General features: G+C 34.1%; 58 protein-coding genes and 1 other annotated feature (1 of these 59 running past the window's edge). Of the genes, 50 read left to right on the plus strand and 8 right to left on the minus strand.

Translation table 11 applies throughout. The features are described from left to right. From CAB05_RS22025 to CAB05_RS04405, 6 genes are all read left to right on the plus strand, one after another. Positions 1 to 285: hypothetical protein (locus CAB05_RS22025; protein WP_158093171.1), on the plus strand; the 285-nt coding region annotated here is incomplete at its 5' end. Positions 286 to 461: 176 nt separating this feature from the next. Next, positions 462 to 1,235, plus strand: coding sequence for a YhcN/YlaJ family sporulation lipoprotein (locus CAB05_RS04385; RefSeq protein WP_087998624.1), 774 nt, complete (start codon positions 462 to 464; stop codon positions 1,233 to 1,235). Between the two features lie 204 nt (positions 1,236 to 1,439). Beyond that, on the plus strand, positions 1,440 to 2,012 hold the full coding sequence (locus CAB05_RS04390; RefSeq protein ID WP_087998625.1) for a TetR/AcrR family transcriptional regulator: 573 nt from the start codon (positions 1,440 to 1,442) through the stop codon (positions 2,010 to 2,012). A 71-nt stretch (positions 2,013 to 2,083) separates the two neighbouring features. After that, positions 2,084 to 4,297 carry a YhgE/Pip domain-containing protein gene (locus CAB05_RS04395; RefSeq protein WP_087998626.1) on the plus strand — a complete coding sequence of 738 codons (2,214 nt, stop codon included), beginning with the start codon at positions 2,084 to 2,086 and terminating at the stop codon, positions 4,295 to 4,297. A gap of 311 nt (positions 4,298 to 4,608) precedes the next feature. Continuing rightward, positions 4,609 to 5,073, plus strand: a complete 465-nt coding sequence (locus CAB05_RS04400) for a GNAT family N-acetyltransferase (protein ID WP_087998627.1) — start codon at positions 4,609 to 4,611, stop codon at positions 5,071 to 5,073. Positions 5,074 to 5,332: 259 nt separating this feature from the next. Beyond that, complete coding sequence (locus CAB05_RS04405) at positions 5,333 to 5,854, plus strand: BofC C-terminal domain-containing protein (RefSeq protein ID WP_158093172.1); 522 nt, start codon at positions 5,333 to 5,335, stop codon at positions 5,852 to 5,854. Positions 5,855 to 6,039: 185 nt separating this feature from the next. On the opposite strand, the gene CAB05_RS04410 is transcribed toward CAB05_RS04405, so the two are convergent. Beyond that, a complete protein-coding gene (locus CAB05_RS04410; RefSeq protein ID WP_087998629.1) occupies positions 6,040 to 6,579 on the minus strand; it encodes a GNAT family N-acetyltransferase in 540 nt (179 codons plus the stop codon). 120 nt (positions 6,580 to 6,699) lie between these two features. On the opposite strand from CAB05_RS04410, the gene ruvA reads away from it, so the two are divergent. The 6 genes from ruvA to yajC all read left to right on the plus strand — a co-directional run bounded on the left by ruvA (position 6,700) and on the right by yajC (position 11,114). Next, positions 6,700 to 7,317, plus strand: coding sequence for a Holliday junction branch migration protein RuvA (gene ruvA / locus CAB05_RS04415; protein WP_087998630.1), 618 nt, complete (start codon positions 6,700 to 6,702; stop codon positions 7,315 to 7,317). Positions 7,318 to 7,322: 5 nt separating this feature from the next. Next, positions 7,323 to 8,324 carry a Holliday junction branch migration DNA helicase RuvB gene (ruvB, locus tag CAB05_RS04420; RefSeq protein ID WP_087998631.1) on the plus strand — a complete coding sequence of 334 codons (1,002 nt, stop codon included), beginning with the start codon at positions 7,323 to 7,325 and terminating at the stop codon, positions 8,322 to 8,324. After that, positions 8,321 to 8,518, plus strand: a complete 198-nt coding sequence (locus CAB05_RS04425) for a DUF2905 domain-containing protein (RefSeq protein WP_087998632.1) — start codon at positions 8,321 to 8,323, stop codon at positions 8,516 to 8,518. Before ruvB ends, CAB05_RS04425 begins: the two co-directional genes overlap by 4 nt. Before the next feature lie 108 nt (positions 8,519 to 8,626). Continuing rightward, a complete protein-coding gene (gene queA, locus CAB05_RS04430) occupies positions 8,627 to 9,655 on the plus strand; it encodes a tRNA preQ1(34) S-adenosylmethionine ribosyltransferase-isomerase QueA (protein WP_087998633.1) in 1,029 nt (342 codons plus the stop codon). A 20-nt stretch (positions 9,656 to 9,675) separates the two neighbouring features. After that, complete coding sequence (gene tgt, locus CAB05_RS04435; protein ID WP_087998634.1) at positions 9,676 to 10,815, plus strand: tRNA guanosine(34) transglycosylase Tgt; 1,140 nt, start codon at positions 9,676 to 9,678, stop codon at positions 10,813 to 10,815. 26 nt (positions 10,816 to 10,841) lie between these two features. Beyond that, positions 10,842 to 11,114, plus strand: a complete 273-nt coding sequence (yajC, locus tag CAB05_RS04440; protein ID WP_087998635.1) for a preprotein translocase subunit YajC — start codon at positions 10,842 to 10,844, stop codon at positions 11,112 to 11,114. A 69-nt stretch (positions 11,115 to 11,183) separates the two neighbouring features. On the opposite strand, the gene CAB05_RS04445 is transcribed toward yajC, so the two are convergent. Then, positions 11,184 to 11,567, minus strand: a complete 384-nt coding sequence (locus CAB05_RS04445) for a TIGR04086 family membrane protein (RefSeq protein ID WP_087998636.1) — start codon at positions 11,565 to 11,567, stop codon at positions 11,184 to 11,186. Positions 11,568 to 11,749: 182 nt separating this feature from the next. Here CAB05_RS04445 and CAB05_RS04450 point away from each other — a divergent pair, with 182 nt between their 5' ends. Then, a complete protein-coding gene (locus CAB05_RS04450) occupies positions 11,750 to 12,400 on the plus strand; it encodes a DUF421 domain-containing protein (protein WP_087998637.1) in 651 nt (216 codons plus the stop codon). A 383-nt stretch (positions 12,401 to 12,783) separates the two neighbouring features. On the opposite strand, the gene spoVB is transcribed toward CAB05_RS04450, so the two are convergent. After that, on the minus strand, positions 12,784 to 14,340 hold the full coding sequence (spoVB, locus tag CAB05_RS04460) for a stage V sporulation protein B (RefSeq protein WP_142283051.1): 1,557 nt from the start codon (positions 14,338 to 14,340) through the stop codon (positions 12,784 to 12,786). Positions 14,341 to 14,492: 152 nt separating this feature from the next. Here spoVB and CAB05_RS04465 point away from each other — a divergent pair, with 152 nt between their 5' ends. The 12 genes from CAB05_RS04465 (at position 14,493) to CAB05_RS04525 (ending at position 29,600) form a co-directional block, all read left to right on the plus strand. After that, a complete protein-coding gene (locus CAB05_RS04465; protein ID WP_087998640.1) occupies positions 14,493 to 14,771 on the plus strand; it encodes a post-transcriptional regulator in 279 nt (92 codons plus the stop codon). Between the two features lie 101 nt (positions 14,772 to 14,872). Continuing rightward, complete coding sequence (secDF, locus tag CAB05_RS04470) at positions 14,873 to 17,110, plus strand: protein translocase subunit SecDF (RefSeq protein ID WP_087998641.1); 2,238 nt, start codon at positions 14,873 to 14,875, stop codon at positions 17,108 to 17,110. A 123-nt stretch (positions 17,111 to 17,233) separates the two neighbouring features. Beyond that, positions 17,234 to 18,145 (plus strand): cation diffusion facilitator family transporter, encoded by a 912-nt coding sequence (locus tag CAB05_RS04475; protein ID WP_087998642.1) that lies wholly within the window; start codon positions 17,234 to 17,236, stop codon positions 18,143 to 18,145. A 39-nt stretch (positions 18,146 to 18,184) separates the two neighbouring features. Then, the gene (recJ, locus tag CAB05_RS04480) at positions 18,185 to 20,536 is read left to right on the plus strand and encodes a single-stranded-DNA-specific exonuclease RecJ (RefSeq protein ID WP_087998643.1); all 2,352 of its coding nucleotides are present in this window, start codon (positions 18,185 to 18,187) and stop codon (positions 20,534 to 20,536) included. After that, on the plus strand, positions 20,536 to 21,048 hold the full coding sequence (locus CAB05_RS04485; RefSeq protein ID WP_087998644.1) for an adenine phosphoribosyltransferase: 513 nt from the start codon (positions 20,536 to 20,538) through the stop codon (positions 21,046 to 21,048). Before recJ ends, CAB05_RS04485 begins: the two co-directional genes overlap by 1 nt. Before the next feature lie 167 nt (positions 21,049 to 21,215). Then, positions 21,216 to 23,417 (plus strand): RelA/SpoT family protein, encoded by a 2,202-nt coding sequence (locus CAB05_RS04490; protein WP_087998645.1) that lies wholly within the window; start codon positions 21,216 to 21,218, stop codon positions 23,415 to 23,417. Between the two features lie 17 nt (positions 23,418 to 23,434). Continuing rightward, the gene (gene dtd, locus CAB05_RS04495) at positions 23,435 to 23,872 is read left to right on the plus strand and encodes a D-aminoacyl-tRNA deacylase (RefSeq protein WP_087998646.1); all 438 of its coding nucleotides are present in this window, start codon (positions 23,435 to 23,437) and stop codon (positions 23,870 to 23,872) included. A gap of 195 nt (positions 23,873 to 24,067) precedes the next feature. Continuing rightward, positions 24,068 to 24,247, plus strand: a complete 180-nt coding sequence (locus CAB05_RS04500; RefSeq protein ID WP_087998647.1) for a hypothetical protein — start codon at positions 24,068 to 24,070, stop codon at positions 24,245 to 24,247. Positions 24,248 to 24,877: 630 nt separating this feature from the next. Next, positions 24,878 to 25,107, plus strand: a binding site (T-box leader). 62 nt (positions 25,108 to 25,169) lie between these two features. Then, on the plus strand, positions 25,170 to 26,435 hold the full coding sequence (gene hisS, locus CAB05_RS04510) for a histidine--tRNA ligase (protein WP_087998649.1): 1,266 nt from the start codon (positions 25,170 to 25,172) through the stop codon (positions 26,433 to 26,435). 19 nt (positions 26,436 to 26,454) lie between these two features. Continuing rightward, complete coding sequence (gene aspS, locus CAB05_RS04515; protein WP_087998650.1) at positions 26,455 to 28,224, plus strand: aspartate--tRNA ligase; 1,770 nt, start codon at positions 26,455 to 26,457, stop codon at positions 28,222 to 28,224. 173 nt (positions 28,225 to 28,397) lie between these two features. Next, positions 28,398 to 29,165, plus strand: a complete 768-nt coding sequence (locus CAB05_RS04520; RefSeq protein WP_087998651.1) for a tRNA threonylcarbamoyladenosine dehydratase — start codon at positions 28,398 to 28,400, stop codon at positions 29,163 to 29,165. Positions 29,166 to 29,366: 201 nt separating this feature from the next. Then, positions 29,367 to 29,600 (plus strand): hypothetical protein, encoded by a 234-nt coding sequence (locus CAB05_RS04525; RefSeq protein WP_087998652.1) that lies wholly within the window; start codon positions 29,367 to 29,369, stop codon positions 29,598 to 29,600. 72 nt (positions 29,601 to 29,672) lie between these two features. On the opposite strand, the gene CAB05_RS04530 is transcribed toward CAB05_RS04525, so the two are convergent. Together CAB05_RS04530 and CAB05_RS04535 are read right to left on the minus strand one after the other, a co-directional pair. Beyond that, positions 29,673 to 29,888, minus strand: coding sequence for a hypothetical protein (locus tag CAB05_RS04530; protein WP_087998653.1), 216 nt, complete (start codon positions 29,886 to 29,888; stop codon positions 29,673 to 29,675). A 107-nt stretch (positions 29,889 to 29,995) separates the two neighbouring features. Next, complete coding sequence (locus CAB05_RS04535; RefSeq protein ID WP_087998654.1) at positions 29,996 to 30,412, minus strand: hypothetical protein; 417 nt, start codon at positions 30,410 to 30,412, stop codon at positions 29,996 to 29,998. Positions 30,413 to 30,552: 140 nt separating this feature from the next. Between CAB05_RS04535 and CAB05_RS04540 the strand changes: the two genes are divergently transcribed. Next, positions 30,553 to 31,851 carry a replication-associated recombination protein A gene (locus tag CAB05_RS04540; protein WP_087998655.1) on the plus strand — a complete coding sequence of 433 codons (1,299 nt, stop codon included), beginning with the start codon at positions 30,553 to 30,555 and terminating at the stop codon, positions 31,849 to 31,851. A gap of 25 nt (positions 31,852 to 31,876) precedes the next feature. On the opposite strand, the gene CAB05_RS04545 is transcribed toward CAB05_RS04540, so the two are convergent. Continuing rightward, positions 31,877 to 33,640 (minus strand): hypothetical protein, encoded by a 1,764-nt coding sequence (locus CAB05_RS04545; protein ID WP_087998656.1) that lies wholly within the window; start codon positions 33,638 to 33,640, stop codon positions 31,877 to 31,879. A 314-nt stretch (positions 33,641 to 33,954) separates the two neighbouring features. On the opposite strand from CAB05_RS04545, the gene CAB05_RS04550 reads away from it, so the two are divergent. The 23 genes from CAB05_RS04550 (at position 33,955) to mtnN (ending at position 56,018) form a co-directional block, all read left to right on the plus strand. Then, the gene (locus tag CAB05_RS04550) at positions 33,955 to 34,287 is read left to right on the plus strand and encodes a DUF4257 domain-containing protein (RefSeq protein ID WP_158093173.1); all 333 of its coding nucleotides are present in this window, start codon (positions 33,955 to 33,957) and stop codon (positions 34,285 to 34,287) included. A gap of 41 nt (positions 34,288 to 34,328) precedes the next feature. After that, positions 34,329 to 34,544 carry a hypothetical protein gene (locus CAB05_RS04555; RefSeq protein ID WP_087998658.1) on the plus strand — a complete coding sequence of 72 codons (216 nt, stop codon included), beginning with the start codon at positions 34,329 to 34,331 and terminating at the stop codon, positions 34,542 to 34,544. A 163-nt stretch (positions 34,545 to 34,707) separates the two neighbouring features. Further along, the gene (gene cymR / locus CAB05_RS04560) at positions 34,708 to 35,124 is read left to right on the plus strand and encodes a cysteine metabolism transcriptional regulator CymR (RefSeq protein WP_087998659.1); all 417 of its coding nucleotides are present in this window, start codon (positions 34,708 to 34,710) and stop codon (positions 35,122 to 35,124) included. A gap of 54 nt (positions 35,125 to 35,178) precedes the next feature. Continuing rightward, positions 35,179 to 36,324 carry a cysteine desulfurase family protein gene (locus CAB05_RS04565; RefSeq protein WP_087998660.1) on the plus strand — a complete coding sequence of 382 codons (1,146 nt, stop codon included), beginning with the start codon at positions 35,179 to 35,181 and terminating at the stop codon, positions 36,322 to 36,324. 19 nt (positions 36,325 to 36,343) lie between these two features. Continuing rightward, on the plus strand, positions 36,344 to 37,465 hold the full coding sequence (gene mnmA / locus CAB05_RS04570) for a tRNA 2-thiouridine(34) synthase MnmA (protein ID WP_087998661.1): 1,122 nt from the start codon (positions 36,344 to 36,346) through the stop codon (positions 37,463 to 37,465). 170 nt (positions 37,466 to 37,635) lie between these two features. Further along, a complete protein-coding gene (locus CAB05_RS04575) occupies positions 37,636 to 38,292 on the plus strand; it encodes a tetratricopeptide repeat protein (protein ID WP_158093174.1) in 657 nt (218 codons plus the stop codon). A 38-nt stretch (positions 38,293 to 38,330) separates the two neighbouring features. Then, the gene (gene recD2 / locus CAB05_RS04580; RefSeq protein ID WP_087998663.1) at positions 38,331 to 40,688 is read left to right on the plus strand and encodes an SF1B family DNA helicase RecD2; all 2,358 of its coding nucleotides are present in this window, start codon (positions 38,331 to 38,333) and stop codon (positions 40,686 to 40,688) included. A gap of 113 nt (positions 40,689 to 40,801) precedes the next feature. Beyond that, positions 40,802 to 40,990, plus strand: coding sequence for a YrzR-like zinc ribbon domain (locus tag CAB05_RS04585; protein ID WP_087998664.1), 189 nt, complete (start codon positions 40,802 to 40,804; stop codon positions 40,988 to 40,990). 12 nt (positions 40,991 to 41,002) lie between these two features. Further along, a complete protein-coding gene (locus CAB05_RS04590) occupies positions 41,003 to 41,137 on the plus strand; it encodes a DUF3918 family protein (protein ID WP_087998665.1) in 135 nt (44 codons plus the stop codon). Positions 41,138 to 41,331: 194 nt separating this feature from the next. Next, positions 41,332 to 42,399, plus strand: a complete 1,068-nt coding sequence (locus tag CAB05_RS04595) for an AI-2E family transporter (RefSeq protein WP_087998666.1) — start codon at positions 41,332 to 41,334, stop codon at positions 42,397 to 42,399. A 363-nt stretch (positions 42,400 to 42,762) separates the two neighbouring features. Continuing rightward, on the plus strand, positions 42,763 to 45,414 hold the full coding sequence (alaS, locus tag CAB05_RS04600) for an alanine--tRNA ligase (protein WP_087998667.1): 2,652 nt from the start codon (positions 42,763 to 42,765) through the stop codon (positions 45,412 to 45,414). Positions 45,415 to 45,538: 124 nt separating this feature from the next. After that, positions 45,539 to 45,805, plus strand: coding sequence for an IreB family regulatory phosphoprotein (locus CAB05_RS04605; protein ID WP_056472706.1), 267 nt, complete (start codon positions 45,539 to 45,541; stop codon positions 45,803 to 45,805). Positions 45,806 to 45,808: 3 nt separating this feature from the next. Next, positions 45,809 to 46,225 carry a Holliday junction resolvase RuvX gene (gene ruvX / locus CAB05_RS04610; RefSeq protein ID WP_087998668.1) on the plus strand — a complete coding sequence of 139 codons (417 nt, stop codon included), beginning with the start codon at positions 45,809 to 45,811 and terminating at the stop codon, positions 46,223 to 46,225. 85 nt (positions 46,226 to 46,310) lie between these two features. Then, positions 46,311 to 46,601: a DUF1292 domain-containing protein gene (locus CAB05_RS04615; protein WP_087998669.1), complete on the plus strand. Its 291-nt coding sequence runs from the start codon at positions 46,311 to 46,313 to the stop codon at positions 46,599 to 46,601. A gap of 124 nt (positions 46,602 to 46,725) precedes the next feature. Next, positions 46,726 to 47,820, plus strand: coding sequence for an endolytic transglycosylase MltG (mltG, locus tag CAB05_RS04620; protein ID WP_235821366.1), 1,095 nt, complete (start codon positions 46,726 to 46,728; stop codon positions 47,818 to 47,820). A gap of 406 nt (positions 47,821 to 48,226) precedes the next feature. Further along, positions 48,227 to 48,892, plus strand: coding sequence for an O-methyltransferase (locus tag CAB05_RS04625; protein WP_087998670.1), 666 nt, complete (start codon positions 48,227 to 48,229; stop codon positions 48,890 to 48,892). Beyond that, positions 48,879 to 49,811: a peptidase U32 family protein gene (locus CAB05_RS04630; RefSeq protein WP_087998671.1), complete on the plus strand. Its 933-nt coding sequence runs from the start codon at positions 48,879 to 48,881 to the stop codon at positions 49,809 to 49,811. Before CAB05_RS04625 ends, CAB05_RS04630 begins: the two co-directional genes overlap by 14 nt. A gap of 193 nt (positions 49,812 to 50,004) precedes the next feature. Then, the gene (locus CAB05_RS04635; protein ID WP_087998672.1) at positions 50,005 to 51,282 is read left to right on the plus strand and encodes a peptidase U32 family protein; all 1,278 of its coding nucleotides are present in this window, start codon (positions 50,005 to 50,007) and stop codon (positions 51,280 to 51,282) included. A 20-nt stretch (positions 51,283 to 51,302) separates the two neighbouring features. Beyond that, complete coding sequence (gene udk / locus CAB05_RS04640; RefSeq protein ID WP_087998673.1) at positions 51,303 to 51,938, plus strand: uridine kinase; 636 nt, start codon at positions 51,303 to 51,305, stop codon at positions 51,936 to 51,938. A 210-nt stretch (positions 51,939 to 52,148) separates the two neighbouring features. After that, on the plus strand, positions 52,149 to 52,625 hold the full coding sequence (gene greA, locus CAB05_RS04645) for a transcription elongation factor GreA (RefSeq protein WP_087998674.1): 477 nt from the start codon (positions 52,149 to 52,151) through the stop codon (positions 52,623 to 52,625). Between the two features lie 78 nt (positions 52,626 to 52,703). After that, the gene (locus CAB05_RS04650; protein ID WP_158093175.1) at positions 52,704 to 54,464 is read left to right on the plus strand and encodes a peptidoglycan D,D-transpeptidase FtsI family protein; all 1,761 of its coding nucleotides are present in this window, start codon (positions 52,704 to 52,706) and stop codon (positions 54,462 to 54,464) included. A gap of 67 nt (positions 54,465 to 54,531) precedes the next feature. After that, positions 54,532 to 55,131, plus strand: coding sequence for a YrrS family protein (locus tag CAB05_RS04655; RefSeq protein ID WP_087998676.1), 600 nt, complete (start codon positions 54,532 to 54,534; stop codon positions 55,129 to 55,131). A 194-nt stretch (positions 55,132 to 55,325) separates the two neighbouring features. After that, a complete protein-coding gene (gene mtnN, locus CAB05_RS04660; protein ID WP_087998677.1) occupies positions 55,326 to 56,018 on the plus strand; it encodes a 5'-methylthioadenosine/S-adenosylhomocysteine nucleosidase in 693 nt (230 codons plus the stop codon). 134 nt (positions 56,019 to 56,152) lie between these two features. On the opposite strand, the gene CAB05_RS04665 is transcribed toward mtnN, so the two are convergent. Together CAB05_RS04665 and CAB05_RS04670 are read right to left on the minus strand one after the other, a co-directional pair. After that, the gene (locus CAB05_RS04665) at positions 56,153 to 56,629 is read right to left on the minus strand and encodes a GyrI-like domain-containing protein (protein ID WP_087998678.1); all 477 of its coding nucleotides are present in this window, start codon (positions 56,627 to 56,629) and stop codon (positions 56,153 to 56,155) included. Positions 56,630 to 56,859: 230 nt separating this feature from the next. Further along, a complete protein-coding gene (locus CAB05_RS04670) occupies positions 56,860 to 57,339 on the minus strand; it encodes a hypothetical protein (RefSeq protein ID WP_087998679.1) in 480 nt (159 codons plus the stop codon). Between the two features lie 215 nt (positions 57,340 to 57,554). Between CAB05_RS04670 and CAB05_RS04675 the strand changes: the two genes are divergently transcribed. Then, on the plus strand, positions 57,555 to 57,671 hold the 5' portion of the coding sequence (locus CAB05_RS04675; protein ID WP_244972763.1) for a helix-turn-helix transcriptional regulator. It continues 852 nt past the right edge of the window; only the first 117 of its 969 coding nucleotides appear in the window; its start codon is at positions 57,555 to 57,557; its stop codon lies beyond the right edge, outside the window.

A 57,671-nucleotide genomic window follows, 5' to 3' on the forward strand; every position in this document is an offset into this window, starting at 1 on the left:
GCATATATGGGACCAAATGAAAACTTCCCACAAACATTGCCAGCATATATGGGACCAAATGAAAACTTCCCACAAACATTGCCAGCGTATACGGGACCGATGGATTATCCTAAGTTCCAAGGTAATAATGGTCCAGTTGTTTCGCCATACTCAGAAGGACCAAATGGCCCTATGTATCGTGGTCAACCTAATCCGTATTTTGATCCAAGTTCACAATTATTCACTCCATATGCACAAAATCAATCTTCTTATGGAGTACCGTACTTTGAGGAAGACGAAAATTAAATTCTTGGTTTTTGATCAGGCGATTTCTATTATGAAATCGTCTGTTTTTTTATGATTGCCTTTTAATTGTTAGCAACCCATCAATTAACAATTTAAAAATCTCCTAATTGGTCAACCTAACTATGTAATGCTCTTGAGGTGTTACAATAAGCTGTAGATAAAGGGAGGTTTTTATTTTGAATAAAAAAGGTCTAATCGTAGCTACTGGTACTGTTATAACTGCATTAGCTTTATCTGGTTGTGGCACTGATAATAATGCAATGAATGACCGTAATGACAAAGTTGGATACGAAAGAGTGAACTTCGACAATAGACCGACTAACCCTTATGCGGTGAACGAGCGTTATGTAAATGATCTAAACTATCCTAACAATAGAGATATGTATGCAAAGCAAAATGTTCATTTTGGTAATGATCGTATTAACGAAGGATTAAATAGTGAATATAAAAATGATGGCATTATCCGTGACGGAAAGACTGCACGAAATGCCAATAATTATAACAATCAATATTCATTAACTGATCAAACTCGTTATAATACAACTAATAATGTAAATGATAATTCACTCATACCATTTACGAATATTAGCACTAACACTAGAATGAACGAAGGGGATAGAATTTACGCAGATCAAATCTCAAAACGAGTAGAACAAATGACAAATGTAAATGACGCAAAAACAATTGTCGTTGGAGATCAACTACTTGTTGCTGTAGATTTAACGAATAAGAACGTTGACGAAGGTGCACTTCGTTCAAAAATCAAAAATACATTATCACCATATACAAGTGGTAAAAAAGTATATGTCACATTTGATGGTAATGTACGAAATGATATCATGAATATTCCAAACGACACGAATAATATCATTCGTAATACAAAGAATGATGTTAAAGATATGTATCAAGATGTTAAACGTGGCGTAAAAGACATAACGACTAACAAGTAATGTAAAAAGGAAGAGGCATATGCTTCTTCCTTTTTTACAATAACGATGAGTCGCTGATCAGATACGTATTTGTTATCATTGTTAGCAAAGTAATAAAATAAATGAAAAAAGAATTGAAAAGGCTAATATTGTATGCTAAAGTGTATTTATCCTAAAAATGACCAAAAAACAAATTTGGTCAGTTAGTCGAATAGGAGGGACTATGTGAGTAATGTAAAGAAGCAGTTTATATTAGAAGCAGCAACAAAATCTTTTACAATATTTGGCTATAAGGCGACAACTATGAGTCAAATCGCAAAACAAGCAAATGTTGGTAAAGGAACAATTTATACTTTTTTCAAAAATAAAGAAGAATTATTTGATGAAATCATCAATAACTTAATTATTGAAATGAAATACTTAGCTGAAGAATCAATTCGTGATGAAGATTCATTTATCGAAAAAGCTCATAAAGGATTAGAAGTATTTATTGCATTTCATAGTGAACATGATTTAACAATTAAACTAATTCAAGAACAAAAAGAAATAGGCACAGCAGCAGTACATGATGCGCTCAAACGTTTAAACAATTCAATTATTATTTACATTAAAAAGAAAATTGAAGAAGCAATCCAGAAAAATGAAATTGTTGCATGTGATCCTGAAATGACTGCTTTAATTATGTTACGACTTTACACTACTTTGAAAATTGAATGGGAAAGAGAACATGAAGCACTTAGTCCACAAAAAATAACAGAACTATTTAATTTTTATATTCTAAATGGATTATCAAAATGATATCCATTTAATTTATAGTATAAAATGACCAAATGAACAAACTGGTCAATTAGTACAAGGGGGAATATATTTTGAACTCACAATTTGGAAAGGAATTTAGCAATATTGTTCGCAATAAGAAACTTCTAGTTCCGATCATTGCAGTATTGTTAGTACCATTACTTTATAGTGGTATGTTTTTATGGGCATTTTGGGATCCATATGATAAATTAGATCAAATTCCAGTCGCAGTCGTTAATCTTGATGAAGGTACTGAGTTAGAAGGTAAACAAATTCAAGTTGGTAATGAGTTGATCGATAATCTAAAGAATGACGATAATTTCAAATGGACATTTGTCGATAATGAAAAAGCAATGAAAGGCTTGAAAAATCAAGACTACTACATGGCTGTTCGTATTCCAAAAGATTTTTCTAAAAATGCGGCTACAGTAACTGAAAATTCACCTAAAAAATTGACAATGGAATATATTCCAAATGAAGGATTTAACTTTTTATCTGGTCAAATAGGTGGTACTGCTGCTGAAAAAATTAAAGAGAAAATTGCAAACACGATTTCAAGAACTTATGTTGAAACAATTTACGATCAAATCGGTGAATTAACTGATGGAATATCGAAAGCAAGCGATGGATCTTCACAGCTTGATAAAGGTGTAGGAGATGCTAAAGATGGATCAACAAAACTTTCAAATGGTTTAAAAGAACTTTCAAGTAAGTCAGTAGAATTAAAAGAAGGTGTTGGCAAGCTTGATAATGGTTCAAAACAAGAATTAAATGGATTAACACAATATACTTCAGGCGTTAGTCAAGTAAATGATGGATTAAAACAATTAGAATCAAATGCAGGACCACTAGGGTCAGGTATTAATCAATTGGCACAAGGGTCTAATCAAGTAAATGCTGGATTAAGTCAGTTAAATGGAAAAATGCCGGCATTGCAAGATGGCTCAGCTCAATTACTTGAAGGATCAAAATCGATTTCTTTAGGACTAAAAGAATGGAATAAAGGTGCAACATCTGCAGCAGCAGGTGCTCAACAAGTAGCTGCTGGAATTGAACAACTTCAAAAAGAAATGGCACCATTATTAGCTTCATTACCTGCTGAACAACAAGCAGTCTATAAAGCAAAAATAGAGGCATTAGTATCAGGCAGTAAATCTGTTTCAACTGGTATCTCTCAACTATCTGCGGGTGCAGAAAAATTATCTGCTGGCGGAGAGAGTTTATCAGGAGGCGCACAAAAACTGAATGACTCACACAAAGAACTTGCAACAGGTGTCTCAAAATTAGCTAAAGGTCAGTCTGAAGTTTCAAATGGATTAACTCAATTAAATGACAAAGCTCCACTTTTAGTTGATGGTATCAATCAACTAGCTGCTGGTGCTAATCAATTAAATGATAACTCACCTAAATTATTAGGTGGTATGAATCAAATTTCTAATGGGATTTCAACTTTAAATGGAAATACACCACAATTAGTATCAGGTGTAGATCAATTAAAAGATGGTTCAATTCAATTAGAAGACGGATTAACAAAAATTAAAGATGGAACTAGTGAATTATCAAGTAAGCTTGGTGATGCTAAGTCTAAAACGAGTGATGTATCAACGAATGATGAACAATTAGATATGTATTCTGATCCAGTTACTCTTGAAAAAGATAGTGTAAATGCAGTTCCTAACTATGGAACAGGTTTTACTCCGTATTTCTTATCAATGGGATTATATGTTGGAGGCTTATTACTTTCTGTAGTATTCCCACTAAGAGAAGCTGCTTCTAAACCTCGCAATCCATTTAGCTGGTATGCAGGAAAAACGAGCATCTTAATTGGTGTAGGGATTATACAATCATTTGTAGCAAGCTTAGCATTAATTACATTATTAGGATTAGATGTAAAATCTTTACCGTATTACCTATTAATCAGCTTAGTAGCAAGCTTTGCATTCTTAGCTTTAATTCAAATGTTAGTAACAGTATTCGGAGACGCAGGTCGATTCCTTGCGATTATTGCGTTAATTTTACAGTTAACAACAAGTGCAGGAACATTCCCATTAGAATTAGTACCAGATTTCTTACAACACTTTAACGCATTTTTACCAATGACTTACACGGTAAGTGCATTTAAAGCGGTTATCTCAACTGGTGACTTCAGCTTTATGTGGCAAAATGTAGGTATCCTTGCAGGATTTATCGTATTATTTAGTGCAATTACTTTGATGTATTTTGTAGTGAGCTTCAAAAAACAACACGGTAGTCAAATGAACGAAAATCAAACGATTAATGCTTAATAACGTTAAAACCCTATCAATTTGATAGGGTTTTTGTTTGTTATAATTCTGTAAAAAATACTTTGAGTTATATGCAATATTGAAAATTTAGACATGATGCAAGACTCCTATGGGAGATGCGGGACAGCTGAGACCCCACAGGCGCAAATGCGCCGAGGAGGCTCAGCGCACGCCCCATGGAAAGCGAGCATCCTGCAGTGGAAAATATCATCATACTTTTTTTATAGACGTTAATTAGCCTCAATTAGACTTGTCATGTACTAAGAGCATGAGATAATGATAGTATGATTTGATGAAAGGAGATCGTATAAATGATTAAACAAATCAATCATCAAGATCGTCATACTGCAAAACAAATATTAGATGTACAAATTCCAGCATACAAAATAGAGGCACAGATAATTGGCTTTGATGGAATCCCACAATTAAAAGATACTGTTGAAACGATCGTAACTTCAACTGAACTATTTATTGGTTATATCCAAGAGAATAAATTAATAGCTTTCCTAGCCTACTCAAAAGATGAAAATGAATATCAAATATGTAGATTGGTTGTTCAGCCTGCCTATTTTAAACAAGGCATCGCCAGGAAATTACTAAAATACTTTATGAACGAAATTGTTAGACATCATGAAAAAGTAATCGTGAGTACAGGGGCAGATAATGTTCCAGCTATTAATTTATATAAAAGTGAAGGCTTTGCATTTCTAAAAAATATAGAAGTTGCTCCTAACTTTTATATTTCTTTATTTGAAAGAGAATCAAAAATTAACTAAAAAGTGAAATAATTCAAAAAGTGTTCAAATAATAAAGAAATGAATCAAATAGAAAATGATAAGATAATAGTAATAAAAAGAACTAGTAGTTCTTTTTTACATTTTTGAATATCGCATTGTTTGCTATTCATTAACCCCCAATTTGCTCATAAAGGTCACTCTTTATGAGCTTTTTTTTGTTAGATTGAAATAGGATAAAGTTAAAAAAAATGGTCAAACTAAAAAAGCTTGTACAATATGTCTATAGGAGTTGATGTTTGTGAATAAGTTTATTTTGATTTTAGTATGTTTATTTTTCTTATTTATTCCAACACAAACTGAAACATTGGCAGAGCTCAATCAGGTGGATTCATACGATTATTCTACTGAAAAAAAGGGAATCACAATCATTCTTCACAAAGTTTACGTGAATGGAGAAGTGATAGAGGAAATATATATTAATCAACATAAAACTCTAAATCAAGTTAAACGAGAATTTAAAGATTGGAATGTTATAGAGGAAAATGATGATGAAATCGTTTTACTGAAAAAAATAGATGACCTTTCACCAACGTTAAAATCAAAAGGTTATATTGGAATTAATAGAAAAGGCATGTTGAATTTATATATTGGTATACCTAGTGGAAATAATATTATTGAATCTTTCTTTCAGATTGACACGAATAAATTAGAAGTAAATAAACAGAAACAACTTGAAAGAGGCATTAAGATTTCAACGAAAAAAAGATACGACCATATTTTAAATTATTTAAGAGAATATGCACGTAAAGATACGCAATAGCATCAATAACAAATGGACTTGTTTCATAACAAGTCCATTCTGTGTGTAGACACAACTAAAATAAAGAGATATAGACTGATTAAAAACGCTTGTCTTTCGAGGCGTGAAGCCTGAAGAGAGCGGATTTACCTGGTAATGAGCACCGCAAGCATGTGAAACAACTAAGAAAGCGAGCGTGGGCAGTCTTAATATTTCCATTCATTTCGTAAGATCGAATAGGAAATCGTAGAGTGAGCAATATCATCTTGAATTAAATAATCTCTCAATAATCCTTCATTTACGAACCCTAGTTTTTCAAGTAGTTTTTGAGAAGGAATATTTTCTGGATAGACGATCGCACCAATTCGGTTAAGATTCAATTGATCAAAAGCGTATGTACAAATTGCTTTTACTGCTTCGGATGCATACCCATGTCCCCAGTAATCAGGATGAAGCTCATATCCAACCTCGGCTCTTTTGTTTCGTTCTTGATAGGCATTAAGGCCACAAGAGCCTATTAACGTATTTGTTTCTCTATTTATGATCCCCCAACGAATACCTTTTTTTGTTGCAAACATCTCTTTAAAGTAATGAATAAGATCCAATACCTCACTAGTATTATTGATTGTATCAAGCCCATAATAGCGGGTCACTTTTTCTATGGTCAGTATTGAATACATTCGATTTAAATCAGTTACCTCAATTTCCCTTAAATAAAGGCGTTCCGTTGTTATGAATGGAAACATATCAAATAACAGCCTCCTTTTATGATAAAAATTCTATTTTCGACATTTTCGACAGTCGTCTATTTTTTTCCTTCTTCTTTATATGGTACAATGGAATACATGTAAAAAGGGGAGAGTACCATGTACGAATATATAATTGGAAAGATAGAATGGGTTGGTCCTGAATATATTGTGGTGGACCATAATGGAATAGGATATCAGTTAGTAACGCCGAATCCTTTCGTTTTTAGACCTTCGAATGAAGAAATAAAAGTTTACACGCATCACTATGTTAGAGAAGATATAATGATGTTATATGGTTTTAAAACAATGGATGAACGTACTTTATTTCAAAAACTATTAAGTGTTTCTGGAATCGGTCCAAAAGGTGCTTTAGCAATTGTTGCTACTGGTGAGCCGAACAAAATTGTTCAAGCGATTGAAGAAGAAGACGAAACATTTTTAACGAAATTTCCAGGTGTCGGTAAAAAGACTGCTAGACAAATGATACTTGATTTGAAAGGGAAACTTGAAAAAGTATTTGGCGTTGTGCAAGTTGATTTATTTACTGATATTGATGCGATAGAAGAAAAAGAACAAGCGGCTTCATCATTAGATGATGCTATGGAAGCATTGAAAGCATTAGGTTATGCTGATAAAGAAACCAAAAAATTAATTCCAATATTAAAAGCAGAAAATCTGTCAACTGATGAATATATTAAAAAAGCTCTTCAATTATTATTGCAAGCTAAGAGGTGATATAAATGGATGACCGGATTTTATCTAGTGAGAGTCAAAGTGAAGAATTTGATCAAGAGCTTTCTTTACGACCACAGTCGCTAAGAGAATACATAGGACAAGATAAAGTAAAAAAGAATCTACAAGTTTTCATAGAAGCCGCTAAAATGCGAAGTGAATCTTTAGACCATGTTCTATTATATGGTCCTCCAGGGTTAGGTAAAACTACATTAGCTGCAATAATAGCAAATGAACTTGGCGTTGGATTTAAAACGACATCTGGGCCTGCCATTGAGCGACCTGGTGATTTAGCAGCTGTTTTAACATCTCTTTTGCCTGGGGATGTTTTGTTTATCGATGAAATACACCGCTTACCAAGGACAGTTGAAGAAGTACTTTATCCAGCAATGGAGGATTTTTTCTTTGACATCGTAATTGGTAAAGATGCTACTGCTCGCTCAGTTCGAATTGATCTACCGCCTTTTACTTTAATAGGCGCAACAACTAGAGCCGGTTTACTTTCAGCACCACTGCGAGACCGATTTGGGGTATTAAATCGATTAGAGTTTTATACCGTAGAACAACTTGCGTTAATCGTAAAACGTACTGCTGAATTATTTGGAATGGAAATTGAAAAAGATGCTACATTAGAAGTCGCTAGAAGGTCTCGAGGGACACCTAGGATTGCAAATAGATTACTGCGTAGAGTGAGAGATTTCGCTCAAGTTCAAGGAAGTGGAATCATCACGTTTGATATAGCAAAAAGCTCGCTAATTCAAATGCAGGTTGATGAAGTTGGCCTTGATCATATTGATCATAAATTACTTTTAGCAATAATTGAACGTTTTAGAGGTGGTCCTGTTGGACTGGATACGATTGCAGCTTCAATTGGAGAAGAATCACAAACAATTGAAGACGTATACGAACCCTACTTACTTCAAATTGGATTTCTTCAAAGAACGCCAAGAGGTAGAATTGTTTCGGATTTAACATATAAACATTTCGGATTAGAGGTTCCAAAACAATGATTGAGATGTCAAAAGTACTAATAACACTTGGAATTGTTTTACTTGTTGTTGGGGTATCATTACGCTTTTTTGGGAAATTACCAGGCGATATATTCGTCAAAAAAGGTAATGTATCTTTTTACTTTCCAATCGTAACATGCATTATCATAAGCATTATTTTATCACTTATTTTCTCAATAATTGGGAGAAAATAAGTTAGAGGTAAAAAGTTAAGGAAGAGTGGGGAGATAAGTTATAAAAGCGAAAAAGAAATTCGTTTCTTTAACGCCCATTCTGTTATTAATATAGAAATAGGTGAAAGTATGGATGTACAATTATTTGATTTCGATTTACCAGAAGAGTTAATTGCGCAAACACCGCTGTTAGATCGTGAAGCATCTAGATTAATGGTTTTGAATAAAGAGACTGGCAATGTTGAACATAAGCAGTTTCCAGATGTATTGGAGTATTTGCAAGAAGGAGATTGCCTTGTCTTAAATGAAACGAAAGTTATGCCTGCTAGATTATTTGGTGAAAAAGAAGATACAGGTGCGCAAATTGAAGTTTTATTACTTCAGCAAGAAGAAAAGGATGTTTGGGAAACACTAGTAAAGCCTGCAAAAAGAGTAAAAGAAGGCACGATTATTCAATTTGGTGATGGACGTTTAAAGGCTGAATGTGTTGGTACAAGTGAGCAAGGTGGAAGAAAACTACAGTTTCATTATGATGGTATTTTTTATGAAATACTTGATCAACTTGGTGAAATGCCACTACCTCCTTATATTAAAGAAAAATTGGATGATAAAGATCGCTATCAAACAGTCTTTGCTAAGGAAATTGGTTCTGCAGCTGCTCCGACAGCAGGTTTACATTTTACGAAAGAACTATTAAACAAAGTTCAAGAGAAAGGTGTTAAACTTGCATTTATTACGCTACATGTAGGTTTAGGTACTTTCAGACCTGTAAGCGTAGATTCGATAGAGGAACACGATATGCATGCTGAATACTACTTTATGTCTGATGAAACTGCAAACCTATTAAATGAAACAAAGGCAAACGGGGGAAGAATAATAACAGTTGGAACTACATCCACCCGTACTGTTGAGACGATTGCAACGGCAAATGATGGGAAATTTGTAGGTTGCAGTGGTTGGACGTCTATCTTTATCTACCCTGGGTACCAATTTATGGGGATAAATGGGATGATTACCAACTTCCATCTACCAAAATCAACTTTAATAATGTTAATTAGTGCTTTAGCTGGAAGAGAAGCAGTTCTATCTGCATACAAACAAGCAGTTGAACAAAGATATCGCTTTTTTAGCTTTGGCGATGCAATGTTAATACTTTAAGAATTGAAAGGAATCTAACAATGACAGCAATACGTTATGAACATATAAAAACTTGTAAACAAACTGGTGCAAGATTAGGAATCGTCCATACACCGCATGGTTCTTTTGAGACGCCTGCATTTATGCCAGTAGGTACTTTAGCAACAGTAAAAACAATGTCTCCTGAAGATTTAAAAGCGATGGGTGCAGGTATTATTTTAAGTAATACATATCACCTTTGGCTTAGACCAGGTCATGAAATCATTAAAAACGCAGGTGGATTACATAAATTCATGAACTGGGATCGACCAATATTGACGGATTCTGGCGGTTTCCAAGTTTTTAGCTTAAGCCAATTCCGTAAAATTGAGGAAGAGGGCGTACACTTCCGTAATCATTTAAATGGGGATAAACTATTCTTATCACCAGAAAAAGCGATGGAAATTCAAAATGCTTTAGGCTCTGATATCATGATGGCATTTGATGAATGCCCTCCGTATCCTGCTGAATATGATTATATGAAACGTTCTGTTGAGCGTACGAGTAGATGGGCTGAGCGATGCTTAAATTCACATGCACGACCAGAGGATCAAGGATTATTTGGTATTGTTCAAGGTGGAGAATATGAAGAGCTTCGCAAACAAAGTGCAAAGGATCTAGTTTCATTAGATTTCCCAGGCTATGCAATTGGAGGATTATCAGTTGGGGAGCCAAAGGACGTAATGAATAGAGTGTTAGAGTTTACGACTCCATTACTACCTACAAATAAACCACGTTACTTAATGGGTGTAGGTTCTCCAGACTCATTAATCGATGGCGCAATTCGCGGTGTGGATATGTTTGATTGTGTACTTCCAACTCGTATTGCAAGAAATGGTACATGCATGACAAGTGAAGGTAGATTAGTCATTAAAAATGCAAAATATGCAGAGGACTACTCACCACTTGATCCAAATTGTGATTGCTATACATGTAAAAACTATACTAGAGCATATATCCGTCACCTAATTCGTTGTGAAGAAACATTTGGAATGAGATTGACTACTTATCATAACTTACATTTTCTGTTACAATTAATGGAACAAGTTCGTCAAGCAATCCGTGAAGACCGTTTAGGAGATTTCAGAGAAGAATTCTTCGAGCGATATGGCTTCAATAAACCGAATGCTAGGAACTTCTAATTTTACATAATGAAAGGAAGAAAAAAATGTCAGGTGGAATAGCAGGGATTTTACCATTAATATTAATGTTTGTAATTTTCTACTTCTTATTAATTCGTCCTCAACAAAAGCGTCAAAAAGCAACTGCTGCAATGCAAGCTGCAATTGGTAAAGGTGATGCGATTGTAACAATTGGTGGATTACATGGAACAGTTGATTCAATCAACGAAGAAAATAACACGATCACATTAAAAACAGCAGATGGTTCACGTTTAGTTTTCGATCGAAACGCAATCCGTGAATCAAAAGCGAATGCATAAATCATATTGATTGAACGTAAAAACGCTAGTTTATTTGATAAGCTAGCGTTTTTTCCATTTTATAATGGATTAGCGATTATAGGATTTATTACTTGCAGTATTTACCCCGAAAATAGAACCTAACATACAAATAGCAATAAAGATGGCATGGTACATTAACTGCTCTTTAGAAAATGTACGGTCATAACCAAGGAATTGTACAAAAAATACAAATATAGAATAAGCTCCATTAGTTAATAAACCTAGTAACCATCCTTTTTCCTTCCCTTTAGCACCTGTTACAAACCCACCGATTAACATAATAATAAAAGATAGGACAAAAGTTGTTGTTGTCACACTTGCTTCAGACAGTGAAGTTAGTCTAAGTAATAATGATAAAATTAAACTAATTGACAATACTAATAACAAAATGGTTAACACACCGTAAGAGACAGCTACTGCTGTTTTTTTCATCTATAATTCCCCCCTTGTACACTCTTTAATACAAGCATATTCATGAGTTGGATTTTTAGAATACTTATAGCATAAATACAAATAGTAATTTATATATTGAACTTTCATAGTAGAGTTAAGTGTTTTCATTTAATAGAAATATGATATTTATTGATTAGTTATGGGTGTGAGGTGAGTAGTAAATGGATCTTGGTTCTATGACGATTCGTACGATTGTCATCTATTTAATCATCGCTTTTTTGTTTCGGGTTATGGGGAAGAGAGAGATTGGAGAATTAAGTTTATTAGACTTAGTCGTTTTTATTTTATTAACTGAAATTGCTGCTATTGGCATAGATAGGCATCAGGAACCAATTTTCGAAGTCGTATATCCTATGATACTAATTGTCATCATTCAAATTATTTTATCTATCATTTCATTAAAAAGTGTTAAGTTTAGAAAATTGTTAGACGGTACGCCAGTTTTCATCATTAGTAACGGGAAAGTTCTTGAGAAAGAAATGAAGAAACAAAGATATACGTTTGATGACCTTCTTTTACAACTAAGAGAAAAGGATATTGGTGATATTAGAGATGTTGAATACGCTATACTGGAACCGTCAGGAAAACTAACTATTTTTAAAAAGAATACTGAAGAGAGTGATATCAGTGCATTAACGTTTCCGCTTATACTAGATGGTATCGTTCAAGAAGATAATCTGTTTCATTATAAAAAAGATAAAATATGGTTACTTCAACAATTAAAAAATCATGGCTATACACATTTTGAGCAAATCTCATATTGTAGTGTAAGAGATGGTGAAGTGTTTTTTGATAAGAAAGATGATAAGTGATATGGGTGAAGAATGAGGGAATCTCTATTTTAAAAGGGAATTTCGTTACCGATGTTGCTATTTAAGAATACGTAAGTTGATTACAACTCCTGCTCTCTTTCCGGGGGGCTTTAAAAACAAAAAAAGTGTCAATTATACAAACATACTTGTATAAAGACACTTTTTTTGATTACTTCTTTTTGCTACTTTCTAAAGGTTCGAGAGTAATTGGAATGGAAGGTACGAAGACTCCTATGGGAGATGTGGGAAACTTGAGACCCCGGAGGCTTGCCGAGGAGGCTCAGGGTCACGCCCCATGGAAAGCGAAGTACCTGGAATGGAAATCAACATTCTTTTTTAACAGAGCCTTGTTTTTAAAAACAACAAAGTTGAAAAGCAATAAACTATCTAGTAATGATTTTTTTGAAAAATGGAAGTCGAATGATTTCGTCCTTCTTAATTAAATTAAAAAGTAGAATCAATAGTATGTACATCAACGTTACAATTGAGATGCTTGATAGGGTTTGTACTAATAAAGAAGATGAGAACACTACATAATGCTTTATAAAATTGCCTAAATAGATACAAGCTCCTAAAACAATTAAGCAGTACACATAGTCTTTAAGATAGATTGTAAATTGAATTGCTTTTAGTACAGTAAAAAAGTGAAGTACTGTAATCGTGACAATGCTTATGTTCATTGCTAAAGCGACACCGTTTATACCAAATTTTGGATTGGTCGCAAGTAAAAGAATACAAGCGATTTTTACGACTGAACCAACAAAACTATTAATCATTGCTGAATTTGCAAGATTTAATGCCTGAAGAACAGCTTGAAGTGGTCCTTGGAAATAATAAAAGATAAAGCAAGGTGCAAGTAATAAAATGAAAGGAGTTGCCTGATCACTCTTATACATTAAAGTTAAGATCGGAGATGCAAAAACATAGAGAATGACAACAGACCAACCGCCAGCAATCATGGAATATCTTAGTGATTGTTGTAATCTGCGTTCTACTGTAATGCGATCTTTTTTTGCCATTGCTTCACTTATGGCAGGAACAAGTGAGGTTGATAGTGCGTAAGTTATAAACGCTGGGAGCAGTAGTAATGGTAATGCATAACCGGAAAGTAGACCGTATTGTTTTGTTGCAGCAATTGCCGTGACGCCTGCTATAGCTAAGCTTTGGGAAACTACAATTGGTTCTAAAAACATTGAAATGGAACCAATTAAACGGCTACCTGTAGTTGGTAAAGCAATACTTAATAAATCACTTAGCGTTTTTTTACCATCTTTAATGTTTGAACGAAAACCAGTAATAAATTTTGCATTTTTTTCTTTCCTAAATACATATAACATGTAAACCAGTGAAGCTAATTCTCCGAAAACTGCAGAAATAATTGCCCCACTAGCAGCAAATTCTACCCCATATGGCAAAAATGTTTTGGTACAAACTGCTACTAAAACAATACGGACGGTCTGCTCAATAACTTGAGAGAACGAAGATGGACGCATGTTTTGCACACCTTGAAAATAACCACGTAATACTGATGAAATCGCAATGATTGGTACAACTGGAGCAATTGCAAATAAAGGATACATCGTTCTAGCATCTGTTAATAAATTTTTTGCTATATATGGAGATAAGAAGATCATCGCGGTTGTAAAGATAATGCTTAAAATTCCAGTTATGGTCATTGAGACGGCTAAAATTTTCTTTATACGGTCTTTTCTTTGTTGTGCTACTGCCTCTGCAATTAATTTTGAGATTGCAATTGGTAAACCTAATTGCGTTAAGGTCATTACTAAAAATAATGTTGGTACAGCCATCATATATAATCCGACGCCTTCTTCTCCCATAATCCTTGCTACTACAATACGGTTAAAAAATCCTAATATTCGCGTAATAAGTCCCGCAATTAGTAAAAAAAACGTCCCTCTTAAAAACGTTTGCTTTGACATAGCGTTTACCACCTTCTCAAACTGCCTAGAATGATTTACAATTATATATATGCTATAAATGTAGCCAAGCATGACAAGTTCACATCTAGAGAATGAAATAATATGGACTAACGTCATTTTTCTAAAAATACAGAAAACTAGGAGGGAAGAGTATGTCGGCGTTTCGTGAAAAGGTTTCTGAATTTAAACCGAAGCTACAAGTTGTAATAGAAAGTAAATTGGACGAGTTTAAAATGCTTGGATATGATACCGTCAGTGAAGATGAATTGTGGCAATGCCTGGAGAACACTCTATGGCGAAAGAATGAGGACGATCCGAAACTATTTCAACTTGTTGAAGACATACTCTCTTTAACTGTAAATGATTATATGAATTATATTCGAATTGAATCGTTTAAATCTCCTACATGGCAGTTTGGAGAGTCAATTTAGCCAAAAATTGACAATGAAAAAATTGCATTTGTATAATGAAAGAATGAATACATACCATTTTTATACTAGACTTGGACAATTTAGAGGAGGAAATTCACAAAATGGTGAAGCGTAACAGAATAGTTGCCTTCTTCTTAATTATTGCTGTTTTAGCAGCGGTAATTGGAACGACTGTAATGGGTACAGCGAACAAAATAAAGCTAGGTCTGGATCTACAGGGCGGCTTTGAAGTACTTTATAAGGTCAAACCAATTAAAGAAGGCGAAAAAGTAAATAAAACTGTATTAGTAAGTACAGCAAAAGCATTAGAAAAACGTGTAAACGTATTAGGTGTTAGTGAACCCAATATTCAAATTGAAGGAAAAGATCGTATTCGTGTTCAATTAGCTGGTGTAAAAGACCAAGCGAAAGCACGTGATATTCTTTCGACTGAAGCGAACTTAACGATTCGTGATGTAAACGACAAAGTATTAATGACAGGTGCAGATTTAAAAGAAGGTGCATCAAAACAAACATTTGATGAAATGAATAAACCAAGTGTTTCGATTACATTCAAAGATGCTAAAAAAGTTGAATCTGTAACGAGCAAAGTATTACAAATGGGTCCTCCTAATAACATGATGGTTATTTGGTTAGATTTTAAAGAAGGCGTAGATTCATTTAAAAAAGAATCTGCAAAAGAAAAACCAACATATTTATCAGCAGCTAGTGTAAATCAAGTATTTACAGATGATTCTCTTTCAATTGTAGGATCTACTTTTACAGTTGAAAGTGCAAAAGAATTAGCTGATTTATTAAATGCAGGTGCACTTCCTGTACATCTTGACGAATTATACTCTACTTCAATTGGAGCTAAGTTTGGTACTGATGCACTTCATGAAACAATCTTAGCTGGTATCGTAGGGGTTATCATCATCTTCTTATTCATGCTTTACTTCTATCGTTTACCAGGACTACTTGCATGTATCATGCTTACTGCATATGTATACTTGACTTTACTTGTATTCGATTGGATGAATGCCGTATTAACACTACCAGGTATTGCTGCCTTAATTCTAGGTGTTGGAATTGCGGTAGATAATAATATCATTACGTATGAACGATTAAAAGACGAGCTTAAACTAGGTAAATCAGTAGCATCTGCTTATCGTGCTGGAAATCAGCGCTCATTTGCAACAATTTTTGATGCAAATATCACTACATTACTTGCAGCAGCAGTATTATTTATCTTTGGTACAAGCTCTGTAAAAGGTTTTGCAACAAGTTTAATTGTTAGTATTTTAGTAAGTTTTATTACGGCGGTATTTGGAACTCGTCTATTACTTTCTTTATTAGTTCAAAGTCGTTACTTAAATAATAAAAAAACTTGGTTTGGCATTAAACAAAGTGAGATTTTAGGATTAAATCATAATTTAACACATCCACCAACTAAGTATGATAAAGTCGATTTCGTAAGTATTGGACGAAAATTTGTTTATTTCTCAATTATTACTACGATCGTTGGTGTAATTGTCCTTTCAATTTTCCAATTAAATCTTGGAATTGATTTTGCGAGTGGAACACGTGTAACATTTGAATCAAAAACAGCTGTTACGAAACAAATTGTTAATGAAGAACTAGAAAAATTAGGATTAGAAGCAGAGAGCACTACAATATCAGAAAATGGTGGAAAAGCTGGTTCTATTGCGTTTAAAGGTGTCTTATCTAAAGATCAAATCAATAAATTGAAAAAAGAATTTACAACTGAATTCGGAATTGAGCCGAATGTTAGTACTGTAGATCCAGTAGTTGGTCGTGAATTAGCAGCAAATGCATTGAAAGCATTAGTGATTGCATCTATAGGGATCATCCTATATGTATCTTTACGTTTCCAATTCTCTTATGCTTTAGCTTCAGTAGTTGCATTGATCCATGATGCCTTCTTCATTGTTGTTGTATTTAGTATTTTTAGATTAGAAGTTGATATTACATTTATTGCGGCTGTCCTAACGATTGTTGGTTATTCAATTAATGACTCAATTGTTACGTTCGACCGTGTACGTGAAAATATGAAGCTTAAAAAGAAAATTCGTACGAGAGAAGAATTGAATGAAATTGTGAATGATTCGATTCGCCAAACTTTAGGTCGTTCTGTTAAAACAGTACTTACAGTAGTTTTAGCAGTAATTGCATTATTAATTTTTGGTAGTAGCGCAATTCTTAATTTCTCAATTGCTTTATTAGTCGGATTAGTTGTTGGAACATATTCTTCAATCTTTATTGCATCTCAAATTTGGTTGTATATAAAAGGACGCCAGCTTGATAAACATCAAGTAATAGAGACTGAAGAAGCAAAATAAAATTTTAAGAGTATAGGCTAAATGCTTATACTCTTTTTGTTTTAGAATGAAACGAAAATGAAAATACTACTTTAATGTGTTAATAGAATCTAAATCGCAATATGAGGAAGTAGGTAGAGACTTATGGAGCAAGAGGAACGGTATAAAGAAGCCAAGAAAGGTGCTTATATAGGAATTTATGGCAATCTACTCCTTGCAATTGTCAAAATGATTATTGGATATATAGGAAATAGTAAAGCATTAATGGCTGATGCAGTACATTCAGCATCTGATGTAGTAGGTTCTTTAGCAGTGTTATTTGGTTTGAGGGCAGCGAAAATGCCACCAGATGAAGATCACCCATATGGACATGGTAAAGCAGAATCAATCGCAGCGATCATTGTAGCTGTACTATTATTCATTGTTGGAATTGAAATTGGTAAATCTTCTATTGAATCATTTTTTAAACCAGTTGAATCACCTGAAGTTATTGCTTTACTTGCTGCTTTTATCTCAATTTTTTTAAAAGAATGGATGTTTCGTTACAAGTTTGCACTTGGGAAAAAATTAAATAGTGATGCAATTATTGCAAATGCATATGAACATCGTTCTGATGTATATTCATCAGCGGCCGCAATGATAGGGATTGGAGTTGCCATTATTGGGGAGAAAATAGATATGCCAGTTCTTCTTTATGCAGATCCTGCTGCTGGATTTATTGTATCAATCATGATTTTAAAAATGGCATGGGATATTGGAGCTGAATCAATTCATACAACTATGGATCATGTCCTTCATGAAGAAGATGTACAGCAATATAAGGACATTGTAAGGACTATAGAAGGGGTAAAAGAGATAAATACGCTATATGCTAGAGAACATGGATATTATGTCATTATTGATATAAAGGTTTCAGTCGATCCATATATTACTGTTGAAGAAGGACATAGGATTGGAAAAAATGTAAAAGCGAAGTTAATGGAACAAAAGGATGTGGAAAATGTGTTTGTCCATATAAATCCATATAATGATAAAAATAATACTTTCATCCACTAAGTTTACTTTAGTATAATAGTACAGTTAGGGGTGATAGATTTGTTAAAATCAAAAGCACGTTGGAAACCGAAGTCATCGAATGACCAAGCTGAACAAATATTAAGTAAAGAATTACAGATATCCCCTCTTTTAGCAAAATTACTGGTTACACGTGGGGTAACGACAGTTGAGGATGCAAAGAATTTCTTATATGAAGAACAAATGAGTTTTCATGACCCGTTTTTATTAGAGGGTATGGACATAGCGATAGACAGAGTGTTTCAAGCGATAGAAGAAAATGAAAATATATTAATTTTTGGTGATTATGATGCGGATGGGGTAAGTAGCACTTCTGTATTGTATTTAACATTAAAAGAATTAGAAGCAAATGTAGATTTTTATATCCCGAACCGTTTTAGTGAAGGATATGGACCAAATAAGAATGCATTCAAGTGGGCACATGAACAAAATTATTCGTTAATTATTACAGTTGATACGGGTATTTCAGCTGCTAATGAAGTTGATTTTGCAAATGAACTTGGAATAGATGTAATCATTACTGACCACCATGAACCACCTGAAGAATTACCAAAAGCCTTAGCGATTATCCATCCTAAACTTAGTCCTAACTATCCGTTTAAGGAGTTAGCTGGTGTGGGTGTTGTATTTAAATTTGCATCAGCACTATTAGGTAGAGAACCTGAGGAATATATGGAGCTTGTTTCAATTGGGACAGTTGCTGACTTAGTGCCGCTAGTTGATGAAAACAGATTGATCGTAAAAAAAGGTGTACGACAGTTAAAGCAAACAAATAGAGTAGGATTGAAGGCTTTACTTGAAATAAGCGGTGTAGCACAAGAATCAATTAGTGAAGAAACAATTGGTTTTGCAATTGGCCCAAGAATAAATGCAGTAGGACGTCTAGGTGACGCGAAACCTGCTGTAGATCTAGTATTAGAAACTGATAGACAAGTTGCAAAGACACTAGCAGAACAAATTGATGTGTTGAATAGAGAGCGACAGGAATTAGTTACTACAATGACTGAGGAAGCAATTAAACAAGTTAATAGTTTAGATGATACTTGTTCGAACAAAGTTATTATTGTTGCAAAAGAAGGCTGGAATGCTGGCGTAGTAGGAATTGTCGCATCAAAGCTTGTTGATCGTTTCTATAAACCTGTCATTGTCCTTAGTATTGATCATGAAAAAGGCATAGCAAAGGGTTCTGCAAGAAGTATTGAAGGATTTTCATTGTTTGAAAACTTAACAAAATGTAAAGATATCTTACCTCATTTTGGTGGACATACATTAGCAGCAGGTATGACATTAGCAATTGAAGATGTAGAACAATTAAGGCTGCGTTTAAATGAATTTGCTGATCAAACGATGACTGATGAAGATTTTATTCCTCTGAAAGAAGTAGATTTACAATGTCAGGCTAGTGAAGTGTCTATTTCATTTATAAATGAATTAAACATGCTTTCACCTTTTGGAATGCATAACCCGAAACCGGTACTGCAAATTCAGGATGTTGAAATAACAAATCTAAAACAGATTGGTAACGAAGGCGCACACTTAAAAGTTCAATTGAAGGAAAGCTCTATGTTTCTAGATGCAGTTGGATTTGGGTTTGGACATGTTGTGAATGAAATTGCAAGTGGATCTAGGATTTCCTGTTTAGGTATGGCATCGATTAATGAATGGAATGGGAAGAGAAAACCACAATTAATGATTCAAGATTTAAGTGTTAATCATTGGCAATTATTCGATTTTAGAGGACAAGAGCCACATCGTTTAACATTACCTTCTAATGAACATCAATTTGTATTCTTACATCAATCTAAAAATGAATATCTAGATTTAAAAAATAAATATCCTATTTCGAAATTCGTCTCATATGAATCTGTTCATGAAAAGATGATTGATGTTCAAAATGAATTCGTTATTCTACTAGATTTGCCAAGTTCAGAGCATGACCTAAGAGCGGTATTCCAAAATGGATTATCACAAAGAATCTATTTAGTATTTAATCAAGATGAGTTACATTTTTTCTCTCCAATTCCAAGTAGAGAGAGTTTTAAAAAATACTATTCAATTCTTGCAAAAACGAATCCATTTGACATGGGTATGTATGAAATGGCATTATGTCGTAAGATGGGATGGAAAAAAGAACAAGTCGATTTTATGACAAAGGTGTTTTTTGATCTGGAATTTGTTACAATAGAGGATGGGAAAATTCGTTTGTTGCCACAAACTGAGAAGAAAGATCTATCTCAATCAAGTACGTATGCGATCAAACTTGCAAGTATTGAACTGGAACGTTTATTTCTGTACTCAAAATGTGATGAATTAACTACATTTTTTCAAAATATGAAAAGTCATTTTTCCGAAAATGGGGAGGCACTTATTTAATGAATTTTAAAGATTATATTACGATTGTACCAAACTGGCCAAAAGAAGGCGTTCAGTTTAAAGATATTTCTTCATTAATGAATGATGGAAAAGTCTATAAAGCGGCTACTGATAAAATCGTAGAGTATGCAAAAGAAAAGGATGTTGACTTAGTTGTTGGACCTGAAGCGCGTGGATTTATCGTTGGTTGTCCAATTTCTTATGCTTTAGAAATTGGTTTTGCACCGGTTCGTAAACCTGGTAAACTACCTCGTGAAGTGATTAGCTATAATTATGACTTAGAATATGGTACAAACACTTTAACAATGCACAAGGACGCAATTAAGCCAGGACAACGTGTACTAATTACAGATGACTTATTAGCTACTGGTGGTACGATTGAAGCGACAATCAAGCTTGTTGAAGAGCTTGGTGGTATTGTAGTTGGTATTGCTTTCTTAATCGAACTTTCTTATTTAGAAGGTCGTAAAAAATTAGAAGGCTATGATATATTTACACTAATGACTTATTAATTTTTAACATAATTTAATATAATGTCATACGATGGGGTACTCTGAATTAATCAGAGTGCTCTTTTTCTATCAGAAACCTGCAAAAAAAAATGAATTTTGACGACTCCTGCTTTACAAAAAACGAAATATTCACGATAATATAAGAAATAATGATTTAAGGTGATTAAATGGCTAATGAACAAGTTTTGACAGCTGAACAAGTTTTAGAGCAAGCGTCCCATTATTTAAAAGAAGATGATGTGGCGTTTATTAAACATGCTTATGAATATGCTAGAGATGCGCATAGTGAGCAATTTCGTAAGTCAGGTGAACCATATATAATACACCCTATTCAAGTAGCAGGGATACTTGTAAGCCTTGAAATGGATGCAACCACAATTAGTGCTGGTTTTCTTCACGATGTGGTAGAAGATACTGAAGTTTCTAAAGAAGACTTAGAAAATCAATTTGGTAAAGAAGTTTCTATGCTTGTCGATGGCGTTACGAAGCTTGGTAAAATTAAGTTTAAATCGAAAGAAGAACAACAAGCTGAAAACCATCGAAAAATGTTTGTCGCAATGGCACAGGACTTGAGAGTCATTTTAATTAAACTAGCCGATCGCCTTCATAATATGAGAACGTTAAAGCATTTACCTCAGGAAAAGCGAATCAGAATTGCAAATGAAACTTTAGAAATATTTGCTCCTCTAGCTCATCGTTTAGGGATTAATAAAGTAAAGTGGGAACTGGAAGATACAGCCTTACGTTACTTAAATCCTCAACAATATTATCGTATCGTTAATCTAATGAAGCGTAAAAGAGCCGAACGTGAACAATACTTAGACGAAGTCATCAGTGAGATCGAGTCGCAACTAGAAGATGTAGAAATAAAGCCCGAAATTTCGGGTAGACCAAAGCATATATACAGCATATATCACAAAATGGCAAAGCAGAATAAACAATTTAATGAAATTTATGACTTATTGGCTGTACGTGTAATCGTCAATAGTATTAAAGATTGTTATGCTGTTTTAGGTGTCATTCATACTTGTTGGAAGCCGATGCCTGGTCGATTCAAAGATTATATTGCTATGCCAAAAGCAAATCTTTATCAATCACTTCATACGACAGTAATTGGTCCGAAGGGTGATCCTTTAGAAGTTCAAATACGTACAAAGGAAATGCATCAAATCGCTGAGTACGGGGTAGCAGCACATTGGGCTTATAAAGAAGATAAATCAAATGCAAATGTACCTACTCAGAAATCATTTGAAAATCGCTTAAGTTGGTTCCGTGAGATTATTGAATGGCAAGATAACTCTACGAATGCAGAAGAGTTTATGGAATCAGTAAAAATGGATTTATTCTCAGATATGGTTTTCGTATTTACACCAAAAGGTGATGTATACGAGTTACCGTTAGGCTCTGTGCCAATCGATTTCGCATACCGTATACACTCAGAAATTGGGAATAAAACAATTGGTACAAAAGTGAATGGAAAAATGGTACCGCTAGATTATAAATTAAAAACTGGCGATATTGTTGAAATTATGACTTCTAAGCATTCATATGGGCCAAGTCAGGACTGGTTAAAACTTGCTCAATCTTCACATGCAAAAAATAAAATACGTCAATATTTTAAAAAGCAAAGACGTGAAGAGAATGTTGATAAGGGAAAAGAATTAGTTGAAAAAGAAATAAAAGCACTAGATTGTGATATAAAAGAAGTATTAACTTCTGAAAATTTAAAACGTGTAGCTGAAAAGTTTAACTTTTCAAATGCTGAAGATATGTATGCAGCTGTCGGATATAATGGCATTACTGCAACGCAAATCGCACATCGTTTAACAGATAAATTCCGAAAAAGACCGGAAGTAGATTTAGAAGAGCGATTAAAAGAATTATCTTCAGATCTTAAAAAAGCTCCTTCACGTCGTAAAGATGCTGGTATTTCAGTTAAAGGTGTAGATAACTTACTAATACGACTTTCAAAGTGCTGTAATCCAGTACCTGGTGACGATATTGTTGGTTATATTACAAAAGGCCGTGGAGTATCTGTTCATCGAAGTGATTGTGTAAACATGCTCAATGATAGTGAAGAAGATCGCTTTATCGAAGTTGAATGGGAAGAAAGTCCAACATTTGAACGCGATTATAATGTTGATATTGAAATCTTCGGTTATGACCGTCGTGGACTTTTAAACGAAGTATTGTCTGTAGTCAATGAAACAAAAACAAATATTTCATCAGTAACAGGTAAAAATGACCGTAATAAAATGGCGACCATTACAATGAGTTTGTCCATTCGAAATATTAACCACCTTCAAAAAGTAGTGGATAAGGTAAAACAAATTCCAGACATTTACTCTGTGCGACGCATTTTCCACTAGAAGAGGAGGGGTAAGTCATGAGAGTTTTATTACAGCGTACAAAAGAAGCTAAAGTTGTAGTTGATGGACAAGTAGTAGGTCAAATACCTAAAGGATTATTATTACTTGTAGGGATCACGCATGAAGATACAGTTGATGATATGAAATACTGTGCTGATAAGGCATTAAATCTTCGAATATTTGAAGATGGCGATGGTAAAATGAACCTGTCTTTAAAAGAGGTTGATGGTCAAGTATTATCAGTATCTCAATTCACACTATATGGTGATACTCGTAAAGGAAGACGACCAAGCTTTACGGATGCTGCAAAGCCTGATATTGCAAATGAACTATACGAACAGTTTAATGCATATATACGTGAACAAGGCTTTGAAGTACAAACTGGTATTTTCGGAGCTGATATGGACGTATCGTTTACAAACTGGGGTCCGGTTACAATCATGATTGAAAGTTAATAGCACCAAAAAAAAACCTTCTTTACACAATGTGGAAGAAGGTTTTTTTACCCTTTTCATCTTGACTAATCTTTTGTTTCTATTGGCTCAATCTGTTTTGAAGTTGTACCTTTCTATTTTACATATAATATCGATTGGTTCTGAATATAGATAGTATATATGGGTTCTATTTTAGAATGCATAGGAGGGTATGAAATGGACTCGATTACACTCATTTTAATCCTGATTGCAGGTGTCATTTTATTTACGATTCTTAAAAGCTTCTTTAAGGCAATCGTATTTGTTGTGTTAATCCTACTTATTTATTATGGATTAATGTATTTATTAGATGGCTCAGTACAAAGCTCTATATCTACCATTTCAAAACTTCTTTAACCCATGGGAATTCTCCATGGTTTTTTTATTTTTTGGCTCTGTTAAAAAAGAAAGTTGATTTTCAGTTTCAGGATGCTCGCTTTCCATGGGGCGGGACCTGAGCCTCCTCGGCAAGCCTGCGGGGTCTCACCCTTCCCACTACTCCCATAGGAGTCTCGCGCCTTTCACTCCAATCAATCTCTTTAAATAAATATTCTATACTTAAAATTCTATAGTATATTTTTAAGGATAACTTTAGTAAAATATCGACAATTAACATTAACAAAGCCTATTTTTAAAGAAAATTGTAATAGAAAAATGTCTTTCAACACTCATTTTTTTGGTTTAATCGTGTCAAAACTTGGACAAACTAAATATTATGATATTGGAGGGAGACTTTCACCATGAGAATTAACAATCGTAATAGTTTGGGTTCAAATCGTAGAGGAGTTCTCAATATGGATTTTCATGAATTTCAATCAAGAGGGCAAGAGTCAAATTCATTGGAGATGGCAAGTGAGTTCGGATTAACATTAAGAGAAGTACGTGATTTAAAGAAACAATTAGAACGTTCTTAAAATTTTTCTTTCTTCAGTTCTTGACAATTATTGTAACCAAACGTAAGATATAAAATAACATATTGATACATAAAACTTACCAATGACGGAGAAAAGTATAATAGGATCTCTTGAAGAGAGAGGAAATGTCGTGGCTGAGAGCATTTCCACAAGTAGACTATTTGAAAGACACTCCAGAGGCTTTATTCTGAAAGAGTATTCTAGTAAGGATAAACGTAATCGGCGTTAACGATGAAAGTGGAAGGATGATGATTCATTCTTCAATTAGGGTGGTACCACGGGCTTATAACTCTCGTCCCTACTGTTTTATTTCAGTAGGCACGGGAGTTTTTTGTATATATAGGTTTATTTTAGGAGGATTCACAATGTCGATTAATATTCCAAGAGGTACGCAGGATATATTACCTGGTACAGTTGAGAAATGGCAGTATATTGAAAAGTTTGCAAGAGACTTATGCAAACGATATAACTACAATGAGATTCGTACACCGATGTTTGAACATACGGAAGTATTCTCAAGAGGTGTAGGTGACACGACGGATATTGTACAAAAGGAAATGTATACTTTTACAGATCGTGGTGATCGTAGTTTAACTTTACGTCCTGAAGGAACAGCATCTATTGTACGTTCATATGTAGAAAACAAAATGCACGGAAATAGTAATCAACCAACAAAATTATATTATATTGGACCAATGTTCCGTTATGAGCGTCCTCAAGCAGGGCGATATCGTCAATTTGTTCAATTTGGTATCGAGGCATTAGGTAGTAATGATCCATCAATTGATGCAGAGGTTCTTGCATTATCAAGAGATTTATATCGTGGCCTTGGTTTAAAAAATATTAAACTTGTGATCAATAGTTTAGGTGATTTAGAAAGTCGTAAAGCTCACCGTGAAGCGCTTGTTAATCACTTTAAACCTGTTGTACATGAGTTATGTGGTGATTGTCAAAATCGTTTAGAATCTAACCCACTTCGAGTGTTAGATTGTAAAAAAGACCATAATCACCCTTCAATGGCATCAGCACCTTCAATCCTTGAATATTTAAATGAAGAGTCTGTGAAGTATTTTGAAGATGTTCAATCTTATTTAACAGCAATGAATATTCCTTTTGAAGTCGATCCAAATTTAGTGCGTGGTTTAGATTATTACAATCACACTGTTTTCGAAATCATGTTAGAAGGTAAAGGTTTTGGTTCAATCTCTACTTTAAGTGGTGGAGGCCGATATAATGGCTTAGTTGAAGAATTTGGTGGACCAAATACACCTGGTATGGGCTTTGCATTAAGTATAGAGCGTTTATTATTAGCGCTTGAGACTGAAGGGATCGAACTTCCGATTCCACAAGAAATGGATGTATTTTTAATCGCCCTAGGTGATGAGGTGAAAAAAGATGCAACTTCATTATTATATCAATTGCGTAAAGCCGGTCTTGTATGTGAAAAGGATTACCAAGATCGTAAAATAAAAGCACAATTTAAAGCTGCTGACCGTTTTAATGCGAAATATGTTGCTGTTTTAGGTGAAGAAGAATTATCTCGTGGAGTCATCAATTTGAAAGACCAAGAAACGGGTGTTCAAGAGGAAGTTGCATTAGATATATTTGTAAAATACGTAAGCTCTAAATAAAGAACTGGGGGATATGGAAATGGAACAACGAACGCATTTATGTGGTCAATTAAGAGAATCACATATTGGTCAAAGTGTAACACTAAAAGGTTGGGTTCAAAAGAGACGTGACTTAGGAGGATTAATTTTTATTGATTTACGTGACCGTTCTGGAATCGTACAAATCGTATTTAATCCTGAATTATCTAATGAGGCTTTGACATTAGCTGAAACTGTTCGAAACGAATTTATACTTCAAGTGCAAGGAACAGTTGTTTCGCGTGGAGAAGGTACAGTAAACACTAATTTAGAGACTGGTGCAATTGAAGTTTCTGTTGAAAAACTAGAAATTATCAACAAAGCAAAAAATCCTCCATTCGCTATTGAAAATAAAACAGAAGTTGCAGAAGATCTGCGTTTAAAATATCGTTATTTAGATTTACGTCGTCCTGTTATGTATGACACATTTAAATTACGTTCAAAAATTACAAAGTCCGTTCGTGATTTCTTGGACGGAGAAGACTTCTTAGAAGTTGAAACACCAATTTTAACGAAGAGTACACCTGAAGGAGCTAGAGATTACTTAGTACCAAGTCGTGTACATCCAGGTGAGTTCTATGCATTACCGCAATCACCTCAAATTTTTAAACAATTATTAATGGTTTCTGGCTTTGAGCGATACTTCCAAATTGCGCGTTGTTTCCGCGATGAGGATTTACGTGCTGACCGTCAACCTGAATTCACTCAAATTGACATTGAGACTAGTTTCCTTTCTCAAGAGGAAATTATGGAAATGACAGAAAGAATGATGGTTAAAGTAATGAGCGAGACAAAAGGAGTAGACTTAGTAACTCCTCTTCCTCGAATGAGTTATGAAGAAGCAATCAATCGTTTTGGATCTGATAAACCAGATACTCGATTTGGCTTAGAATTAATCGACGTTTCTTCATTTGCTAAAGAAAGTGGATTTAAAGTATTTACTTCAGCTGTAGAAAACGGTGGCCAAGTTAAATGCTTAAACGTTAAAGGTCAAGCAGCTAATTACTCTCGTAAAGACATTGATGGTCTACAAGAATATGCTTCTCGTTACGGAGCAAAAGGACTTGCATGGTTAAAGCTTGAGGAAGATGGATTTAAAGGACCAATCGCAAAATTCTTTAGCGAAGAAGAATTTGCAACTTTAAGATTAGCTGTAGAAGGTGAAGTTGGAGACTTAATCTTATTCGTTGCATCTGACGCATCAGTTGTCGCAAATAGTTTAGGTGCACTTCGCTTAAAATTAGGTAAAGATTTAGACTTAATTGACCAATCTAAATTTAATTTCTTATGGGTAACTGATTGGCCATTACTTGAGTATGATGCAGAGTTAGATCGTTATTTTGCTGCTCATCATCCATTTACATCACCAGTTCGTGAAGATTTAGCTAAATTAGATAGTGATCCAGGTAGTGTTAAAGCTCAAGCTTATGACTTAGTCTTAAACGGCTATGAGCTTGGTGGAGGATCTGTTCGTATTTACGAAAGAGATATCCAAGAAAAAATGTTTAAGTGCCTTGGTTTTTCTGAAGAAGAAGCACAAGCACAATTCGGTTTCTTAATGGAAGCTTTTGAATACGGAACTCCGCCACATGGTGGTATTGCATTAGGTTTAGACCGTATTGTTATGCTACTTGCGGGACGCACAAACTTACGTGACACAATTGCATTCCCGAAAACAGCTTCAGCAAGTTGTTTATTAACAAATGCACCAAGTCCAGTTTCTGTCTCACAATTAGAAGATTTATCTTTAAAAACAACAGTAGAAGAGTAAAATAAAACGGAAGGATGAAAGGAGCAAATTTCCTAAATCCTTCCATTTTTCTTGTATTATTTTCTTTATTGTCTAAAAATAACTTGTTTTCTTAATTCATGCTTGATGAAAACAACGTAAATCATGTATATTTAAATCATTGTATTCTGATTAAGTTAGTGGGAGTTGAATGGATGTTACACCAATTTTCTCGTAATGAGCTTGCATTTGGTAAAGCAGGTTTAGAACGATTACAAAAAAGTACGGTAGCAATTTTAGGTATTGGCGGAGTTGGCTCTTTTGCAGCAGAAGCATTAGCTCGTTCAGGAGTCGGCCGATTAATTTTAGTTGATAAAGATGTAATCGATATCACAAATGTTAATAGACAGATTCACGCATTATTATCAACGGTTGGAGAACCGAAAGTAGAAATGATGAAACAACGTATTCAAGATATTAATCCTGAATGCGAAATTATTACACATAAAATGTTTTATACAGAAGAAACTTTTGAAAAGTTTTTTGAGATTCCTTTAGATTATGTAATTGATGCATCTGATACGATTTCATATAAAATTCATTTAATAAAAGAATGTCGTCGTCGCGGAATTCCACTTATTTCAAGTATGGGTGCTGCAAATAAGATGGATCCAACTCGATTCAAAGTTGCAGATATTTCTAAAACAACTCATGATCCGATTGCAAAGGTAATCCGAACTAAACTTAGAAAAGAAGGGATTCATAAAGGCGTAACAGTTGTCTTTTCAGATGAGAGTCCAATTGTAATCAGAGAAGATATTCGTAAAGAAATCGTACCTGATGAAAACACAAAAATTCGCAAAGCGAAAATGCCACCTTCATCTAATGCATTTGTTCCTTCAGTTGCTGGTTTAATAGCTGCTAGTCATGCTGTACGTGAACTAATAAAAGATATTGAAATTAAACGTGTTGGTAAAGAATAAAACTGTAGGAATTTATTTCCTACAGTTTTTTTTAGACCGGACATGCGCATAGTGATGAAGCGCTTCCTCTCTCACTAAAAAGAGAAAATCCTCGAGTAGAATTCAAAATGTTTCCTTACTTAGTAAAAGAGCTAATTTAAAAATAAATTGCATATGACTATTTAATTTAGAAATACTACCTCAATAAGGAGGTGTGTGACTTTGAAAAAATGCTTAAGACTGATTGGTCCTTTTGTTATTTCAGTTACACTTTTAACTGGTTGTAATAGCTCTAGTGATGATCAAAAAAGTGAGAAACAACAGCGGGTTGATAATTTATCGAATAAAATAAATACAAACTATAAAAAGAATAATGGTGTTGTTGAAAAAGATGGAAAAGTCCGCAAAAACGGTGTTGTGAATGATAAAGAATCAAGAAAAATGAATAATAAATAAAAAATAACCCCAGATTTGAAATCTGGGGTTATTGTCTGTTCAAACACGCTTCGCAAGCAGTGGAACTCAATTTTACATATTTACATCATGTTGCTTTGTGCTTTTTTTACGATTCTTTACTAGTCTTCGCCCTATATAAGAAATAGCTAATAAAACTAATACTAGCATAAGTATTTCAGCAAAATTTAATTTAAAATATTTTGCACCAGTGACTATTAATAGTGTAGATATTGTACCTTTCACAATAAAAAAGATCAGAACCCATAATCCGCCTTTTTTCCAATTCATCTTGTTACTCCTCACTGTTACATACATTCATTATTACATTTTCATTATACAGTAGGAATGTTGATAAAAAAATGAATAAAGTATGACAATTAAATAATTACATACCATCAATTTACAATATTTTTTAAAAAGTTTTGGTTCTTTCTAATTGATGTTTTTAGCTGTAAAATCTTATCGCTCAATTCTTCATTTTCTTTTTGTAGCGTTTTAATCGATTGTTTAAGGTGGGTATTCTGATCGGAAAGTTGCTGATCACTTTCGTATTTCGTTAAAAATAAAATAACTTTATCTAAATCGATATTTGGTATGTTATGATTATCTGTTTTATTACTTACTGCATTATTCACTTTTTGTTTTCTCAATAATTGGTATCTTGAAGCACATGCAGCTTTTGAGCGGTTTATGATATTTGCAACAGTGACAAATGCATCTTGCTTAGATTTGCCTTTTTTTAAATTGTTTTCAACTAATTCTAAAAGCGTAGCTTCATCCTCGGTTGACCACATTTTTTTTTGTGTATTCATATGACACCTCTTTAAATCATCTATCAATAGCTTGACCAAATAAACTGATGTAAATGAGAAAATTTTTGAATCCAAGATGAAAAATATTTCCAATTCAATTACAATAGAGTAAATAGTTTGCAGAAATAGGAGGGCGAAAAATGAGTCATGAACCTCTTGCATATCGGATGAGACCAAGGACAATTGATGAGTTAATTGGTCAGGAACAAATAATTGGTAAAGAATCAGCTTTATATCGACTAATTCAAAATGGACGAGTTCCTTCAATGCTTATACATGGAGAACCGGGAATCGGTAAAACATCTTTTGCATATGCAATTGCTGGTACTGTAGATAAAAGATTTGTTACGGTTAATGCAACAACATCAGGTAAGAAAGAGCTAGAAGATATTGTGCATGAAGCAAAAATGTTTGGTGAAATTATTTTATTTGCAGATGAAATTCATCGTTGGTCAAAATTACAACAAGATTATTTACTGTCTTATGTTGAAAGTGGATTTATCACATTAATAGGAGCAACAACAGAAAATCCATATCATGATGTAAACAGTGCGATACGAAGCCGTTGTAATCATATTTTAAAATTAGATCCACTTCTACCAAAGCATATTTATAAATTGCTAGATCGTGCACTACAAGACGAGGATAGGGGATTAGGCAATTTACAAATCCAAATATCAGAAGAACAAATTTTGAAAATTGCACATGGTGTAAATGGAGATGCAAGATCATCTTTAAATATATTAGAATCTATTGTTTTTGGTTCTCCAAAGGAATCGGATGGAACAATTATTGTTCAAGATGAAATCATTGAGGAATTTTTAAGATCAAAAGGATTTAATCATGATAAAAATGGTGATTTTCACTATGATACATTATCTGGGTTTCAAAAAAGTATTCGCGGTAGTGATGTAAATGCGGCTCTTTATTATTTAGCAAGATTAATTGAAGCCGGAGATTTGACGAGTATTTGTAGAAGATTAACGGTTATTGCATATGAAGATATTGGATTAGCTGGTGACCCTTGGAAAGTTGTGTTAGCCTGTGAGGCAGCAAAACAAGTCGGTTTTCCGGAGGCTAGAATTATTCTATCAAACACTGTTATTGAACTCTGTCTTTCGTCTAAATCCAATTCAAGTGTGTTGGCTATAGATCGGGCATTAGGTGATGTAAGAAGTGGTTTGCATGATGATATCCCTGCTCATTTAAAGGATAGCCATTATGCAGGAGCGAAAGACATGGGACACGGTATTGGTTATGTTTATCCGCATGACCACCCTTTAGGAAACTTTGGCGGTTGGGTAAACCAGCAATATTTACCGGACAGATTAGTTAACCAAGTTTACTATAAGCCAAAGGAAGCTGGAAATGAAAAGCGGTATGGTGCAATCTTTGAGAAGCTTGAACAATTTAAAAAGGTACAAAAAAAGGAGAAATAGCATTCGCTAATTTCTCCTTTTATTTTTAAGCACTTAAATCATTTTCATATATATCGATGATCGGTTGTTCCACTAAATGGTTTGTAAGCATTTGGATTTCAGCCATTAACTGTGTAGTGTTAATAAACGTTGAAGGAATTGATAAAATCTCATTTTCATCTTTATCATAAAAAACGAGATATTTAACTTTCAGCTGATAAGCCGCATTTTTTCCTTCGTTTTTTCTCCATTTCCTAAGCTCGATAGTCATTCTGTAAATTTTATGAAGCTCAATCGTAGTACTTTCATTTGCTTTAATCAGTGTTAATTGTCTTCTTTTTAGAATGACTTTTGCTTCTTTTCTAAGCTTAATCGTCGCATATACTTTGAAAAGAAAAACGCCCCAAAGTAATGCTAATAGCAAGAAGTAAATCGGATCATTGTTAGAAAATGATGTCCACGTACGAACAGCAGTAATAAATCCGAGTACAAAAGTACCGTAGTGCCAATTAGGTTTGGACTCTAAAATTACTTCCGAATCATGTTTTGCATAGTCATCCTTATTAAATTGTTCAAGTTGTTGAATATGTTCAACTTCTGTTAATTGATTCCAGCTAGTAAATGTAGTGATTGTGTCTTCAAACATTTTTGGACTAGGGATTTGTTCAGTTAAGAATGCACCAACATATCCAGCCATCCAGCCCTTTTCAGCCCAATCATCACGGTGGCTTTTAAACTTAACAAGATAATAAGTAACCTCTTGTCCATAATAATTAGTTGTGTCATGTCGTTTCACTACTTCAATTTCATCTGGAACTACACCGAATTCATCATGATCAACTAAATAATGGAAAAAACGATTTTTCACAAAGCTATGTTGTATTTCTTCATTAATCTTATAAAAGTGTTCTTTTGAACTTTCGCTTAACCTAGTGTAGAACCAGACACACGCCTCAATATTGTAAGCACAAGATTCAATTATTTCACGAGATACATTGTACCCTCGTTCAAGTAATGAAATAACGGCATCAACTTTTAAATATGCATCTTTAAATTGCAGTGCTTCAAGTAAAAATGCTTGCATCTCATCATCAAAAAAGTATTGCATTAACTGTAAATAGATACCCATTTCTGAGCGAATCATTGTATATGATTCTTTCCATGCCTGATAAACGAATTGCAGACTATAATCCTTGTCATATGATAAATACGCTACTCTTTTACTTTGATAATTTCGTTTTATCTGTTCTATAATTAGGTTCTTTTCATCACTTGTTAACGACAATTCTACTCCACTATTTCTTAAACATAAAAGCATCATATGGAATATTGAGTCGTTGAGGTTTTCGTCTTTAAGTAGTGGTATGAATTTTTTTACTAGTTTTGGAGCCCACTCTGTTTCCTCAAAGATATATGCTACATCTATTCCTAATTCATATTGTTTTGAATATTTTTCAATTATACGAATGTATGCATCTCTTGCCACGTCTGTTTTGATCGTAATTAATAAATAGAGCGCCTGGAGTTTTGCACGTTCACTATAACGTTCAAAGTTTTTTTCTATTGGCTTAACTAATTCTGAATGAGGGTATTCTGAACAGAAACCAACTAAATGATAGCTTCCATCATCCCAATCTTCTAATGAATTTGGAAAGCTCTTACCTGCTGCTTCTAATAGATAAATTAATGAATCCAGATAAACATCTTTATGAAGAGACTTTCTAAGTTGGTCAATTCCTTTTGCTCTATTGTAAAGATCTGTTGATGATAGTTTTTTAACAATTTGTTTAAATTTAGTTTGTATGGCCAACTTAATACCTCCTCTAGCTGCCTTTCAATACAAATATAACATAAGTGGAAGGCCGGGATATAGAGTAACGAATAGTATGATAGTACAGTAATTTTGCAAACCCTTATGGGACTCTTACCTTATTTTTTGTCATAATTGGATATATTTAACAAATTGTTTTGATAATTTTTTTTTACGCTCTTATAATAATAGAAACAAGCAGTCTATATGGAAAAAATCGTTCTCGTTTAATCCTAATGTCTCTTTCGTCGACGTTCATTTTCGAAGGATATTAGGAATTCTTTTTGCATTTAAACTTTATGAGGAGGATGAAAATGGTCCAGCTCTATGTGTTGGCACTTGTCATTGGTGGAGTAACCGGCTTAATTTTTCACATCCTGTTTAACAAAGGGACAATCATGTTACCTGTAAAACGAAAAAAGGGCTTCTTCTTAGGGTTTCTTGCAGATATATTATTTGGAGCAACAGCTGCTGCATTGTTTGTTTCATTATTTATTCCTGAAAATATGCTGAAAGATATGCGAATGGTGATTGGCTATTGTATTTTAGCAGGTCTCTCATCACAGAGCTTTTTATTAAGCAGAGCACTCAATACCGAACGTGAGAGAGTTGCTTCTCTACACAACATATCGAAACAAATTGTGTAATAACCTTATTATTTTCTTTAACAGAATTGAAGGAGGAAGATATGTTGAAGCAAGCTCTCACACCCGAAGAGAAAGCGATTTATCTTGAATTATTACAGGATTTAATCAATGCCGGTACTGAGTTAGAAATTAAAAGAATTGAAGACGAAATCCTCAAGTTTTTAAGGAAAGCAAGAGAATTGCCAGTTAGTATTGAGGCAAAAGACGAGAAAGCTGCAGCGGCCCATTATATTCGTGCTGGAATCTTGAAAAATTAAATGAATTAAGAGATAATACACTTTTCCAATTGGATTAGTGTATTTTTTTTTAGAAATGTGAAATTGATTTTTAAATAGTGTACAATAATTGTATAAATAATGTATTAGAGTAGGTTTAAAATAGATTAGATCATTGAAATAAGTTATTGAACGGAGTGAATAGATGAAAATTTCAACTAAGGGAAGATACGGATTAACAGTAATGATTGAGTTAGCTAAGAGATATTGTGATAAGCCAATTTCTTTAAAAAGTATTGCAAATGCACAAAATCTATCAGAGCATTATTTAGAGCAAATTATTTCATTGCTACGTAATGCTGGCCTTGTAAAAAGTATTCGAGGAGCATATGGTGGGTATATTTTAACCAAGGAGCCAAATGAAATATCGGCAGGCGAAGTCATTTCTGCTTTAGAAGGTTCTTTATCTCCAATTGAAAATATTGAAGATGAAAATCCAGCACAAAGAGAATTATGGACTCGAGTACAAAAAGCAATCAATGATGTTTTAGATCACACAACTCTAGAAGATTTAGCAAAATTAGAATCAGATGATTTAAATGGATATATGTTTTATATTTAATAGAATTGCATTCAAAGCTGATTTTGAATGCTTCATCAAGAAAGGATTATGAGAATGGAACGTATTTACGTAGATCATGCAGCGACTTCACCTATGCACCCAAAGGTAATTGAAAAAATGGTTATTGAAATGAACGAAACCTTTGGAAACCCTTCAAGTATCCACTCTTTTGGCCGACAAGCTCGTCAAAAAGTTGATACAGCTCGTTTAGTATGTGCAAGTAGTATTGGTGCAAAAGTGAATGAAATAATATTTACAAGTGGCGGAACGGAAAGTGATAATTTAGCCATTAGAGGTGCGGTATATGCAAATCAAAAGTTTGGTAAGCACATTATTACCTCTGCTATTGAACATCATGCTATATTACATACATGCCAAGCGCTTGAAAAAGAAGGTTTTGAGGTAACGTATTTGCCTGTAGATCATACTGGGCGAGTAAATATAGAGGATGTTAAGTCTGCATTGCGTGATGACACAATTCTTGTATCTATTATGATGGTTAATAATGAAGTAGGAACAGTACAACCAATTCAAGAAATTGGAGAAATCCTAAAAAGTCATAAAGCATTGTTTCATACAGATGCTGTTCAAGCATATGGGTTAATTCCAATTGATGTGAATGAATTAGGCGTAGACTTTTTATCCATCTCTTCACATAAAATTAATGGCCCTAAAGGTGTAGGGTTTTTATATGCGAATGAAAAAGCTACATTTTCACAACAACAGTTCGGTGGTCAACAAGAACGTAAACGTCGAGCAGGGACTGAAAATGTACCTGGAATTGTAGGCTTAGCTAAAGCAATAGAACTGATTTTAAGTGAACGAGAAGTGCGAGTTAAAAACTATTTGCGATTCCAAGAAATTTTCATTAATGATTTAAAAGAGAACGACATTCGTTTTGAAAAAAATGGAAACGAGACGTTTTTTGCTCCACATGTGTTAAACTTATCATTTGATGATATTTCGATTGAATCGTTTTTAGTTAATTTAGACATAGCTGGAATTGCAGCTTCAAGTGGTTCTGCTTGTACAGCGGGTAGTGTTGATCCTTCACACGTACTAGTTGAAATGTTTGGAATTGATTCGCCTAAAATTCGTTCTTCAGTTCGATTTAGTTTTGGTTATGGAAATACAGAGGAGCAAATACATGCTCTTGCACAACGTGTTGCTTCTATCGTTCAACGATTAGTTAAAATATAAAAAATGCGAGGTTGGAAAAATGATAAATAGAAAAGATCCAAAAGACACTCGCGTAGTAGTAGGAATGTCAGGTGGTGTTGATTCATCTGTTACGGCATATTTATTAAAAGAGCAAGGTTATGATGTCATCGGTATTTTTATGAAAAACTGGGATGACACAGATGAATTTGGCGTATGTACAGCTACAGAAGATTATGAAGATGTAATCGCAGTATGTAATCAAATTGGTATTCCTTATTATGCAGTGAATTTTGAAAAACAATATTGGGATAAAGTATTCACTTATTTCTTAGATGAATATAAAAAAGGACGCACTCCAAATCCTGATGTAATGTGTAATAAAGAAATTAAATTTAAAGCATTTCTTGAACATGCGATGACACTTGGTGCTGATTATGTAGCAACTGGACATTATGCTGGTGTCGAATATCGTGATGGTGAATATAAAATGCTTCGTGGAATAGATAGCAACAAAGACCAAACTTACTTTTTAAATCAACTTGGGCAAGACCAACTTTCAAAAGTAATGTTCCCGCTTGGCGAATACACTAAGCCTGAAATTCGCAAAATTGCCGAAGAAGCTAACTTAGCAACTGCTAAGAAAAAAGATAGTACTGGAATCTGCTTCATCGGAGAACGAAACTTTAAAGAATTCCTAAGTAATTATTTACCTGCTCAACCAGGTGATATGATGACGATGGACGGCGAATTTAAAGGTAAACATGATGGACTAATGTATTATACAATTGGTCAACGCCATGGACTAGGTATTGGTGGGAATGGAGATCCTTGGTTTGTTGTTGGGAAAGATCTTGAAAAGAATGTGTTACTTGTAGAACAAGGCTTCCATAACGACCTACTATATAGTAATGAAGTGTTAGCTTCAGATATTAGTTGGACTTCTGAGGTGCCAAAAGAAGGTTCATTTACATGTACAGCAAAATTCCGTTATCGCTCAGAAGACAATGAGGTAACTGTTCAAATATTGGATAATAACTCTGTTAGAATTCTATGCCATGAAAGAATTCGTGCTATTACACCAGGACAAGCAGTTGTATTTTATGACGGTACAGATTGCCTAGGCGGCGGTACAATTGATCGTGCATTTATTGATGGTAAAGAATTAACTTATTTAAGATAAAAAGTTTGTTTAACATTTTGTTTCACAGACAAGGTAAAATGACCCCATCCATATAGGTTGGGGCTATTTTTTTATCGTAGAAGGTCTTTGAAATGTGTCTTACTGTATGATAGTGTTAAATACATATGAGGTTTAAAATAATTGAAAGAAAAATACATAGAGGTGTTACAATGACAAATTTTGAACGTGGTGTGTCTGCTTTACAGGAAGGTAATCTGGAAGAAGCAGCTAATTATTTGACGAAGGAAATTGAAGAAAATCCAACTAATTCATTAGCATATGTAAACTTTGGCCAGCTATTACTGACGATGGGTGATGTTGAACGGGCTTGTCGTTTTTTTGAAAAAGCACTAGAAATAGATCCGGAATTAGCTGCAGCACATTACGCTGTAGGTACAGTTTATTTTGAAGATGGCAAATTTGAGCTAGCAAAGAATCATTTTCAACATTGCGTAAAACTTGGAATGGATGATAGCGATGTGTTTTTTATGATCGGCCTTTGCTGTGTAAATAATGGAGAAGACCGATTTGCACTTCCATTTTTCCAACGAGCAATCGAATTAGATGAGTCAGATCTTGATGCATTATTTCAATATGGATTATGTCTAGCAAAATTAGAGATGTTAGAAGAAGCTAAGCAAAGCTTAGAAAAAGTATTAACTCTAGACGAGAGTCATTCAGATGCACATTACAATTTAGGGATTATTGATATGTTTAATGATGATGTAGAAGGTGCGAAAGTACATTTTGAGAAGGCAATAGAGCACCAACATGATCATATGCTGGCAATGCATGCCTTAAAGGTAATAGAAAATAAAGAGTCATAAAATATGATGAACAAGTTAGGTCGGGAGGTGGAGCCCTAGTGCAGACACAAAATGAGATGGAATTGTTTGTAGATGAAACACCGTATATTAAAGGTAATGTAACAACAGTTATCTTTTATAATGCTGAAAATTTTTATACTGTTGCAAAAGTAAAAGTCGTTGATACAAATTTATCGAACTGTGAGCAGGAAATTACAATTACAGGAAACATTCCTCGAATGAATGAAGATGAGTCCTATACATTTAAGGGGATTTTAAAAGATCACCCTAGATATGGTAAACAATTTCAAATCTCATCTTTTGCTAAAGAGCTTCCATCAACTAAAAAAGGTGTTATTCAATATTTATCCTCAGATTTGTTTAAAGGTATCGGAAAAAGAACAGCTGAAAAAATCGTCGAGCATTTAGGTGAAGGTGCTATTAATAAAATATTAGATAATCCAGATAGCCTGGAATCTGTGCCACAACTACCTAAAGCGAAAGCAAAAGATATATATGATACGATTTTATCCCACCAAGGCTTAGAGAAAGTTATGAGCTTTCTAAGCGGTTATGGAATCGGAACTGCTTTATCAATCAAAATATATAAAACATATAATGAGTCGACATTAGAAGTAATTCGAACAAACCCGTTTAAACTGATTGAAGATGTTGATGGCATCGGCTTTGGAAGAGCTGATGAAATTGGTCGTGCGATCGGAATCACTGGCAATCATCCTGACCGAATTCGAGCAGGGTGCGTATATGTGTTAGAGCATTTATCGATGCAGGATGGACATGTCTATATTACACAAGATCAATTTATAGACGAAACAAGACTGTTATTAATGAAGCAAGACCCAGAGCTTGTGGAAGCTGTCGACATTTCTCGGGAAATGAATCGATTAGTGGCAGATGGAAAACTTGTATTAGAGGATGACAGAATTTATTTAGCGGCATTATTTTATGCGGAAAAAGGTATCGTTAAAGCGATTCAAAAGCTTTTGAGTGAAGCACCTGATTTAGGTGAAATGACTGATAGTCGATTTAAAAAAGAATTAGAAACGCTAGAAGCAACTATGAATGTAAGATATGCTCCTTCTCAAGCAGAAGCAATAAAGAAGGCTGTTGAATCACCAATGATGGTATTAACAGGTGGTCCAGGTACTGGTAAAACGACGGTCATAAAAGGAATTGTCAATTTATTTTCAACAATCCATGATTTATCTCTTGATCAACATGCTTATCCAAAGGATGTACCTTTTCCTTATTTACTAGCAGCACCAACTGGAAGGGCTGCAAAACGTATGAGCGAAGCAACCGGTTTACCAGCGGTGACGATTCACCGTTTATTAGGTTGGACTAGAGAAGGGGAATTTAGCCATCATGAGGATAATCCACTAAATGGAAAACTACTGATTATTGATGAGTTTTCGATGGTTGATGTTTGGTTAGGGAATCAATTACTGAAAAGTATCCCTCAAGGGTGCCAGGTTATCTTTGTAGGTGATGAAGATCAGCTACCATCAGTTGGGCCAGGACAAGTGTTAAAAGACTTATTAAATTCTGGAACGGTACCAACGATAAGATTAAAGGACATTTATCGTCAATCTGAAGATTCCTCGATTATTACAATGGCACATTATATTAAAGATGGAAAAATTTCAGAGGATTTATTTCAACAAAAAAAAGACCGTTCTTTTATTGGGTGTTCAAGCGGGCAAGTTGTAGAAGTTGTTAAAAAAGTATGCGAAAACGCCAATAAAAAAGGTTTCCCTGTTAGAGATATCCAAGTGTTAGCACCAATGTACCGAGGCCCAGCTGGAATCGATGCATTAAATCAAGGATTACAGGAAGTATTTAACCCAAAACGAGATAAGCAACGTGAAATGAAATTTGGCGATACAACTTTTAGAACAGGTGATAAAGTTCTCCAATTAGTCAATGTTCCTGAAAATAATGTTTTTAATGGTGACATGGGAGAAATCGTAAATATCTTCTTTGCAAAAGAAAATGTTGAACAACAAGACATAATCATCGTGTCCTTTGATGGAAATGAAGTTACTTACACCAGACCTGATTTTACGCAGCTTACATTGGCTTATTGTTGTTCTATTCATAAATCACAGGGTAGTGAATTTGATATTATTGTGCTACCAATCGTAAAAAGTTATTATCGAATGCTTCGCAGAAATTTAATCTACACTGCAGTAACAAGAAGTAAAAAATTTCTTATTTTATGTGGTGAACAAGATGCCTTTATTCAAGGAATTGGTCGGACAGACGATGGACAACGCCAAACAACTCTTTGTATGAAATTAAAAGGTATTGAAAATGAAGAGATTTCATTAGATGAAGATTTACCTTTTCAGCTATCTGATGAATTACCAAATCTTTCTCCTTATGATTTTATGTAATTGACCAATAATACTTAGTGCAAGACGATTCCTGTAATTTACGTATATTTCCCTTTTTATTTGGCCACAATGCTTAGAAAGATTGCCTTTTTTAGGCTAAGGGAGCGAGCGTTGTGATTTGTCCAAATTGTCAAAGTAAAGACTTGGGTAAAATTGGTGTAAATCAATATTATTGCTGGGGATGCTATATAGAACTTTCAATTAATAAAGGCATGATTTACACTCACCAAGTTGAAGAGGATGGTACGTTAAGTTCGTTAGATGACTTATTCGACGAAGAGGATCGAAAACTTAGTATGTAGGAGTGATTAGAAATGGGTAGAAAGAGCTCTTTATTAGGTTTAGGTTTAGGTGCAGGTGCACTTGCGATGAAACTAATGTACGATAACAAATGGTATTCTCAAAAAAGCATTAAAAAAATGAGAAAGTCTTTAAAAAAGATGCTTTAATGTAAGAATGTACGTAGCACATGTCTAAGTGGGACATGTGCTTTTTTGTTTCTTAGAAGTTTGCATATTCTTTTGGTACAGTAGTGAAAAAAGAATTTTTAACTGTCGTTTATTAATACGATTAAAAATCAAAACTAACAATTACATAATTTATCTAAAAAATCTCCATACTAATTCCAGTATGGAGGTTTGATATGGACGGATTAAAACTTAAGTGGATTTATCGATTATGTCTCATATTATTAATAGGACTAATCGGAATTGTATTTTATTATTTAAAACCGGTTTATTATCATATTATTATTGGTATTTTAAAAGCATTAATTCCTTTTTTAATTGGTCTCATTATAGCGTACTTATTACATCCAGCGATTGAGTACATTCATAAAAAAGGTTTAAAAAGAGTATATGCCATTCTTTTAATATATTTATTATTTTTTGGTGGAGCGGTATTAGGATTGTATTTATTAATACCGATATTTAAACAACAATGGAATGATATTCTTCTTTCGTTCCCTAAGGTACTTTCATTATATGATACGTTTCTGTCTAAAATTGAGCGTAAAACCTCTAGGATGCCAATCTTTTTACATAATAGAGTTGATTTAATGATTAATGGTGCAGAGCAATTTGGTATTTCTTTAGTCAATCGAACCGGAGATTGGATGAAGCATTTTGTAAATAATTTCATCTCAATTATCATTATTCCATTTATCGTTTTTTATTTTTTAAAGGATTATAAAGTTCTAGCAGATATTTTAATTAAGTTTATTCCAACAAAATGGAGAGATGAAACAAAAGGATTAGCGGTCGAATTGGACAATACTTTTGGAAAGTATATTCGCGGTCAAATTTTTGTTTGTTTTTTATTATTTATTATGGCAACCATTTTTTTATGGATCGGTAAAATGAAATATGCATTAGTTTTAGGGTTGATCATTGGCATCACTGATATCATTCCATATTTCGGACCAATTATTGGTGCATTGCCGACTTTATTTTTAGCTGCATCCGAAGGTACGAGTCTTATCATTCGGGTTGGTATTATACTAATTGTATTGCAATTAATTGAAGGGAATGTATTATCACCATTAATTATCGGAAAGTCGATTCACACACATCCTGTTATCATTATGTTTACTTTATTAGTAGCAGGTGAAGTTGCGGGATTTACTGGTTTATTATTAGCAGTGCCGGGTTTAGTTGTTATTATTTCAATCCTGAGGTATTTCAACAATAGAAAACAACATCTATCATCTTGACTTTCAATTTTTACAATGATACTATTTTTTCATACAATAAAAATTTGCAAAATTTTGAAGGAAAAAGTATGTCACAGTCCATTTAAGCAATATTTGCGTAGAGAGAAGTTTCCTTGGCTGAAAGAAACTTTAATGAAGGGTGACAGAACAGCTACTCCTGAATGCAGCTAATCACTGACGTCTGGCCACGTTACGGTCTCTTGAGGTGATGAATAGACTAAAGAGGCATGTAATAGCCTAAGCAATTGCTTTCTATTCATAATCAGGGTGGTATCGCGAGTACATCTCGTCCCTGTTTTAGGGACGGGATTTTTTTGTTTTTTTCGACAAAATTATTTACATAAATATGGAGGTTTACACAAAATGAAAAAGCTAACTGCTGCTCAAATTCGTCAAATGTATTTAGATTTCTTTAAACAAAAAGGTCACTCTGTTGAACCAAGTGCATCTTTAGTACCTGTAGATGATCCAACATTATTATGGATTAATAGTGGTGTTGCAACATTAAAAAAATATTTTGATGGTCGTGTAATTCCGGAAAACCCAAGAATTACAAACTCTCAAAAATCAATCCGTACAAATGACATTGAAAATGTAGGGAAAACAGCTCGTCACCATACTTTCTTTGAAATGTTAGGTAACTTTTCAATTGGAGATTATTTCCGTGAAGAAGCAGTGACTTGGGGTTGGGAATTATTAACTTCAGATGAGTGGTTTGGATTTGAAAAAGAAAAATTATATGTAACAGTATATCCAGAAGATAAAGTGACGTATGATTTATGGATTAAATTAGGATTAGACCCTGAGCATATCATTCTGTTAGAAGGAAACTTCTGGGAAATTGGTGAAGGTCCATGTGGTCCTTGTACTGAAATCTTCTATGACCGTGGAACGAAATATGACCAAGAAAATATCGGCATTAAATTGCTAAAAGAAGATTTAGAAAATGATCGTTATTTAGAAATTTGGAATATCGTATTTTCTCAATTCAATTCAAAAGACGGCTTAAATAGAAATGAATATCCAGAATTACCAAGTAAAAACATTGATACTGGAATGGGCTTAGAGCGTATGGCAAGTGTTTTACAAGAAGTAGACACAAATTTTGATACAGATTTATTTATGCCAATTATCAATGTTGTAGAAACTATCTCTGGTCAATCATATAGAAACGGTGATTTAGATAAAGATACTGCATTTAAAGTAATTGCAGATCACATCAGAACTGTATCATTTGCTGTAGCGGATGGTGCACTTCCATCTAACGAAGGAAGAGGATATGTTTTACGTAGATTAATTCGTCGTGCTGTACGTTTTGCTAAAAAGTTAGGTGTAGAGCGTCCATTTATGTTTGAATTAGTGCCTGTAGTGGCTGAAATTATGGAAAGCTATTATCCAACAGTAAAAGAAAAAATACCATTTATTCAAAAAGTAATTAAAAACGAAGAAGAGCGTTTCCATGAAACATTACATGAAGGATTAGCACTACTTACAACTGTAATGAAAGGTGCCAAAGCTGAAGGTAGTACTGTCATTAAAGGGGAAGATGTGTTCCGTCTGTATGATACTTATGGATTCCCAATCGAATTAACAGAAGAATACGCTGAAGAAGAAGGCTTAACAGTAGACCATGATGGCTTTGAAGTTGAGATGGAGAAGCAACGTGAACGTGCTCGTGCTGCTCGTCAAGACGTAGATTCTATGCAAGTACAAAGTGAAGCACTTCGTGAAATTAAAGAAGTATCTGCTTTCGTAGGATATGGTGAAGGTACTGTTGAATCAACTGTTCTTGCTTTAGTAAAAGATGGCGAAAAAGTTGAAGATGTAGCAAACGGAGAAGAGGCACACTTAATTCTTGATGTAACGCCTTTCTATGCTGAAAGTGGTGGACAAATTGCAGATAGAGGAACATTAACTGCAGCTGGTTTAAAAGTAGAAGTTCTTGATGTACAAAAAGCACCTAATGGACAAAATTTACATCGTGTAAAAGTTGTTGAAGGCGCACTATCAGTAGGTTCAAAAGTAACTGCTACAATTAACAAAGCTAATCGTTCAAGCATTGTTAAAAACCACACAGCAACGCATTTATTACACCAAGCATTAAAAGATGTGTTAGGGACTCACGTAAATCAAGCTGGTTCATTAGTAAACCAAGAACGTCTTCGTTTTGACTTTTCACATTTTGGTCAAGTTCTACCAGAAGAGCTTGAAACAATTGAGAAAATTGTAAATGAAAAAATTTGGGAGAGCATTCCAGTTAACATTTCTGAAAAAGCAATCGCTGAAGCAAAAGCAATGGGTGCGATGGCATTATTTGGAGAAAAATATGGCGATGTTGTAAGAGTTGTTCAAGTTGGTGACTATAGTCTTGAACTATGTGGTGGATGCCATGTTGATAATACAGCTTCAATTGGAACTTTCAAAATTATTTCTGAGTCAGGTATTGGAGCAGGAACTCGTCGTATCGAAGCTGTTACTGGAAAAGCTGCTTACGAATATATGCAAGAACAAATCGGTCAATTGAAAGATGCTGCAGGTCTATTAAAATCAAATACAAAAGATGTTGTATCTAGAATTGAAATTTTACAATCAGAATTGAAGCAAGTACAAAAAGAAAATGAATCACTTTCTTCAAAATTAAGTAACATTGAAGCAGGGAATATTAGTAACAATGTAAAAGAAGTAAATGGAGTGAAATTTGTTGCTGCAAAAGTAAATGGTGCAGATATGAATAGCCTTCGTACAATGGTTGATGATTTAAAAAACAAAATTGGATCTGTAGTTGTATTACTTGGATCTGCTAATGATGGAAAAGTTAACCTAATTGCAGGTGTGACGAAGGATTTAGTCGGTCAAGGATATCATGCTGGAAACCTGATTAAAGAAGCTGCTACAATTTGTGGCGGTGGAGGCGGAGGCCGTCCAGATATGGCTCAAGCTGGTGGTAAGGATGCATCTAAACTTGATGAGGCAGTTGCATTTGTTGAACAATGGATGGCGACGATTTCTAAATAATACAGAAGTTGTGTACAATAACAGATAGATACGTTTAATGAAATTTTAGTTAATTCGTAATCTACCATATAAAAATGGTACAATATGTTTAGCTAGAAATAAACGGATAAGTGGGGTGCCTTATATGGATTCATTTGATAAAACGATGAAGTTTAGTTTGCAAGACGAGGGACAAGATATTCGAGTAAATGAAGTATTATTAAAGGTTCATGATGCATTACAAGAAAAAGGCTATAATCCAATTAATCAAATAGTAGGATACTTATTATCAGGCGATCCTGCGTATATTCCTCGTCATAATGATGCAAGAAGTATGATGAAAAAGCTTGAACGTGATGAAATTATTGAAGAATTAGTAAAATCTTACTTACAACAACATCGTGGAGAATAATAAATGAGAGCACTTGGGCTAGATGTAGGAACTAAAACAATAGGCGTAGCTGTAAGTGATGCACTAGGTTGGACAGCTCAAGGAATTGAGACAGTTAAAATTAATGAAGAGCGCCAAATATTTGGACTTGACCGACTAAAAGAAATCATTGACAGCTATGAAATAGACAAAGTAATAGTAGGTTTGCCTAAAAATATGAATGGAAGTATTGGTGAACGAGGAGAAGCATGTCAACGTTTTGCCAAATTAATTGAAGAAGAATTCAAACTTCCGGTTATACTATGGGATGAAAGACTTTCTACGATGGCAGCTGAACGATTTTTAATCTCAGCCGACGTCAGTCGTAAAAAGAGAAAACAAGTAATTGATAAAATGGCTGCAGTAGTTATTTTACAAAATTACTTAGATAGTATAAAGTGATAATGAAAAGTGGATGTGTGGAATGCGTTTAATCATTCCACAATCCACTATACATAATTTGTAAAATGATAACGAGGTGATACAAATGGAACACGGTGAAGACAGACAAATTACGATCATAGATGAAGAAGGTAATGAGATTCTTTGCAATATCGTTTTAACTTTTGAATCTGATGATTATAATAAATCATACGTAATCTACACTGCAGTTGGACAAGAGTTCGACGAAGATGGAGATCCTGAATACCACGCTTCTAGCTTTATTCCTGCAGAAGATGGTGAAGACGGTGAATTATTCCCAATCGAAACTGATGAAGAGTGGGAAATGATTGAAGAAGTTCTTAACACTTTCTTTGATGAAGAAGAAGGCGAATAATTCAATTCACTTTTTTAAAATGCTAAACGCTTATATAAGCGTTTAGCATTTTTTATGTAGAAAATTGCCGATAATTGGAGTGTTTGTAGTATACTAATACGTGATGAAGGAGGTAGATAAATCGATGTCATTTTCGAATTTTGAAAAAAGAGGAATTAAATCATCAAATAAAAATAAAAGTGGAATGCGAGTTTTCCTATACATAATCATAGCGATCTTGGTGTGTATTGCAGCTGCTTTAGCATCATACAAATATATGTTAATGCCAGTAAATGCATCTAATAAACAAGAACAACTAGTAACAATCCCACAAGGTAGCTCTGTTGGGGACATAGCATCAATTTTTAAGAAACAAAAATTAATAAAAAATACAGAGGTATTTAAGGTTTATGTAAAATTACATAATAATGCGAGTTTAAAGGCTGGTAATTATAATTTCAGTCAAAATCAAGGGGTTTCTACGATCGTTAAACATCTTCAAACTGGTGGGAAATATCAAGTTGCAGTTAAGGATTTAACAATTCCTGAAGGTACTCAACTTGTAGAAATCGCTGGAATTATTGCCAAAGAATTTAAGCTAGATGAAGCAACTGTACTGAAACAGTTGAATGATAAAGCATTTATACAAACTTTACAAAAGAAGTACCCAGATTTAATAACGAATGAAATATTTAAAAAGGGAATTCGTTATCCACTAGAAGGATATTTATATCCATCTACGTATCTTTATGGTGAATTTAAACCAAGTCTAGAAGAAATTATTGCACCTATGTTAAATCAAACTAAGAGTATTTTGGACAAATATAAAAATGAGATGACTGATAAAAAACTGACACCTCATAAAACATTAACAATGGCTTCACTTATTGAAGAAGAAGCAAATGAGTTAACAGATCGAAAATTAATTTCAAGCGTATTTTATAATCGCCTAGATATTGATATGCCTTTACAAACGGATCCAACTGTTCTTTATGCACTAGGAAAACATAAAGCTAGAGTTCTTTACAAAGATTTAGAAATTGAGTCGCCATATAATACTTATTATATTAAAGGCTTACCAATCGGTCCGATTGCAAGTGCAGGAGTTGAAAGTATCGAAGCAGCATTAAAACCAGCGAAATCTGACTATTTATACTTTTTAGCGAATAAAGAAGGTGAAGTTATCTTCACTAAATCACTAGAAGAACATAATACAGAAAAAGATAAGCATATAAATTAAGAAGTTGGCAATACTTGTATAAAAAATAACAAATTCCTCAGTAAAATCATCGTTTTCACTGAGGAATTTTGTATATTAAAACGCTTTAAAAACTTGTTACTATTCTTGGTACTAGCCAAGGGTCTTTTTTTTATGTTAGAATATTACGGGTCAAAATAAATTCAGATACAGGAAATTTGTACTTACACCTTGTTAAAAAATGTTGCAGTTTGTAGTCAAGTTATAAAAACTAAGAGATTCAGACTGCCTGAAAACGCTTGTCTTTCGAGGCGCAGGAGCAAAAATGAGGAGCGGTGTTACCTTTTGACGGTAATGAGCACACGAAGCAGGCGAAACAACATAGAAAGCGAGCGTTTGGCTGGCAGTCTGACACAAGGTTGTATTTCTATTGGAGGCTTTATTAGAAATGGATGAAGTTTTAGTTCGCCAGTATTTGGCGAATTTTTATAAACATAGAGAACCTTTTATAGAAGAAATGGAAATGTATGCTAAGGAGCAACATGTTCCAATAATGGATAAAGCAGGCATGGAATTCATGCTAGGTTTACTGTATTTAATACAACCTACGTCCATTTTAGAAATTGGAAGTGCGATCGGTTATTCAAGTATCCGAATGGCTAAATCTTTCCCAGAGTTAAGAATTGTTACGATGGAACGAAATGCAGGGCGCATTCGTAAAGCAAAAGAATATATAGACAGAAGTGGCTATAGTAATAGAATTACACTTTTAGAAGGTGATGCTTTACTTTTAAAAGATCATTTGCCTGACAACAGACAATTCGATGTCATATTTATAGATGCTGCGAAAGCTCAATATCAACGCTTTTTTGAACTGTACGAGCCATTATTATCTGAAAGAGGTGTAATCATCTCAGATAATGTTTTATTTAAAGGACAAGTAGCAGAGAGTGCAGAGCTTGTTGATGATCGACGTAAAAGAGCTTTAATAAAAAGGATTCAAAATTACAATGAATGGTTAATGAATCATCCTATGTATGACTCGACAATTATACCAATAGGTGATGGAGTGGCCATCAGTAAGAAAAGGGGAGTTAACAATGTTCAAGCCTGAATTATTAGTTACGCCAACAAACGTAAATGACATAGAAAAATTAGCTGATGCGGGTGCCAGTGCAGTAATGATTGGTGAACAGCGTTTTGGATTACGATTAGCAGGTGAATTTAATCGCGATGCTGTTAAGGAAGCTGTCACAATTGCACATCAAAAGGGAATCAAAGTATATGTAGCAATGAACGGATTATTTCATAATGAAATTTTAGATGAAATTGACGACTATATTACATTTTTACGTGATGCAAATGTAGATGCAATCGTATTTGGTGATCCGGCTGTATTAATGTCAGTGCGTCAAATTGCGCCAAATATGCAATTACATTGGAATACAGAAACAACTGCAACTAACTGGTTTACTTGCAATTATTGGGGTAAACGTGGTGCAAAACGTGCTGTACTAGCAAGAGAACTTAGTTTTGAAGCAGTAACAGAAATGAAAGAAAATGCTGAAGTTGAAATAGAAGTACAAGTTCATGGTATGACTTGTATGTTCCAATCTAAGCGATCACTAGTTGGAAACTACTTTGAGTACCAAGGCAAAAACATGGAAGTTATTCAACAAAAGAAATTCGAAGAGAATATGTTCTTAGTAGATAACGAACGTAATAATAAATATCCGATTTTTGAAGATATCAATGGTACGCACATTATGAGCCCTAATGATATTTGTATCATTAACGAACTAGAAGAATTAATTGATGCAGGTATCGATTCATTGAAAATCGACGGAGTATTAAAATCATCAGAATACATCGTTGAAGTAACAAAACTATACAGACAAGCAATTGACTTATGTGTAGAAGATAGAGATGCTTACGAAGACATTAAAGAAGAGCTTTACGAAAAAATCGAAGCAATTCAACCTGTAAATCGCAGATTAGACACAGGATTCTTCTTTAAAGAAACAGTATATTAATCGAAATTCACATTTACCCTGACGATCATAAGATCAGAACAATTGGAAGCCGATCTGTTCAAGATGTACTGTACTTATGACCTCGAGACTTAGTGTAAAACTTGAGAATACGTAATGCCAAGGGTGTTCGACAAAAATACCAAGGCTAAATAGAAAATAATAAAACTGAAATATTTTATGAGGAGGAAGAACAATGGCAATTGGACAATTAGATAAAATCGTTGATGGTAAACGCATAATTGTAAAAAAACCAGAACTTTTAGCGCCAGCGGGTAATTTAGAGAAATTAAAAATTGCAGTTAGATACGGTGCAGATGCCGTGTTTATTGGTGGAAGAGAGTTTGGATTACGTTCGAATGCTGATAACTTCTCATTAGAAGATATGGCTGAAGGTGTAGAATTTGCAAACAAATACGGAGCAAAAATTTATGTAACTACGAATATCTTTGCTCATAATGAAAATATGGACGGACTTGTTGAATATTTACAAGGAATTGAAACTGCAGGAGTAACTGGAATCATCGTAGCAGATCCATATATCATTGAAACTTGTAAACAAGCTGCCCCTAAATTAGAAGTTCACTTAAGTACGCAACAATCACTTTCAAATTATCGTGCAGCTCAGTACTGGAAAGAAGAAGGATTACACCGATTAGTTTTAGCACGTGAGACAAGCTATGAGGAAATCAAAGAAATTAAAGAAAAAGTAGATGTTGAAATTGAAACTTTTATCCACGGAGCAATGTGTATTGCTTACTCGGGTCGTTGTACGTTAAGTAATCATATGACTGCACGTGATTCAAATCGTGGAGGATGCTGTCAGTCATGCCGTTGGGACTATGATTTAGTACAAACTGAATCACAAGTACAAGGCGCTTCTGAAAGTTCATTATACGAAGAAGAAGATGCTCCATTTGCAATGAGTCCTAAGGATTTGAACTTATTAAGATCAATTCCTAAATTTATTGAAATTGGTGTAGATAGCTTAAAAATTGAAGGACGCATGAAATCAATTCATTATGTAGCGACTGTTGTTTCTGTTTATCGTAAAATTATTGATGCATATTGTGCTGATCCTGATAACTTTGAATTTAAAGAAGAATGGGTAGAAGAATTAGATAAATGTGCAAATCGTGAAACAGCTTCTTCATTCTTTGAAGGATTCCCAGGAATGAAAGAACAGATGTTTGGAAATCATAGCAAAAAAACTACGTATGATTTTGCTGGACTTGTATTAGACTATGATGAGCAAACTGGTATCGCAACAATTCAACAACGTAACTACTTTAAGCCTGGTGATCAAATTGAATTCTTTGGTCCGGAACTTGAAAACTTCAAACAAACTGTTGGCGTAATTGTTGATGAAGATGGTACGGAATTAGATGCGGCAAGACATCCATTAGAAATTGTAAAAATTAAAGTTGATCAGAAGGTATATCCTTACAACATGATGAGAAAAAAGTTAGTTTGATAAGAAAGAGGGATTGAAGTATGGGGAATAAGCCCATTGTTATTGGAATTGCTGGAGGTACTGGCTCTGGTAAAACATCTGTGACTAAGGCAATTTATGACCAATTTAAAGGTCATTCTATTTTAATGATTCAGCAAGATTCTTATTATAAAGATCAAACTCACTTACCGATGGATGAGAGATTAAAAACAAATTACGATCATCCATTAGCATTTGATAATGATTTATTTATTGAACATATCAATCAATTATTGCAATATAAAGCAATTGAAAAACCTGTATATGATTATACAATTCATACTAGATCTTCAGAAACAATCCCTGTTGAACCAAAAGAAGTTATTATTTTAGAAGGTATTTTGGTTTTAGAAGATGAGCGCTTACGTGATTTAATGGATATTAAAATATTCGTTGATACGGATGCTGATTTAAGAATCCTTCGTAGAATACAACGTGATATTAAAGAACGTGGTAGAACAGTTGACTCAGTTGTGGACCAATACGTTAATGTTGTTCGTCCTATGCATAATCAATTTTGTGAACCATCAAAGAAATTTGCTGATATCATAATTCCAGAGGGTGGACAAAACTTTGTTGCAATTGACTTAATGGCAACGAAAATTCAGACTATACTTGAAAGAGTAAGTGTATTATAATACCTTAATATGAGAGAATAATTCATAAATCATAGATAAGAAAGATGGAGAAGGTCTAACTTCTTCATCTTTCTATATAAAAAGAATGCGTTTTCAAAAGTGAATGAATCATTAATTATTCTCATACACTGTTTGTACAACTATATTGTATAAACATAACATTAGGAATTCTACATAAAGAAACGGTGGATACTAAAAGGAGTGTACAAAATGGCTATTGAAAAAAAATTCCCTATGACATTAGCTGGGAAAGAAAAATTAGAACAAGAGTTAGAAACTTTAAAAACTGTAAAACGTGCTGAGGTAGTAGAACGTATTAAAATTGCTCGTAGTTTTGGAGATTTATCAGAGAACTCTGAGTACGATGCTGCAAAAGATGAGCAAGCGTTTGTTGAAGGCCGTATTACAACTTTAGAAAATATGATTCGTAATGCTGAAATTATTACTGAAAGCAAGGAAGCTTCTGATACAGTAGCTTTAGGAAAATCAGTAACATTTTTAGAATTACCAGCAGGCGATGAAGAAACTTACGCAATCGTAGGTAGCGCTGAAGCTGACCCATTCGAAGGTAAAATTTCAAACGACTCTCCAATTGCTAGAAGCTTATTAGGCAAAAAAGTCGGTGAAGAAGTAACAGTTTCAACTCCAGGTGGAGATATGCAAGTTAGAATTATTGCTGTTAAGTAATTAGCAATTGTTTAAAAATTTAAAATAATAGTTTGAAATAAGAACACCCCGTCTACAATGTAGATGAGGTGTTTTTTTATGAAAAGACGAATTAAAGCCGTACTCATTTTGTTTTCATTTTTGTTTTCTGTTTTATTATATAGATGTTTAGATATTGGTGTTCTACATCAAAAAAACTTTGGGCCAAGTAATGTTAATTTAATTGAGCGTAGTGTGGCTCAAAGAACATTTCAATTTCGAATTGATAATGGGCGTGGAAAAATCTTGGACCGAAATGGAAAGCTACTAAGTGCGGCATATACACCAAAAGTAATATTGTTTCCATTTTTAAAAAGCATAGATTGGCCAATTGAGAAATTGTCTGCTATTACTGGAGTCTCTGAATATGATATTAAAAACCAATTCATTGGGAAAAAAGAACCTTTTACATTGAAAGGTATTTCGAACGAATTAACATCAGAAAAAATAGATCAAATCAATAATTTACATGTATCTGGATTAATCTCTATGTTGTCACAAGATGAAGATGATCAGCAATTAGCTGAACATTTAGTAGGAATTGCAAGGGAAAATAAAGAACAATATGAAAAACAATATGAGAGTGACCGTGATTATAAGCCAAAAGAGTTTGGTGTAATCGGGTTAGAAGCACAATTTGAAGATTTTCTAAAGTCAGATGGAACATCTAATTTAATGCTTCATGTTGATAATCTAGGTAAACCAATGTTTGGAAATGAAGTAAAGTATGCAAAACCTAGTAATCCTTTCTATCCGGTCTCTTTAGAAACGACTATAGATAAAGACTTACAACAAATACTTGAACAAGCTGTCAATCAAGCAAAGCTACAAAAAGGAGCGGCTGTTCTAATAGATGTGAAAACAAATAAATTACTAGCTATGGTAAGTAGACCGTCTATGAACTATCAAAACTTATTTTCTCAAAATGATAATACTGCTACAAATTTTGCATTACAGCCTAGTACACCGGGCTCTGTCTTTAAAACTGTTGTAGCTGCTGCGGCAATTGATCAAGGAATCGTTCAAGATAAGCAAATGTATAACTGTGATAAGGATCTACGAGGTAATTATGAAAAAGATGAAGATAAAAGAAAAGGAAACTTAACCTTTCAAGAAAGCTTTTATGCTAGCTGTAATTACACTTTTGGACTTTTAGGACAGAAATTATCATTAAAAAATAAAGATATGTTTGAAATGTATGCAAATAAATTAGGGATGAATGGTCCAGTAGGTTGGACAGGATCTGTGTATCATGAAGCAAGTTTTAGTCAATTTCAAAACGAAGGCAGTTCAACTTTCTTTGGTGGAAGTAAACCACTTGAGGGATTAAGAAATACCTCAATAGGTCAAAAGGATGTAAAAGTAACACCATTAGCTGTTGCAAACATGATGTCAACAATCGCTCGGGGAGGTTCACCAAAGCAAGTAAAGGTCGTCGATTCAGTTCTTTATAAGAATGGTACAGAAATGTTTGCATTTGAAAATCAAACATTAACAGATGATTATCTATCACCGGATTCCATGCAGCAGCTGAGAGAAATGCTACGCGGTGTTATCACAAGTGAAAAGGGGACTGGAAGAAGATATAGTAGTCTACCTTATACGCTCGCTGGAAAAAGTGGTACTGCTGAAACGAAAAAGGAGAAAGACAAAATTACGGAACAGAACAAATGGTTTGCAGGATATTTTCCATATGAAAAACCACGGTATGCCTTTGCGGTCGTGAGCTTAAATGTGAAAGACGAAATTACATCGACATCAGATACGGTTACAAATTTAGTAAAATCTATCTATCAATACGACAAAACTCACAAAAATTAGACTATTTAGTATTAATGGACTCTATGATAAAATAGGGAAAATTAGTTGTTTTTGGGGGATTTTGTCAATGGCTTCAGTAGAAAAGAATGGAAGGGTTCGCAAGCTAAGAAGAGAACGTAGAGGAAATTATTTTTTCCGTATTCTATTAGTTCCGCTAATCATTGGTATCGTTTATTTAGGCGTAAAAATATCTATGCCCATTATTGAACAACAAAAAATCGAGCCGAAGCAAGCGATAGCGGATTACAATACCACAGCTATGGAATCAAAACCGATTGCAACAGATGAACCGAATCCTTACCAAGCAAAATTTAGAGATAAAGTAAATGAAATCATAAAAAATTCAATTGAAGATGAAAATATCATTCAATCAACTGTGAAAGAATGGAAACCAACTGCCACTTCACAAAACGGTGAGCATATCGTTCAATACAGTTTTCAATCTAATGATTTCTACGAAATGGAAGAAGCCGTTTCTAATGCGATTTCATTAACGAAAAAAGATTTTTCAGTATGGCATCTTGGAAGAGGATATGATGATCAAAGTGTAAAGATGTTTGTCGCAACGACAGACCTTACATATAAGTATGTTGTGCATTTACATTGGGTAGAAAATGAAGGTTGGCTGCCAATCCTTGTACAAGAAGTGAAGGAATTATCTTATTAATACTTTTTATAGATTTACGATATTTCATGTTGACTTCCATGATGAGGTTCGAACAAAATATTGTTTATCAAGCAGTAGATTTCTCAACTAATTAATAGTGAGAAAGTCTTCTGCTTGTTTCTATGCGATATAGGTGTAGGATTTGATTGTGTGTGGTAAAATGATAAAAGTTTGATAGAAAGTAGGGATTTAGTGTGAAAATAGCAATTATTGGTGCAATGGAAGAAGAAGTGCACGTATTACGTGATAAATTAGATAACTTAAAAAAAGAAGAAGTTGCTGGATCAGAATATAATGTTGGTACATATGAAGGAAAAGAAGTCGTATTATTAAAATCAGGTATTGGTAAAGTAAATGCTGCAATGGCAACTGCTATTTTGTTAGAAAAATACCAACCAGACGTAGTCATTAATACTGGTTCTGCTGGTGGGTTACATACTGATCTTAATGTTGGTGATGTTGTTATTTCTACAGAAGTACGTCATCATGATGTTGACGTAACTGCATTTAATTATGAGTACGGACAAGTTCCAGGAATGCCTGCAGCGTTTCCAGCAGACGAGAAATTAAAAGAAATTGCTAAAAAATGTGCAGAAAAAGTAAATGGAATCCAAGTAGTTGAAGGTTTAATCGTAACTGGTGATTCATTTATGAATGATCCTGTAAGAGTTGAGTTTGTAAAAGGAAAATTCGGTGATCTGTATGCAGTAGAAATGGAAGCAGCGGCTATTGCTCAAGTTTGTTATGCATTTAAGGTACCTTTTGTTGTAACTCGTGCATTATCAGATATTGCTGGTAAGGAATCAAGCATATCATTTGATCAATTTATTCACACAGCGGCTGTCAATTCTACTCTGATGGTAGAAGAAATGATTAAAGCTCTATAAGCAGTAAAGATGCCTTTTTTGAAAAGGAGAGTCTCTAGAACGAATAGGGATAGAATCGACAAGTAAGGTACAATTATACGCTTTTATTAAGAAAACAAGCAGCCACGTAATTGTGTCTGCTTGTTTTTTTCTTATTATTTTTTAACGACAGGTACCCAAAATTCACCGTAGAAAGTGCCGTCGCCGTTATCTTTACGATAAGTCGCATTTGGACCGCCAACGTAAGCATAGTCAGTGATTTGGGCCAAGACTTCGCCAAAAGCACGGTATGTTAGCTGATCAAACAAAGTTTCCTTGTCGCCATTTCCTGCGACCACGATGTAATCACCCTCTGGAAATTCGATGATGCGCGTTGCGTCAGCCACTGATTTACCAGCTTCTACTGCAAAATAATTCCACGGTTTACCTTGATAAACTTCGTTGACTGACCATTCTCGATCGTCTTTTGCTGCGTCTTTGAGCTTATCAAAACGCCCGTCAGCCTTGAGTATGCCCCAAAACTCAGTTTTTTCTTTTTGCATTGCTTTCATGTCTTGAAAATTCGACTGGATTGAAAAACCATAAGCGGTCAATGTGAATGATTTTTTATGTTCAAGTGTGTAATTAGCCATATGAGTACTCCTTTTCTCTAGGTTAATTTTCTGTGGTCGGGCTCCGCTAAAAAATACCAACGAAACCCAAATTGATCAAGCAAAAAGCCCTATATACCACCTAAAGCTTACAGTGTATTCTGCTCAGTATCAACGACTTTTTCCCAAAAGGGCGTTCAGCTCATGATAAATTTAGAGAGTTTTTCAAGTGTTTTTCCTCTTAAATTAGGGTCTGTCAATTTTGACAGAATTTAGCCTTCGATTTTTTTTACACGAAGCCACATTTCTCCGTAGAATTCACCGTTTTCAGCTGATTTGACGAATGTTGAATTACCTGGACCAACGTATTTGTAGTCTGTGATTTCTTGCAACATGCCGCTGAAAACCTTGCCTGTGATTTCGTCAGCAAGGCGATCTTTGTTAGTGCCAGTGCCAGGCACGACTAAGTAGTCGCCAGCGAGGAAATCGAGTACGACCGCCCCTTCCACGTCGAACTCACCCATCACGCCAAAGCCGCGCCAAGCCTTGTGATCGATGATGTAGTTGATTTGATATTCTTGCCCATCAGCTATCGCGAGAAGTTCAGCAAGCTTGCCATTTTCAGTGATTTCAGCTTTTTTCGCTGCAGTTTTTGCTACATTACCTGCCCAGTCGTTATAGTCTTCAAGTGAAACACCGAAAGCAGTCATTTTGTAGTTTTCTGAAATAGTTTTGATTGAGTATTTAGTCATTTTGTTCTCTCCTTTGTGGATTTATTCTTTACAAGTTTGATTCTATTTGCCAAATGTATCAAAAAATGATACTTTTTTTCGGAAATCAAATAAATGAAGTTTTATTAACCTTTCCCCAGAAAAATTAAAATTTAAATAATGATAAGCTTAATGTAAATAAGATTTTACTGTCATTACTGATATTTAATTTGCTACATTTTTGATACAATAAAAATATGAAGAAAATAGAACGAGTAAACCTAATCATGCGCTATATAAATAATCGTGCACATTTTACGATTGCCGAGATTCAGAGAGAGTTCAAGATATCCCGCGCGACGGCGATCCGCGAC

The organism is Gottfriedia solisilvae (genome assembly GCF_002128405.1).
In the GTDB taxonomy this organism is placed as follows: Bacteria; Bacillota; Bacilli; order Bacillales; family Bacillaceae_G; genus Gottfriedia; species Gottfriedia solisilvae.

Excerpts from the sequence above, each read along its gene's own strand:
- CAB05_RS04400 (WP_087998627.1), top strand. The coding sequence starts at position 4,609 with ATGATTAAACAAATCAATCATCAAGATCGTCATACTGCAAAACAAATA.
- CAB05_RS04410 (WP_087998629.1), bottom strand. The coding sequence starts at position 6,579 with ATGTTTCCATTCATAACAACGGAACGCCTTTATTTAAGGGAAATTGAG.
- ruvA (WP_087998630.1), top strand. The coding sequence starts at position 6,700 with ATGTACGAATATATAATTGGAAAGATAGAATGGGTTGGTCCTGAATAT.
- ruvB (WP_087998631.1), top strand. The coding sequence starts at position 7,323 with ATGGATGACCGGATTTTATCTAGTGAGAGTCAAAGTGAAGAATTTGAT.
- CAB05_RS04425 (WP_087998632.1), top strand. The coding sequence starts at position 8,321 with ATGATTGAGATGTCAAAAGTACTAATAACACTTGGAATTGTTTTACTT.
- queA (WP_087998633.1), top strand. The coding sequence starts at position 8,627 with ATGGATGTACAATTATTTGATTTCGATTTACCAGAAGAGTTAATTGCG.
- tgt (WP_087998634.1), top strand. The coding sequence starts at position 9,676 with ATGACAGCAATACGTTATGAACATATAAAAACTTGTAAACAAACTGGT.
- yajC (WP_087998635.1), top strand. The coding sequence starts at position 10,842 with ATGTCAGGTGGAATAGCAGGGATTTTACCATTAATATTAATGTTTGTA.
- CAB05_RS04445 (WP_087998636.1), bottom strand. The coding sequence starts at position 11,567 with ATGAAAAAAACAGCAGTAGCTGTCTCTTACGGTGTGTTAACCATTTTG.
- CAB05_RS04450 (WP_087998637.1), top strand. The coding sequence starts at position 11,750 with ATGGATCTTGGTTCTATGACGATTCGTACGATTGTCATCTATTTAATC.
- spoVB (WP_142283051.1), bottom strand. The coding sequence starts at position 14,340 with ATGTCAAAGCAAACGTTTTTAAGAGGGACGTTTTTTTTACTAATTGCG.
- CAB05_RS04465 (WP_087998640.1), top strand. The coding sequence starts at position 14,493 with ATGTCGGCGTTTCGTGAAAAGGTTTCTGAATTTAAACCGAAGCTACAA.
- secDF (WP_087998641.1), top strand. The coding sequence starts at position 14,873 with ATGGTGAAGCGTAACAGAATAGTTGCCTTCTTCTTAATTATTGCTGTT.
- CAB05_RS04475 (WP_087998642.1), top strand. The coding sequence starts at position 17,234 with ATGGAGCAAGAGGAACGGTATAAAGAAGCCAAGAAAGGTGCTTATATA.
- CAB05_RS04485 (WP_087998644.1), top strand. The coding sequence starts at position 20,536 with ATGAATTTTAAAGATTATATTACGATTGTACCAAACTGGCCAAAAGAA.
- CAB05_RS04490 (WP_087998645.1), top strand. The coding sequence starts at position 21,216 with ATGGCTAATGAACAAGTTTTGACAGCTGAACAAGTTTTAGAGCAAGCG.
- dtd (WP_087998646.1), top strand. The coding sequence starts at position 23,435 with ATGAGAGTTTTATTACAGCGTACAAAAGAAGCTAAAGTTGTAGTTGAT.
- CAB05_RS04500 (WP_087998647.1), top strand. The coding sequence starts at position 24,068 with ATGGACTCGATTACACTCATTTTAATCCTGATTGCAGGTGTCATTTTA.
- hisS (WP_087998649.1), top strand. The coding sequence starts at position 25,170 with ATGTCGATTAATATTCCAAGAGGTACGCAGGATATATTACCTGGTACA.
- aspS (WP_087998650.1), top strand. The coding sequence starts at position 26,455 with ATGGAACAACGAACGCATTTATGTGGTCAATTAAGAGAATCACATATT.
- CAB05_RS04520 (WP_087998651.1), top strand. The coding sequence starts at position 28,398 with ATGTTACACCAATTTTCTCGTAATGAGCTTGCATTTGGTAAAGCAGGT.
- CAB05_RS04530 (WP_087998653.1), bottom strand. The coding sequence starts at position 29,888 with ATGAATTGGAAAAAAGGCGGATTATGGGTTCTGATCTTTTTTATTGTG.
- CAB05_RS04535 (WP_087998654.1), bottom strand. The coding sequence starts at position 30,412 with ATGAATACACAAAAAAAAATGTGGTCAACCGAGGATGAAGCTACGCTT.
- CAB05_RS04540 (WP_087998655.1), top strand. The coding sequence starts at position 30,553 with ATGAGTCATGAACCTCTTGCATATCGGATGAGACCAAGGACAATTGAT.
- CAB05_RS04550 (WP_158093173.1), top strand. The coding sequence starts at position 33,955 with ATGGTCCAGCTCTATGTGTTGGCACTTGTCATTGGTGGAGTAACCGGC.
- CAB05_RS04555 (WP_087998658.1), top strand. The coding sequence starts at position 34,329 with ATGTTGAAGCAAGCTCTCACACCCGAAGAGAAAGCGATTTATCTTGAA.
- cymR (WP_087998659.1), top strand. The coding sequence starts at position 34,708 with ATGAAAATTTCAACTAAGGGAAGATACGGATTAACAGTAATGATTGAG.
- CAB05_RS04565 (WP_087998660.1), top strand. The coding sequence starts at position 35,179 with ATGGAACGTATTTACGTAGATCATGCAGCGACTTCACCTATGCACCCA.
- mnmA (WP_087998661.1), top strand. The coding sequence starts at position 36,344 with ATGATAAATAGAAAAGATCCAAAAGACACTCGCGTAGTAGTAGGAATG.
- CAB05_RS04575 (WP_158093174.1), top strand. The coding sequence starts at position 37,636 with ATGACAAATTTTGAACGTGGTGTGTCTGCTTTACAGGAAGGTAATCTG.
- CAB05_RS04590 (WP_087998665.1), top strand. The coding sequence starts at position 41,003 with ATGGGTAGAAAGAGCTCTTTATTAGGTTTAGGTTTAGGTGCAGGTGCA.
- CAB05_RS04595 (WP_087998666.1), top strand. The coding sequence starts at position 41,332 with ATGGACGGATTAAAACTTAAGTGGATTTATCGATTATGTCTCATATTA.
- alaS (WP_087998667.1), top strand. The coding sequence starts at position 42,763 with ATGAAAAAGCTAACTGCTGCTCAAATTCGTCAAATGTATTTAGATTTC.
- CAB05_RS04605 (WP_056472706.1), top strand. The coding sequence starts at position 45,539 with ATGGATTCATTTGATAAAACGATGAAGTTTAGTTTGCAAGACGAGGGA.
- ruvX (WP_087998668.1), top strand. The coding sequence starts at position 45,809 with ATGAGAGCACTTGGGCTAGATGTAGGAACTAAAACAATAGGCGTAGCT.
- CAB05_RS04615 (WP_087998669.1), top strand. The coding sequence starts at position 46,311 with ATGGAACACGGTGAAGACAGACAAATTACGATCATAGATGAAGAAGGT.
- mltG (WP_235821366.1), top strand. The coding sequence starts at position 46,726 with ATGTCATTTTCGAATTTTGAAAAAAGAGGAATTAAATCATCAAATAAA.
- CAB05_RS04625 (WP_087998670.1), top strand. The coding sequence starts at position 48,227 with ATGGATGAAGTTTTAGTTCGCCAGTATTTGGCGAATTTTTATAAACAT.
- CAB05_RS04630 (WP_087998671.1), top strand. The coding sequence starts at position 48,879 with ATGTTCAAGCCTGAATTATTAGTTACGCCAACAAACGTAAATGACATA.
- CAB05_RS04635 (WP_087998672.1), top strand. The coding sequence starts at position 50,005 with ATGGCAATTGGACAATTAGATAAAATCGTTGATGGTAAACGCATAATT.
- udk (WP_087998673.1), top strand. The coding sequence starts at position 51,303 with ATGGGGAATAAGCCCATTGTTATTGGAATTGCTGGAGGTACTGGCTCT.
- greA (WP_087998674.1), top strand. The coding sequence starts at position 52,149 with ATGGCTATTGAAAAAAAATTCCCTATGACATTAGCTGGGAAAGAAAAA.
- CAB05_RS04650 (WP_158093175.1), top strand. The coding sequence starts at position 52,704 with ATGAAAAGACGAATTAAAGCCGTACTCATTTTGTTTTCATTTTTGTTT.
- CAB05_RS04655 (WP_087998676.1), top strand. The coding sequence starts at position 54,532 with ATGGCTTCAGTAGAAAAGAATGGAAGGGTTCGCAAGCTAAGAAGAGAA.
- CAB05_RS04665 (WP_087998678.1), bottom strand. The coding sequence starts at position 56,629 with ATGGCTAATTACACACTTGAACATAAAAAATCATTCACATTGACCGCT.
- CAB05_RS04670 (WP_087998679.1), bottom strand. The coding sequence starts at position 57,339 with ATGACTAAATACTCAATCAAAACTATTTCAGAAAACTACAAAATGACT.